We start from the raw sequence: 57,671 nt of genomic DNA, 5'->3' as shown, positions 1-57,671 counted from the left end.
CCAAGTAGCTGGTGTTACTGGAGGAAGACCAGACATGATTGAAACTATTGCGAGAGCCGGAATTGTAAATAACGTAGATGGTTTGTTTATAGAAACTCATTTTGACCCTGCAAACGCAAAGTCTGACGGAGCAAACATGTTACATTTAGATAACTTAGAAGGTTTGTTAACAAATTTAGTTGCTATTAGAAAAACGATAAATAATTTATAAAAGAGTAATTTTTTAGGCGTATTAACAGGCTTTCACTACTTGTTTTTTTCTAAAAAAAAAGAGCTCAAACATAGAGCCTCTCTTGAGCGTAGTTGAAAGGTTCAATCCTTAACGCAATTACTAAATTTCAATAAAAAACAATTACACAATTCCTGCAAGGTCTCTTTTTGGACCTTGTAGGTATTTATTACTTGCTTATACCAAAAGAATTTAATCGATAGTTTTAATGTTTATTTGGTACTTTCTATTTAAACCTACAAGGTTTTGGAAACCTTGCAGGAAAAATTATTTTCTTTTATAAAACCCTTTTTCTTTCAGTTGATGCGCTTCTTGTAAAACGGATAATAAAATTTCTTCATTAATAGCATCAATAGAACAATAACGCAAGGATTTTATAACCTTTCTATTTTCTGAAATTAAATGTTCATTGTATTTTGTTAAATGTGCAGAAACCCAAAAACCAACATCTACATATCCTTTTTTCTTAGAAGGATTTAAGTAACAAAATGGCTTTTCATCTAAATAATAAAAAGGCATTTTCCATTTAAATTGTAAATCTACTTCCGGAAAACTAGTTTCAATTAAAATCTGCAAATGCATTAAAATAGATTTGAAAGGTTCTGGTTGCTTTAAAATATAATCTTCTACAGGTTTCATTGTTGTATATTCGCAAAGGTTAAAAAATAACAGTTACATGAACGATAATATACAAATAAACTTTTCTTTAAAAGGATTTACAAGTATTTTAATTGGTGCTTACTTTTTTATTGCAGGCTTTTTAATAGAAACCCTATTAAAAGGTTTTTTAGTTAAAGAAACTCCTTTTAATCTGTCTTCTCAAACTACAGAAATATTAATTATCACTATTATCTTGCTCGTTTTTATTTTTTCTTCTTTGGCACTATTTTTTAATGGAAAAAGAAATGCTAAAAACCATCAACTCCTACTTTGGAATGATAAAAGCAAAGTAGCTTTAAAAAAATATATGATTGCATTGGTCATAATTTTCGCCTCGTTACTAATTTTAATGAATCTTGGTTATATAGCCTACCTTACTCCTACTTTCCTTATTTTATACGGACTTTTACTCTTTTCAGTTAACAATAAAAATCGAAAAAATCTGTTAATTTTAGCAGGCTTAAGTGTTCTTTTAGCAGTTATCTGTTTTTTAATACCTACCTACTGGTCTGCATCTCTTTCTATTTTAGGAATAGCACATGTAGCGTATGGTGTTTCTGTAAAAGAATAAGTTTTATTAGCTATCTCACAGAAATTTATCAATAAAAACTAAAAACAACATAGCTTCCATTAAGCTATAATTATTTTCTTACCAGAAAGGAAACCTCAACTCTTCTTGCTTGTGAGTCGCTTTGTGCGCTATAATCGATTCCGTGGTATTGTGTTAATATTCTTGTTGGATGTACACCTTTTAACATTAGCGCTTTTTTAACTGCTTCTGTACGTTGCATAGATAAGTTTTCGTTATAAATTGCATTTCCTTTATTACTTGCAAACCCATTTATTATTATATCTAGATTTACATTTGCTTCTAAAATAGCATGCAAGTCTTTCACAACAAGTAATGAGTTCTCATTTAAAACTTTAGAATTCGTTGCAAAATAAAGCTCTTTTTTAAAATTTTTATAGGCTTCAACTAATTTTTCATAAGTACTAGGTAGTGCCTTATTTAGAGAAATCTCTTTTTTAAGCGCTTGTATTTCTAATTCTAATGCTTCTAAATTATTGATAGAATCGGTTTTAACCTGTTCATTTAAAACAGTTACGCCTTCGTAAAGTGAATCTTGTTGTTGTTGCACAACCAAAGAATTAATAGAATCTTTCTCTTCTTCTACTTTATTAGCTTCTTCTTTATTTCTATTAACAGGAGCAATAACAGGTAGGTAAACAACATTAGATTTACCATTATTAGATTGTCGCTGCAACAACGATTGTCTAAGTTGATTAACTTCTAATTTTAGGTTTTTTAACCCACTAGATTCAGAACTAGAAGTATTATTTCTTTCTGTACTATTATTTTGATTATTTAAACGATTTTCTAACGCTGCTACCCTACTTTTTAAATAATCAAATTCAAAATTAGATTCTGTTTGTTGGGTAAAAATAGTATCTGTTCCTTTAATTAATTGTTCTTTAGAGTTCTTTTGTAGCGTTTTTGCTTTTTTATACAACCTAAGAGTTTTAGTTAAAGATAGAATGTCATCTTCACTCATTATTACCATACTCTTATTAGAATTATCAGCATCGTTTTGTTGCGCATAACTCATGGTTAGAGAACCTAATAGAAGAAAAGAAATACTAATATATTTTATTGAATTCATTTTTGTATTTTTTTAAAAAATTAAATAGTAAGTACACCACTTATTTATAAAACACAATAAAGATACTATAAGTCACATTATGAACACAGTATTTTAAAAAATTGTGACTTATCAATAAATAGTGTGTTTATAATATTGACAGCAATAACTAATTAATGTTAATAATTAAATAAAATGAAAAAAATACAATTATCAACAATGCTTCTTATACTATGTGCCTACATAGGTAAAGCTCAAGTAAAAGATATCAGTTTTACAATTTCACCAGCAGCAGAATACACTTGGTGGGATGATAAAGCAGGTCTAGAAAACAATGTACTAGTTGGTGGAAAACTAGGTTTTGGTTTTGGAGAATATATTGAGCTTAGAGGTATTTATTTACAATCTTTAGATCAAAAAACAGATTTTAGTAACTTTGGTATTACTAATTATAATTCTTCTCTTTTTAATGCACAAGATGTAACCGTTTCTCGTTATGGAGGTGAGTTTAAAGCAAATTTTGGTACTAAAGGAGTTAAGCCTTACTTTACATTGGGTGCTGGTGTACAGAATATAAATTCAGAAGACAATGAAGATTATGAACAAGTATATGCTTCTTTAGGTTTAGGTGTTAAATTTAATATTACAAGACGTATTGTTTTTGCGTTAGAAGCAAAAAACACAAGCTATAAATTTAATTCTGGTGCTGCTTTATTATCTAACGAAGATAAAGTAAGTTTTGGTGTAACAGATGCCGATTTTAATAGTGAACGTTTATCTAACTGGTCTGCTCAGGGTTCTTTACAGTTTTATTTAGGAGGAAGAAAACCTGGAACTTTATCTGATTTAGATAAGGCATATCTTCAAAACTTTAAAGGAGGGTTTAAAGGTATACAATGGGTAATAGAGCCAAGTCTTGCTTATGTAGATTTTGCAGACGAATCTTTATACAAAGATACGTACATGTTAGGTGGTTTTGTTGGTTTAGATTTAAATGAATACATTGGTATTAGAGCATTCTATTTTCAAGCAACTGAAAATGAAAAAATCTCTACAAACTTTGATAAAATGGCCATGTATGGTGGTGAGTTTAGAGCAAGATTAAATGATGGAAATGGTGTAGTACCTTTTTTAACTTTAGGAGGTGGTTATATAAGTACAAGCGATAGTTATGTTTCTGCTCCTAATGCAAATGGACTTTTTTCTAATGTAGAAGGTGGCGAGTTTGCTACTGGTGGTTTAGGATTAAATATTCCTTTAGGGAAGCATATATTAATTACAGGTGCTGCTAGAGCAATGATTACTTCTGGTGAAGATGCTAAAGATATTACTACTACAGATGATATTCAAACACATATTTTTTACAACGCTGGAATAAAATTTACATTAGGTAAAAAATCAAAAGCTCCTAGTAGCGTTTATAAAGAAAATTTAGACAGAGAATTAACGGCTCAAGATGATGTAAATAATAAAAAGATTGAAAACCTTAAAAAAGAGTATCAATCTGATATTAATACTTTAAATAATGACCTTAAAGTAGCTTACGAAACTAAAGATGTTGAAAAAGCAGTAGAAATTCTTGAAGAGAAAAAAGAAGCTGAAGAGTCTTTAAAGAAAGTAAAAGAGGTAGAAAAAGTACAGGTAAAAAAAGTTGAACAGCCAGTTATTACTGCTGTTGTCCCTGAGGTAGTTGCTAATATAGTTGCTGAAAAAGAAGTAAGTACTGTTAAAACAGAAACTGCTCCTAATCAATTAGAAGAAACTTCTAGATTAATTAAAATGACACCTTTAGAATTTGAATCTCTAATAGAAAAAATTCTTCAAAATATAGATAACGAAAATCCAGTACCTGCTAAAACGGAAGAAAATAAATTGATACAGACAAAAAGCAGTACTACAGAACAAGGTCAAAAAATTGAACAGTTAGATAGTAGAGTTAATTTATTAGAAAAGTTATTACTAGAACTGAATAACAACAAACAAACAGAAAAGGAAAAAAATAGTAAACTTCTTCAGAAAATAGAGGCTTTAAATAAAGAAATTGAATCTAACTCTAAAAATAGTGAAGAAGTTAATAAGAAACAATAACTTACTTTACTAAAAAAAGTTACTCAGATTATTTAATTACATAGTGCTGCTAAAGCACTAATTAACAAAGTTATTGCAATATTATATTAAAAGCTGTTCTAGATAAGAGCAGCTTTTTTTTGTTTTAATAAATTTAAAAGAAGGTACGTAAAGAACTGTCTAAATAGATTTTTATTGATGCTTAAATCTAGTACAAAAGCAAAATAATTAGATTCATATTAACTTAAACAAATACGCAAACTTACTTTTAAACCATTTATATGCATTAAAAAAAGTTTCACCTTTTAGGTTTCTTGATAAAAGTATAAGTTAAGCCTAAACAGTAATAAAACGATAACTTAAAGTGACGTTTAGTAATTGTAGAGAATCTACTGGGAATAATAAAAATAGGGTGATAAATAGTTAGTTGTATAGAGTTTAGTTTAAAAAATAAACAACATGTCTGGTTGAGCGCAGTCGAAACCTATTTTAGAGATCTAATAGTTCTATACTCTACTGACAGTAGCAAATTTAATAACTAAGAGATAAACAAAAAGCAGGTATTTAAATCTACATAATAACAACAAAAAAATGACTTAAATCCCCTTTAAACGAAAAAAGAGAGCATTTTAGAATGCTCTCTTTTTAGTATATACTATAAAGAAATTCGTTAATCTATAACTTCAATATCATTAGTAACAATTTCTGAAATAGGAAAAACAATCTTATTTGGTTCCGTGTTTAACGTAAGAGAAATACCATCAATAGACGCTATATAACCAGTATGATTCTTCACTTTTATCTTTTGACCAATATTATATTTCTTTCTTACATAAAAGGCTTTCATTAATTGGCTAATTACTTCCTTAGATCCCAAAGCAAGAGACAACCCAATAGAAGTTAATACTATAAAAAGAATAACTGTTAAGTTGTTAGATATAATACTTGTATTTACACCTGCTTGATTAATTGCAGCAACAGTAACAATAGTAACTATTATATAAAACACAAAATTACAAATAATATTACCTCCCATAATATCAAAAGATTCAAAGACTTTATTTAAAGAACTTTTAATAAAATTAGCAATATATAAACCTAAAATAAACAATACAATTGCACCGAATAATTTTGGTAGGTATAACAGTAAATTACCAATAACAGAAGAGATTGCTTGTAATTCTAAAATTTCAAAAGCTAAAGTTATTGTAATTAAGAAAAGTGTACACTTAATAAAAAGTAGTATTATTTTTGAAATGTCTAAATTTCTAATTTCCCTACCAAGAACTCCTTTTTGATTAAGTCTATCAGATAAATCATCAATTTTAATCAATTTTAAAACTTTCTTTAAAAAGAACGCGATTACTTTATTTGCTAACCACCCTATAAAAAGGATAAAAATTGCACCAATAATATTTGGCAATAATTCGGTGATTACCTCAAATAAATTATTAAAAGAATTTATTGATATTTCTTTCCAAGCATTAAACTTCTCCATTCGTTTTTGTTTTAATTGTTGATTTATTTTCTATAATACTTTTAGCTGCTTCTCCGTAATTAACTGTAAATAAATTAGCTAAATCACTAACTAACAAACGAAAAGCTATTTCATTTTTTACCTCTTTTTTAATTTCTTGAGGTACTTCATGGTGGGGTTTCCATAATTCTTTAAAAGGATTTTCCATTGTATCTTACTCGTTTAGATTCTTTAATTTTACTAACTTTTCTTTTGCTCTCTTAATTCTCATTTTAATAGCACTTTCTCCAACACCATATAACTTAGAGAGTTCGTTAATGCTAAGTTCATCTTGATACTTTAACAATAATATCGTTTTATCTTCCGGACTTATTTGCATTAGCAACTTATCTAGCGCTTCTACTTTTAACTCAAAAACACTGGAATCACTAACTTCTTCCTCCTGAAAATTTTCTAATTCATAAATTGGTGCTTTAGACTTTAACTGATTGTGATGTTTATCTCTATTCACATAGTTAATACATGTATTATATACAAATACATACAACCACGCCTTAAACTTAGATTGTGATTGATACTCTTTTAGTTTAAAAAATAGTTTGATAAAAATTTCTTGTGTTAAATCTTTGGCATCATCCTTCTCTTTTGTAAACCCTAAACATTTATTGTAAATGATTTGCGAATACCGATCATAAAGAACACCAAAAACTAAAGAATTATTAGATTCGCATATAATCTTAATAATTTCATCATCGGATAGTTTTTTATACGACGTTAGATTCATTTAATATTGTGTTTAAACATATAACACGTCTAATTTTAAAAAGTCACGTTCTTATTATAACAAATAACTTTTTTATTGATAATAGTTTTTATCAAAAGATTAAGATACATTTTAATTTCTCATTTACGAAGCTAAATAACCATAACAAAAAAAACTAAAAGTGACTTTTTAATTTTGTTAGTGTTATTTATATGAGTCTAAAACTCTAATCTTATGAACTACAAAAATATTTTATCTTTAATTTTTATAGCCTTAATTGTAATTTTTTCTATACAAAATGCAGAAGCAACAGATGTCAATTTTTTATTCTGGAATCTATCTATTTCTAGAGTATTAGTTATTTTAGGTAGCTTTTCTATAGGTATTCTAGTTGGTGTTTTAATGTCTATTAAATTTAAAAAAAATAGAACAAATTCTTTCTAAGTATTAAAATCGTATAACTTTTTACTTACTATAAATAACTAAATAAAAATATAATGGCAAAGATTTTATCTGTAAAATTTGTTTCTATTCCAGAGGTTATCGTTGTTAATGACAACGATAACGATTTTACTATTTTAGTAGACATTGAATTCCATGATATTGACTTACATTTAAAAATGGAATACTGTTTGCATTTATTTGTTTATGAAATTCCTGGAGAATTAGATGCTCCTCTTATGGTTTCTAATTGGGATGAAAGCAAAGTTATCCCCATCTCTAAAGATAGAAAAGATGAGTATTTAGGTAAAAAAACAAAACTGATAACTGTTACATCTAAAAATGAAGTTTTTGAAGTTCCTATGACTTTAAAACTAGGTAAATTAACCAATAGAAGTTCTCATTTCTTAAAGAAAACAGCAATATTTGCAACACTAGCTCCTGCGATTGGCAGAGCTTCTAAATGGTCACTTCCGTTTGAATCTAGAATTGAGTTTTAAAATTGTATTAAACAGTAAAATGCAATTCATTTTCCATAAGAAAACTAAGAAACACATTAAATTTATTAATTATTTTTGTGGAAAAGCAGTAATTTCAAATCCTGCAGAAGCCACTTCTATTTTTCCTTCGGATGCATTTATTGCTGTTAAAATCTTATCAAATAAAATAGATTTAATACCTCTTCTAGATTTATAATCTACTACATATCTTAAGGTAAAAGTAATCCAATTTTCATCAAAAGTCATAGAAACCATAGGTGTTACTCTAGCATTTTCTATACTATAAGTTCCAATCATTTTATCCCACGCAACCTGAGAAGTTTTTGCAAAATCACCAACCTCGTCTTCTAAAATTCAGGTAAAAGTATCATTGGCAAACTTATAATCGCCATTCGTTTTTATAGGAATTGTAATTTCATCCCACAGAAAAAGAAAATCACCAGAATAATTATAAACAGGTTCTTAAAAAATAAAACTATTGGCAACTCTTACCATTTTTCCGTTATATAAATCGCCATTTACCCAGTCTCCTATTTCCATTAAAGTAGTTCTTAGCAAACCAATATCTATAACATCTCCTTTTGTACACCTAACTTAATACGATCTCCAACTTTATAAAAATTGCTAGAAAAAACGGTTACATAACCAGCTATACTTACAATTACTTCTTGCAAAGCAAATGCAATACCAGCTCCAGCAACACCTAAAGCCGTACCAATACCCGATAATTTTGTATTAAAAATGTATAAAATTCAGAAAACAAAGAAAAGGTAGCCTATAAAATTTATTAGCTTTTTAAACTTGTATTTATAGCTATTATCTTTCACTATTTTAAAAGTTGCTTTTTGTAATATTATTACTATTGCATAAATAAGTCTGAAAAGAAAAAATATAGAAGCAGTTTTTATAAAAATTTCGTTATTTAATAATTGATTAAGATCCAATTATTTGTTAAGAAAACGGTAGAAGTGAGACTGTTTCCTTAACAAATATATTTTTTTTTAAGTAAAATCTTGTTGAATTTTTCTAATAATATCTTCTAATCCGTTTAGTTGAAGTTCATATACCAACTCCATTTGCTTCCCTAATTTACCTGCAGGAAGCCCTTTGTTTTTATACCAAACAATATAATGTTCTGGTAAATTAATTAAATACCGGCCTTGGTATTTTCCAAAAGGCATTTTCATTTTTGCTAAATCGATAAGAAATTGTCTGTCTTGTAACATTATTTTGTAATAGAATTAAACTACTAAACCGCGCTCTAGGATACACTTCAAATCTGCAATTTGAAGACTTAAAATATTAAATTTTAAACCTATTCAACACCATCCACATAATCTTGTAAATAAGAAAAACGTTCTGTAAGCTTGCCGTTTTCTGTCATTTTTGCACGTTGTAAAATACCATCCTTATCATTATTGAAAAAAGCAGGAATTACATTTTCTAAAAACATTTCTCCAAACCCTTCACTTGCATCTTTTGGCAACTCACAAGGTAAATTATCTACAGCCATTACAACAATGGCATCTTTTTCTTTATAATCTACTTCTGTTTCTGTCTGTGCATTATATCCATAAATAGGATCTGCTATCGTTGATGATTTTAAGGTTGATGCCACTGGTCCATCTACATCGCAAGAAATATCTGCCACAAATTTTATATTAAACTCTTTTGCTTTTGCATCTTCTCGTGTAAATAAATATGGTGCTCCGTTTCCGTAAAAATGACCGGCAATAAAGAAATCGGACACTTTTGCAAAACGCATAAAATCAGATTCATACTTTTCTGGGTAATCGTAAAAATCGAAATTATCTAGTGTTTGTCCGTCTTTCCGTTTGTTATAATCTAACACATCTGCCAAACAATACACAGGTTCATCAAACGAGTTACTTACATATTCATCTACAGAAACCTCTTTAATGCTCATAGCATCTAACATTTCTTTTGCTCCGTAAGCAACTTTTCCGTTTCCTGTTAAAAGAATTTTTATGTTTGGTAACTTTATTTTTTTTAGTTCGTCAATTAATTCTTTTTGGCTATCTAAAGTTGCTGCTTTTGGTAAGTTAAACGTTTCGTTTGTTAAACCAATGGCTCTAAAACCATTGTAAGCACCTACAATACCCGCATAACGACCGAAACCAATTAAACGCAGTCCGTTTTCTTTTACGATGGTTTCATGATCGTATAATTCTATATTTTTTTCTAAAATAGCCAATAACAACTCTCTATTATAAGGCTGTTTCTTAATGGTATGACTAAAGAAAAAGTATTTTTTATTATTGATTAATGCATTAATTGGCACTTCTTTTACGCCAAACAAAACATCGCAATCTGACACATTTTCAGTAACTTCTAATCCTGCTGCTTTATAAGCTGCATCCGAGAATACTCTTATATCTGAAGACTCCACCTTAATCGAGGCTTCTGGATACTTTTCTTTAAACTCTTGTAGCTTTTCTGGTGAAAAAACAACTCTTCTATCTGGTGGATTTTTACGTTCTTTGATAATGCCAAACTTCATAATATTAAGGTTTTTAGGCCTACTAAAACTAGTTTAGTAGAATTGGTATAATATTTGCTCGAAGATATTAGAATTTATGGTGATAAGCAACAGTATTTTTTATACTTTTGCAAACCGCGTTAAGGATTGAAGTGACATCCTTTTTTAATTTTTTCAATTAAAAAAGATATAACGGAAAGCCTGACCACACTTTTTTGTGTGGTAACGCCCAAACTATTAAAACGGGGACGACTGGTTTTGACAGCGAGGACAGTGGATTTGTAAGCATACCGAGTTATGAAATAACACTCGTTAAACCTAATTTCAACTTTTTAAACGGCGAGAATAACTACGCTTTAGCTGCTTAATCCGAATCACAGTAGGATTGGCCTCGGCACACTAGGTGTGCAAGCTTTATGTCCACGGAAAGCCCTGATTTACGGCGTTTCACTTTTGGATATCGTAAAAGTAAATATAGAAAACCTGGTACTTTGACGGGTTTTTGAAACTAAAGAAGATAAGTTAAAAGCAGATTGTTCTTAATCAGCTTTTAGTCGAAAACCAAGAAAGAACTAAGTATGTAGAAAGCTTTTTAGCTGCTCGTTTGGACCCGAGTTCGATTCTCGGCGTCTCCACAAAAAATAAAAACCTCCAAATTTGGAGGTTTTTATTTTATATTTATATTTTGAACATTTTATTGAACTACCTTTTTTGTTCTAAATTACATTTAAATTAACACATTGAAAAAAATAATCGTTTCTGTAACTAATGATTTATCTACAGACCAACGTGTAGATAAAGTTTGTTGTACGTTGCAAAAAAATGGATTCGAAATTATTTTAATCGGTAGAAAATTAAAAAACAGTATTCCTTTAAACAGATCTTACACAACCAAAAGAATTCGTTTAATATGTAATAAAGGTTTTTTGTTTTATGCGGAATATAATTTGCGCTTATTTTTTGTATTACTTTTTTCTAAGAAAGACATTCTACTGTCTAACGATTTAGATACATTACTACCAAACTATTTGGTTAGTGTGTTACAAAGAAAAAAGATAGTGTATGATAGCCACGAGTTGTTTCCTGAAATCCCAGAATTGGTGCATAAACCTTTTGTTAAAAAATGTTGGTCTCATTTAGAAGCTTGGATACTTCCAAAACTAAAAAACACATACACGGTTTGTAGAAGTATTGCTAATTTTTATAATAAAAAATACAATACTCACTTTAAAACAATCATAAATTTACCTACTGCAAAAAAGATACCATTTGGTAAATTTCCGTTTAATTATAAAGGCGAAAAAATTATACTATACCAAGGTGCGGTTAATATAGGTAGAGGTTTAGAACTGATGATTGATACCATTCCGTTTTTAGACCATACTATTTTAGTTATTATTGGTGATGGTGATATTTCTGATGAACTAAAACAGAAAGTAAATGAAAATAATTTAACTGATAAAATTCATTTTTTAGGTAAAATTTCTCCGGAAAAACTACATACATTAACTCCTTTAGCTAATTTAGGTATTAGTGTAGAAGAAGATTTAGGCCTTAATTATAGGTTTGCTTTACCCAATAAAATATTTGATTATATACAAGCCGAAGTCCCTATTTTAGTTTCGGATTTACCAGAAATGAAGCAAATTGCAATAGATTATAAAGTAGGTGAAGTTGTTAAAAGTAGAAACCCAGAAGAACTTGCTGCACAAATTAAAAAGTTACTAGAAAAAGATTTCTCTACAGAATTAAAGAAAACTAAAGAAGAATTGGTTTGGGAAAAGCAAGAAGAAAAACTATTATCAATCTTTAATAATTTAAAATAGTTATTTTTTGTATTGATGCGGGTTTTCTCTAATGCCTTTTTTAAAGAACTTACGTACACTAGCGCGTAAATTATTGTCTATTATTAAGAAAACATCTTTTATTTTTTCTGAAGATCTTCCTCTAAATGTTGTTACATGAAAAGTATCTGAAACTAAAATAGGTTTGTTAGAAAAATAATAATTAGAAACACCGCATCTAACAGCGTCCTTTTCTACTTTACTTACAGAGTGCCAAGAATTTTGATGCGTTGTCATAACAACCAATCTATTAAATTTACTTTCTATAGTAGTTGCTGCTTTTTGTAATCCTTGTGGCCAAATCTCTAAATTACCTCCGTTGTCTGCCATCCAATTAGGTGTAACATAATACAAAAGGTTTAAAACGCGCCATCTATTTCTATCTTTATCATGAGAATTATCTAAGTGCGGATTTAAAAAATTGTCTTTTTCCATTAAAGAAAGTCCGCCAGCATATAAGTTTTTATCACTATAGACTTCTTCTAATTGACAAATTTCGGCAACTAAATCTACCACACTTTTGTCTTGAAATGCATAAATAACTTCCTCTAAAAGAGTATTGTAATTATCCATTTGGTAGGCTGTAAATTTAAACTCTCTTAAATTCTTTTTTCTAACAGCTTCCTTGGTTGTAGGAAATTTATTGTAAATTTCTGTCGCTAGCTCTTTAGGCAACAAATCATCTATAAAAAAATAACCAATAGTATTTTTAGATTTTAAAAACTGAATTTTTAAAACTTCTTTATTTGTAATTAATTTAATGCAAATTAAACGGGCTATTTCAGTTCTATTCATGTTTCAATTTTAAATGACACAGGTAGCTTACTTTCATACAATTTAAGAAAAAAACGGAAGATTTTTTAATGGCTAATTTTTCAAACAAAAGATAAAATACACCAACTACTCTCGTCATTCTTAGGATTGCTATTTTTCTTACCAGCTCTAATAAAGGCATTTCTTTTGTATCAATTAAAGTTTGTTTATCAATAAAGACAAGGTTTTCCATCGCTTTTTTTGTTTTAGAAACAAACAAATCATTTTTATCTAAACCCAAATGATACACCTCATTACTTATATGTTCAATTTTATATCCTTTTTTTATCAACGCTAAAGAAAACAACAAATCTTCTCTACCGTACTCTGTTAATTTTTCTTCGAAAGTTACAGAATCAAAAACTGATTTTTGAATTAAAAAATTTGAGGTAAAAAAAAACTTTTCTGGGTTTTCTAACCGTTTTTCTAAAGAAATTTCTTCATGTTTTTTCCCATATTTATAACGTAATAATCTAAAATTTTCTTTTTTATCTTCATATAACAAGCCTCCACAAAAAACAGTTCTATCTTTTTTGAAACAATTTAAATATTTTTTTATAAAGTTAGATTTTGCAGGAACAACATCGGCATCTAAAAACAATAGCCAATTATACATTGCTTTTTTTGCTAATAAATTTCTAATGGCACTTCTACCTATATTCTTTTCTAGGCTTTTAAAACTAGAGAAAGAAAGTTTATTTATGTCGTTATTTTGTATATTTAAAGGTGACTTAGATCCATCATCTAAACAAATAATTTCAAACGGTATGTCTTCTAAAATTAATTGTTGATGCATTTCTTTCACCAAAAAAAAAGTATTGTAATTATATGTCGGTATAAGAACAGATAGCATTAGATTGTGGCTTTCTGAGCTACTTCAAACAACTCTCCTCCTTCACATTTTAAGGTTTTTTGCTTAAATTTTACAATTAACTGATAATCATGAGTTGCCATTAATATGGTTTTTCCACTTTTATGAATTTCATTTAAAAGTTCCATCACTTCTAAAGAAGTTTTTGGATCTAAATTACCTGTTGGCTCATCTGCTAAAATTAATTCTGGATCATTTAATAACGCTCTTGCAATAGCAACTCTTTGTTGTTCTCCTCCAGAAAGCTCGTAGGTTTTCTTATAAGCTTGAGATTTCATCCCTACTTTATCTAAAACCTCGTTAATTTTTTCTTCAATCTTAACTTTATCTTTCCAACCTGTAGCTTTTAAAACAAACTCTAGGTTACCAAAAATAGTTCTATCACTTAACAATTTAAAATCTTGAAAAACAATTCCTATTTTTCGTCTTAAAAAAGGAATTTCTTTTTCTTTTATTTCTTTTAAATCGAAGTCTACAATACTACCGGCGCCTTTTTGTAGTTTTAAATCGCCATATAGGGTTTTCATTAAACTACTTTTCCCGCTTCCTGTTTTACCAATTAAATAATAAAACTCTCCTTTTTGTATTGATAAATTCACGTTAGAAAGTACCAAATTTTCTCTTTGATAAATATCTGCGTTCTCTAAAAATAAGACTGGTTTTTCCATAAAAAACTTGTTTTTACAAACTTAAAAGTTTTGAACGATTTTATACTATGAATTATAAACAATTCTTATTTTTGAATTAAAATATTTTTGAAATATTTTCTTCTAACATCAAACAAAATTAAAATAAGTTCGTTATTCATTCTAGGTATCAAAAATAATTATATGAAGTTTGTTTTTATAAAAAAACGTTTTATTACATGTTTCTTTTTTCTTATTGTTTTTGTTGGTTTTAGTCAGCAAACAATTGTAGAAACGAATCCTTTAACAGATTACAATAATGCTATAAAATTATTTAACGATAAAGCTTATGCTGCTGCACAAATAAGTTTTATAGCGATAAACAAAACGGCAACTACAGCCTCTAACTTAAAAGCAGATGCTGCTTATTATGATGCCATGTGTGCTGTTCGATTAAAGCAGCCAGATGCAGATAAAAAAGTACTAACTTTTATTGAAGAAAACCCTAATAGTAGTAAAAAAAATACAGCAATATTTGCAGTTGCAAATTATTACTTTGCCAATAAAAAAGCAGCTTACGCACTTAAGTGGTACAATAAAGTAGACGTTAGTTATCTATCTAAAGAAGATAAAAAAGAACTCAATTTTAAAATGGGATACTCTTATGTAGTGAGCAACAATTTACCTTTGGCAAAAGATAAATTTCTACCTTTAATTAATGACGCCAAATACGGAAATGATTCTAGATATTATTATGGCTACATTGCTTATAAATTAGAAGATTATGGTGTTGCAGAATCTACATTTAAAGAAATTGCAGACAACGAAACCTATCGTGTAGAAATTTCTTACTATTTATTAGACATTAGTTTTCAAGCAGGTAAATTTGAACGTTGTATTACCGTTGGTAAACAACTAATTAATACTTTTAAGAAAAAAGATAGATCGGAGATTTCTAAAATAATTGGTGAGAGTTATTTTAATTTAGAAAAATACAGCGAAGCAATTCCGTATTTAAAAGCATATACTGGTAAAAAAGGAAAATGGAATAACACCGATTTTTATCAATTAGGATATGCCTATTACAAACAAAACGATTTTGAAAATGCGATTAGTAATTTTAATAAAATTATTGATGAAAAAAACTTTGTTTCTCAAAATGCCTATTATCATTTAGGTGAATGTTATCTTAATTTAGAAAAAAAGACAGAGGCTTTAAATGCGTTTAAAACGGCTTCTGAAATGGATTTTGACAGAAAAATTAAAGAAGATGCTGCTTTAAATTATGCTAAATTAAGTTACGAAGCAGGTAACCCTTTTAAAAGTGTTGCAGAAGTTTTACAAGAGTATTTAAAAGAATACCCAAAATCTGTAGCTTATGAAGAAATTAACGACTTAGTAGTTTCTTCTTTTTTACATCAACAAGACTTTAAAGGAGCTTTAGAGTTTTTAAATAAAAAGAAAACTGAGAAAAATAATTCATTAATTTCTGAAGTTTCTCTGTATAGAGGTATTCAATTATTTAATGATCAAAAATTACAAGAAGCATTGCCTTTATTTGTAGCAGGTAAAAAAGCAACAGACGTATCTATTAGAGAAAAATCTAAATATTGGGAAGCAGAAACCTTATATCAATTAGAAAGCCCAGAAGAAGCTCTTGCTAAATTTACCGCTTTAAAAAATGAGTTAAAATCAACAGGAGAAGATTTTAAACTAATTGACTACAATATAGGGTACAGTAATTTTACATTAAAACAATATGCTAGTGCTGCCATTTCTTTCGAAAATTTCTTAAAAAAAGGTTCTATAGAAAAAGATATTAAAGACGATGCCTACATTCGTTTGGGAGATAGTTACTTTGCACTAAGAAAATATAGAAATGCCATTAATGCTTATACTACCGTTGTTAATACCTATGGTGCAGAAGCAGATTATGCGCAGTATCAAATTGGTATGAGTTATGGTTTTATAGAAGACAACCAAGCAAAAATTACAGCGCTTACCAATGTGGTAAATAAATACCAAGTTTCAAATTTAAAAGACGATGCCTTATTTCAACTAGCAAATACATACACCATCATAAAAGAGAATAACAATGCACATAATGCCTACAATAGGTTAATAGAAAAACACCCAAATAGTATTTTTCTACCAAAGGCATTAGTCCGTCAGGGATTGTTGTATTATAGTGAAAATGAGAGTAAAAAAGCATTGGAAAAATTTAAACAAACAACCAGTCAGTTCCCAAATTCTCCAGATGCTTTTGAAGCAGTTGCAAATGCTAGAAATATTTATATTGATAATGGCAATTTAAACGATTATGTAAATTGGATATCTGGCTTAAAATTTATCAATGTTACAGATTCAGATTTAGATAATACCACCTTTGCTGTGGCTGAAAAGAAATATTTTGAAGCTAAAGAAGGAAATGAAATTATTGCCGCACTTTCTAAATATACGCTTTCTTTTCCTGAAGGAATTCATAAGCTAAAGGCTAATTATTACTTGGCAGATATCTTATTTAAAGAAAAAGCATTTAACAAGGCCATTGCCTATTATCAAAATGTTTTAGAAGAAGGACAAAATGAATATAGTGAAGATTCTCTTGCTAAATTAGCACAAATATTTCTTGAAAGAGATGAGTTTGAAAATGCCATACAAATTTTAGACAGATTAGAGTTAGAGGCCTATACTGCAGAAAATGTTTTATTTGCCCAAAGTAATCTAATGAAAGGCTATTATGAAACAGCAGCTTACGGGCAGGCTATAGAATATGCGAAAAAAGTTCTTGCAAAAGAGAAGTTAAATAGCCAACTAGAAAACGATGCTAAAATAATAATTGCACGCGCTTCTTTTAAAAACGAAGATTTCTACACTGCAGAAGAATATTATACAGAAGTAGAAACTAAAGCTTCTGGAGAATTAAAAGCAGAAGCATTATTTTATAATGCTTTCTTTAAAAATCAGCAAGAAGAATACCTAGACTCTAATAAAACGGTTCAGAATTTAATTGCCAATTACTCTTCTTATAAATATTGGGCTGTAAAAAGTTATATTATAATGGGTAAAAATTATTATGGTTTAAAAGATGTATATCAAGCTACTTTTGTTTTAGAAAACATTATTAAAAACTTTACTCAATTTGAAGATATTGTTGAAGAGGCTAAAAAAGAGCTCAGAAAAATAAAAGAAAACGAAGCCAAAACTAATAACTCTGTAACTCCTATTAAAGAGGATAATACTATTAAAAATAATAAAAAATAATGAAAAAAGGTTTCACATTATTTCTCGTTTGTTTCTCATTTTTAAGTTTAAACGCTCAAAAAAAGGATCAGGCTATAGACACCGTAAAAACAGAAGTTGTAAATATTGTTACAAAATACAATCCTAAAATTTCTGATGCCAAAAAAATTAATAAAAACCCAAAAATAGAATTGCTTAAAAAAAGTGAGAAGAAAAAACTAGAATACACTATTTTTTCTGCTCCAGTTGCCTCTACTTTTATCCCTAAAAGTGGTGTTGTAAAAGGCATTGATGTGGGCGTTAAAGAAAGAATTTACAACAACTATTTAGCTGCTGGTTTTGGTAATTATACAACTCCATATTTAGAAGCGTATCTAAAATATAGTACCAGTTTTAAAAACGAGTTTGGTTTTAATGCCAAGTATTTAGCATCTCTAGACAATGTAAGTAATACCGTACTTAACAGTAATTTTTCTAACTTTAATATTGGGGCATTTTACAAACAAGAAGAGCGCTATTTCGATTGGAAAGTAACTTTAAATTCTGAAAGAAATCTTTATAATTGGTATGGCTTACCCGACCTTAATTATACTGATCCAACAATTTCTGCTATTAACGAAGAGCAAGTATATAATTATTTCGACTTAATTGGTGAGTTTACTTTTGAGGATTCCTATATTGATTCCGGAAAAATAAACATTGCCAATTTTACAGATAGTTATAAAAGCAAGGAAACCTTAGTTAAATTTGATGCAAAATTGAATCTGCCTTTAGATTTTATAGGATCAAATTTAAATGACCTTTCTCTAGCAACAAGTATTGAGTTTTTACAAGGAGAATTTAAAAACGATTATAGCAACTCTAATTCTTTAAAATACGGAACATCTACCATCAACATAAATCCTCAATATAAAATAGAATATGAAGGTTTTTCTATAAAAACGGGCTTAAAACTAATTGCTTCTTTTGATTCAGAAAACAGCGCTAATAACTTTTTTATATTACCAGATATTTTTGTAGAAGGACCAATAATGGACAATTATTTAAACATTTATGGTGGTTTTACTGGTGATTTACATACCAATAGCTACAAAAATTTTACAGAGGAAAATCCTTACGTTTCACCAACACTTTTTATAACCCAAACGTTAGAAAAATCGAATCTCTTTTTTGGTCTTAAAGGTTTAATTATAGACGATTTAAGTTTTAACGTAAAGGCCAGTTTTAAATCAGAAGAAGACAAACCTTTGTTTATAAGAAACAATTCTAAATCTGATGGAACTAATACTGCTTTCAATAGCATGGATTTAAACGGTTATGAATACGGAAATTCTTTTAACGTGTCTTATGATGATGTAAAAACCAATTCTTTATTTACAGAACTAGAATATGAGTATTCTAAAAATTTATCCTTCGGATTACAGGGAATATACAACAACTACAAGTTAAAAAATGCAGAAGAGGCTTGGAACTTACCTTCTGTAGAAGGAAGTATTTCTGCCAAATACAAAGCAACAAAATGGTTTGCAGGTGCTAATATTTTCTTTGTAAGCGAGAGAAAAGATGCATTATATAGTAACCAATATCCAGCTAGTTTAAGCGGTACAGAATCTATAAATTCTTTTGCGGATGTAAACCTAAACGGAGGGTATCATTTTAACGATAAGTTTTCTGCTTTTCTAAAGTTAAATAATGTATTAAATACAAAATACCAACGTTTTGCAAACTTTAATACACAAGGAGCTCAAATACTTGGAGGGTTAACCTATAAGTTCGATTTTTAAAAAACGGGTATAAAAACAACCTTTTTACTAAACTTATTTTATGTTATATTACTTAATTATTGGACTTCAAATTTATTGTGCATACCACGCCTATAAGAATAGAAACAATATGTATTGGTATTTTATAATATTTTTTGTTCCAGTAATTGGTTGTATTATTTATCTTTTAACACAAGTAATAAATAAAACAGACGTTACACAAATTACAGAAGAAATTACCACTATAATTAACCCTACTAAAAAAATTAAAGAGCTAGAAACAGCATTAAAATTTTCTAACACATTTCAAAACAAGATTAATTTAGCAGATGCGTATGCACAAAACAAAGAGTACCTAAAAGCAATTGATCACTACGAAAATGCGCTAGCAAGTAACTTTAAAGACGACCCACATACCATAAATAAACTCATTATTTGTTATTATAACGTTCAAAATTACGACAAGGTTATTGCTTACGCTCCGAAAATAAACATTGAAAAAAACTTTAAAGAAACCATCTTTTTTTATGGTTTAGCGCTAGAGCAAAAAGGTGAATTAGAATTAGCAGAAATTCAATTAAGAAAAATTGACATTAGATATTCTCATTACCCTGAAAGACTTGAACTGTCAAAATTCTTAATTAGAAATGATAAAAAAGAAGCTGCTAAAGAAATTTTAACGGAAGTTACTACAGAAATAAATGCAATGACAAACGTAAATGCCAGAAAACATAGAAGCATACTTTCTGAGGCTCGTAAAATTCTAAATGAAAATTAAATATTTATTTAAAGGAGTATTACATCTATTAATTTTTATATTTTTAACTGCAACAACTCAAATTGGTGGCATAGTATATGTAATTACATTTTTACTAGTTTCTTATAAAGTATCAAAATATAAATTGAAAAGAACATTTGTTTTCATCACCTTATATTTCATAACATCCTTTTTAATAGTTCCTAAAGTTGCACCATTATTTGGACGTGTTAAAATTGAAAACAATAAAAACTTAGAGGCACATAACTTTATTACCAAACTCTTTAATAGAAATTACGTTACACCTAAACTACAAGAAGTGTTAACTGCTGTTTCTTTAAAAATGAAGATTGAATCGCCTACTCCAAAAGTGGTGTATTTAGATGCAAATTTCCCTTTTTTTGATGGCTTTCCGCTACTTCCCCATTTAAGTCATAATGATGGTAAAAAGATTGATATTTCTTTTATATATCAAACTAAAAAAGGAATCATATCTAATTTAAAACCATCAAATAGTGGTTACGGAATCTTTGTAAAATCTTTAAAGAATGAGATTAATCAAACCAATATTTGTAAGAAAAGAGGTTATTGGCAATATGATTTCACCAAATACGCTACTCTTGGAAGCTTCAATTCAACTTTAAAAATCTCAGAAAAAGCAACCAAAAATCTTATGATACACATCTTAAAAGAAGATGCTATTAGCAAAATTTTTATAGAACCTCATCTTAAAAACAGGTTTAACATCCGTAATTCTAAAATTAGATTTCATGGTTGTGGTGCTGTTAGACATGATGATCATATTCATTTTCAGGTTAAATAAAGAGTCATTTCATTTTTGTAGCTTTATAAAATTAAATGATTTTACAAATATGAAAAATGACTACTCTAATTTTTATCATCAATCTTACTAATATTTTGTAATAGATAATTAAAAAAACAGTGGATAATGTTCAATTTTCATCCGAATAAAAATAGATAGGATAAAAAAGGGTGTTAGAAATTAATGTAGGTTTCATTTATTTAACAACAAACTCTTAAAATCAGAATTGAATGGCAATTTTTATACTAATTCTTAAAATATTTTTCGGTGTTTTATTCTGCTTCGCAGGAATTATGCACGTTATAAAACCTAATATTTTTAAACATTTTATTCCCAATTTTTTACCGAAACGATTGGTCAATTATATTGCAGGAGTTATTGAGTTTGCAGTAGGCTTAGGACTGTTTTTTCCATCTACTGTAAAAAATGCTGCTATAGGAATTTTTATTTTGCTGATCCTCTTCTTGCCCATTCATATTTGGGATGTTACCAAAGAAAGACCTGCTATTGGTTCTAAAAAAATAGCTATTGTTAGAATTCCGTTACAATTTTTATTAATATATTTATCCTACCTCATTTACCTAAACTCATAACCTTAGAATCAACCAAAATGAAAAAACTTCTTTTCTTCTTCACCATATCAATTGCTTTTATTTCTTGCAATAACAAACAGAAAACAGATTTAATTATTATCAATTCGAATGCTTATACCGTTAATAATAATTTTGATAAAACGGAAGCTTTTGCTATAAAAGACGGAAAATTTATAGCCATAGGAACATCCGAAGAAATTCAAGAAAAATATCAATCAGAAAATATAGTTGATGCAAAAAACCAAACAATTGTACCTGGTTTAATAGATGCACATTGTCATTTTTATGGAATGGGTATGCAACAACAAAAAGTATCTCTAGAAGGCACTAAAAGTTACGACGAAGTTTTAGAAAAGATTGTTGCTTTTCAAAAAGAAAAAAACGTCACTTTTATTACGGGTCGTGGATGGGATCAGAATGATTGGGAAGTAAAAGAATTTCCTACTAAAGAAAAATTAGATCAATTATTTCCAACAACTCCTGTTGCTGTTGGTAGAGTTGATGGACATGCTTTATTGGTAAATCAAGCAGCAATTGATTTATCTGAAATAACAAAAGATACCAAAGTTTCTGGGGGAGAAATTATTTTGAAAGATGGTGAATTAACTGGAGTCTTAATTGATGCTGCCATGGATTTTATCAAGTTTCCAGAAACTACAAAAGAAGAAGCAATTGAAGGTTTATTAGATGCTCAAAAAATATCTTTTTCTTACGGGTTAACTACGGTAGATGATGCTGGTATCAACAAAAAAACAATTGAGTTAATTGATAGTTTACAACAAACCGGAAGTTTAAAAATGCGTATTTATGCAATGGTTTCTGGCGATAATCAAAAAGAAATAGATTATTACATTAACAATGGAATTGTAAAAACAGACAGACTAAATGTACGTTCTTTTAAGGTATATGGAGATGGTGCTTTGGGTTCTAGAGGCGCTGCAATGCGCAAACCATATTCTGATAGGGAAAACCATTTTGGTGCCTTAATTTATGCGCCAGAGAGATACGAAGAAATTGCAACACAAATTGCAGCCTCTGATTTTCAAATGAATACACACGCTATTGGCGATTCTGCAAATACTTGGCTTTTAAAAACCTATAAAAAAGTTTTAAAAAATGAAAAAGACAGACGTTGGCGAATAGAACATGCACAAATTATTGCTCCTGAAGATTTTAAAAACTTTGATAATATATTACCTTCTGTGCAACCAACCCATGCAACTTCAGACATGTATTGGGCAGAAGATAGAATTGGAAAAGAGCGAATGAAAGGTGCGTATGCTTTTAAAGACTTACTAAATATATATGGAAAAATTGCATTGGGTACCGATTTTCCTGTTGAGCAAGTAAATCCGTTTTTAACATTTTACGCTGCTACTATTAGAAAAGACCTTAACAATTATCCAGAAAATGGTTTTTATATGGAAAATGCATTAACTAGAGAAGAAACTTTAAAAGGAATGACTATTTGGGCTGCATATTCTAACTTCGAAGAAGAAGAAAAAGGTTCTATTGAAGTTGGCAAGTTTGCCGATTTTGTAATTCTTAACCAAGATATAATGAAGGTTGATGGCCATAAAATACCGAATACAAAAGCAATTGCTACTTATGTAAATGGCGAAAAAGTGTATTAATATAAACACTTTATTTGCTATTTTAAGTTTGATAAAAAACTAAATTTTTTTAATGTTTTTTATCAAACTTTCAGACAAACTTAATAGCCATCTTACTTGCTCGGAAACCAATTGTGTTTCGTGCAATTGAGATCTCATTTCTTTTGTAATTGGCAATCCTTTTTCTATTTCTTTATCTCTCTCATTTGATAAACTTTGAAAATAATCATCATAGTTTTTTGTAGCAATAGCTAACTCTTCAGTCTCTAAACCAATAGTAGATTCCGTATTATTTAGAAGTTCTTTCGCTTTTTCTAAATTAGATAAAATGTGCTTTACATACACTTCAAATTGTAGTGGCACTTTACCCGTTTTATTAGTTCTTATATACATCCCTAAAGATGAAAGTGAAGACAAATAGGTATTAAAAATAGTCATTAACTCATAAAATATCGCAATATTTTCTTGCCTAGATTTTGGTTCCTGAGCCAATCTTTGATATGCTGCATTTAGATTTCCTACTTGTAAAAAAGCCTCTTTTCTGGCCAAGGCATATACGGTAGGCACTTCTCCTTTTTTGTGATACAACACATCTATTTGTTGTAAAAACGCTAAAAAACCATCAATTGATTTAGATAATACTTCTTTTATATTTTTAGCTTCCCAAGCGGGCCAAAAAAAGTAATTTGCTACGTATGCTAACAAAGAACCAATTAAGGTATCTATAACTCTAAATTGTATAACCTTTAAGATATTTGGATGGATTAAAGCATACATAAAAACGACATAAAGTGTAATAAAAGCTGCCGCATTTCTATAATTCTGCTTCACTAAAGAAAAACCAATTATTAAAGATAATGCAGCTATTATTCCATAAACAACTGGGTTTTGTGTTAAAAAGATGATTCCAACTCCCACTGCAGCACCAATTAATGTACCTACTACTCTATTCTTGGTTCTTTCTTTAGTTAAACCATAACTAGGTCTCATAATAACAACTATGGTTAATAAAATCCAATAAGATTGTTGCATTTCTATAGCAGAACCAATTATAAAACCAATTAACATGGTAAGTGTTAATCTTAAGGAATGCCTAAAAATAGGTGACTTAAAAGTAAAATTTACTTTTAGTTTTTTAAAATCATAATCTTGAGGAGTTAAAAACTGTTCTGCATCTTTAATAGCTCTAATTTTATCATTTTTATAGTAGTTATCTAAGATTCTAATAATATCTAATAAATTGCTGATTTGTTTTTCTTGATACCCCTTATAATTTAATAAAAAGATAACGCCTTCTCTAGATTCTGGTAAACCAACTTTTATTTTATAAATTTCAATATGATTTTCTATTTTTTTAAGTAAAACCTTAAAATTGTTTTGATATGTTAGCTTTTCTTCTTTTAAAATAACTTTAGAAATGTGCTTTAATTTTTCTGAAACTTCAAATATTAAAAGTTTAAATTCATCTAATTTCTCGTGATGATCTTTAAATATAGCATCTAACTTTTCATAGTCAATTGTATTTGAAATTCCGAGTTCATAGATTTCAATAATTTTAGAAAAAATTAATTGTTGCCGTCGAATTCTATGACTAAATCCAGAATTAAACTTTTTTTCTAAAACAACTTCTCTTATATTTTCTTGAAGTTCATTTATCTCTGTTTGAAGTTTAAAATGTTGTTCTAAAAGAGAACTTCTATCATTCGTTTCAACCAATAACGCTCCTCTTATTTTTATAAATTCTGCCGTTTTTTCTAATAATTGAACAAACAAAAAATCTGCCTGAACTGCAGGCAACAATAACTGGGTAGAAATTGCTAAAATTAAATACCAAACACCTCCTAAAAGGATAAATAACGAATGCTCTAAAATAGAAATTTCTGTACTATGGTGCCCAAAAGCCAAAACAATTGCTATTAAGCCAGATAAAGAAATTAAAGAAGCTCTAAAACCAAATACAGAAATGTAAGAAACTAAAAAAACTAAAATAATTAATAAAGGAGCAAGAATAAATGGATAATTATTAAAGGAACCTATTAGTAATGTAATGGAAAAAGCTAAAATTATGGATGCCACCATTCCATAAAATTTATGTTTTACACTACCTGAAACATCTGATGGTGCACATAAAATAGCGCCTAAAGCAATACTAAACCCTACATTATAACTATCGAAAAAATAAACTGAGACAATTACAGCAATTACCATAGCTAAAGCAACTAAAAATGCTTTAATAAAATAAATACTCTTAAAATATCTAATTAAATTTTTAATCATAAATGAAATTAATATTCAAATTTAAGAAGATTTTTATCTAAACCTATTAATTATAAGGTAATTAAATTTTAAAAAATAATGATCAGAATAAAAGAGAGAGTCTCGTATATAAAAGAGAATAATACACCAATAAACTAGTGTTTTTTTTATATTAAATTATAACTAAGTAAAAACACTTGTAAACAAAATTATATGAGAAATAGGTTTGTTTACTATAAAATAAATGAGGTTGTCTAAAAAGTGAATTTTTGTCAATCTGAATTTATTTCAGATTCTTATGAAGATTGAATTTCAGTAAGTTAAGAGACTGAAACAAGTTCAGCATGACAAGGTTTATTGCTTTTTAGACAGCCTTATTATTATTATTATTTATGAGAACCATCACAAAAAGGACCATTGCTCGTTAATTTACAAGTACATAAATTTCTTGTTTCTGTTTTTTCGGCAGTAAATACATTCGGACTCATACCGGTTCCTCTATGTTTCCCATCGCATAAAGGTTGGTTTTCTGACAAACCACAAGTACACCATGCATAGTTTTTTCCTTCTTCTAATTCAACTGCTATAGATTTATCTCCAGCTCTTTTTGGTAATTTCATAATTATTCTAATTTAGAGCCTTAATATAACTAAAATAATGAATAGTTTCCATTGTTAAATTATATAATGATTTGTATTTCTTTTATATTCGCCTAAATAAAAAAACGAACCATGAAATCCTATTTATATTTATTTTTATCAATAGTGCTTTTTACTTCTTGTATAGATTCAGAAAATGAAGTAATTCAACCTGAACCTCAAACAGAAGTTGATATATTAAAATACATTGAAGACAATAATTTAGATGCTACAAAAACTGAGTCTGGTTTATATTATGTTATTAACAGTGAAGGAGAAGGAACTAGGCCTACAAGCTCATCTAATGTAACTGTAGCATATAAAGGATACTACTTAAATGAATCTGTATTTGACCAAAGTGATTCTAACGGAATTTCTTTTGATTTGAACCAAGTAATTAGTGGTTGGACAGAAGGTATACAACTTTTTAAAGAAGGTGGTGAAGGTCTTTTAATAGTTCCATATAATTTAGGTTATGGAATAAATAATTATAGAGGTATTCCTGGAGGTTCTGTTTTAGTATTTGATATTAACCTAATTAGCGTTAATAACTAGACTAAATTTATATCACATAAAAAAAGCGAAACTTAATAAGTTTCGCTTTTTTTTATGCTTATCATTTATTCTTTAATTTAAGTCTTGTAATAAAACCTCTACAGCTTTCTTTAACTGATCATCTTCTCCCCTTGCTTTCCATCCCGGTTTATTTTGTACTAAAATATCTGGCACTGCAGGTCCATTTTCCATATTCATACCAGATTCTTTAACATACCAAGCTCTATAAGGCATTCTAATAGAACCGTCTTGTAATCTTTGAGACCCCGTAGAAATTACAGCTCCAAAAGTTGGTTGTCCTACTACTTTACCTAACTTAAAACTTTTAAATGCGTGTGCAAAAATTTCGGCATTAGAATAACTACTTTCATTTGTTAAAGCTACTAAAGGCTTTGTATTTACAGCCAATAAAGCTCTTTCGTTAAAAGGATAATTACCAGAGAATTTTTTGTTATCTCTTTGTAAATTATCAGTTGCGCCTCTTGGTACAGTGTAAGAATGTTGTTGCACTGTTAAAACAGCCATTAAACGATCTGTAGTCCAACCACCACCATTATTCCTAACATCTATTACAATTCCTTTTTTACCATAACCACTTGCTTTTAACTCTCTTTCAAAACGCTCAAAACTTGGTAAATTCATTCCTTGTATATGAATATAACCTAGTTGTCCGTTAGAATATTCATCAACTAACTTTTTTCTAGAGTTTATCCATTCTTCATAACGTAAATCTCTTATAGTTCCTGTAGATTCTGTTCTTACTACAACTTCTCTTTTATCTGCTAAAGTTAATAAGATTTCGTTTTCAGAAGTGTTTTTTAATAAACTATAAAAGTTGGTGTTTTCTTTAATCTCTTTTCCATTTACACTTGTAATAATATCTCCTTTTTGTAAAGAAACTGCTGTTTTTGTTGCTGCAGAATTTGGTAAAATAAAGTTTATTTTCACTCCACTTTTTACATTAGAAACATCTAAACCTAATAGACCAACATTATCATTAGAAACTTTTTCTAGCGTTTTACCTCTATATCCCATATGACTTGCATTTAATTGCCCTAACATGTTGTTAAACATAAAAGAATAGTCATGTTTACTTTGGGCAGCCAAAACCATTGGTCGGTATCTTTCTACAATTTCATCCCAATTATACCCATGAAACTTAGGATCATAAAAACCTGCAGTAATTGCTCTAACACCTTCTTCAAAAACTTGTTCATTTAGTTTACTAAAGTTCGTTGTATACGTAGCAGAATGAGAAAAAGATAAAACCTTATCAGACTTTAAGTTTAAAGACTTTAATTTTCCTGATGCAGCATAATATAAGTCGTCCTTATGTAAACTATAACCACGTAAACCACCAACACCTTTAACTAATTTTGGTTTGCCTCCTTTTAAGTCTAATTTATACAAACCGTTTTCACCTGTTGTTGCATCTAAAGCTGCAATATAAATACTCTTACTATCTGCACTAAAAAATCTTCCGCTTTCATTACCTGCCCAATTTGTTAACTGTACAAGTCTGTCGTAAATTTTATCTTCATCAATTTTTACAGCAACTACTTTCTTTTCATCCTTACTTTTAACATCTTCTTTAGAACTGTAATAATCTCCTTCTTCAAAATCTGTTTTGGTTTTTTCCCAATCAGATTTTTGTAACCAAATCATCCAAGTATCATAATTAATACCACCTCTATCTCCTGCTCTATTAGAAACAAAAGAAAGTTTTTTTCCGTCTGGACTCCAAGCCGGAGAAGAATCTGACCTAGGGTGCATAGAAACGTTTATCTTTTTAGATGGATTTTCTATAGATTGAATATAAACTTCACTATCAAAATTTAAATCATCTTGCGAATATGCAATGTACTTACTATCCGGACTCCAAGAAACTCCTTCTGCTGCTGCCCATGTATCAGAATAACTTTTAATATTCGTTAATTTACCCTCTTTTAAATCTGCAATTACCAATTGCCCTCTACCAATTCTATAAGAAATTTTCTTTCCGTTTGGCGAAACTAATGGTTCAAAAACATCAATTTTACTTTTTGTTAGTTTTGTAACTTTCGTTTTTAAGCTTCTACTTAAGTTTACTTTATCATCTGTAGAAACAACTTTATACAACTCATTTTGACCGTTTCTGTCTGATAAAAAACCTAATGTATTATCGTCTATCCAAAAAGGATTATCGTCTTTAAAAGGATTATTACTAACATTATTTGTTTTCTTTTTATCCTTATTATTTTCTTTTACAAAAATTTCTCCGTTAATACTTAACGCTATTAATTTTCCGTTTGGCGAAACACTTAGATCTTTAATTCCGTTAGAAACCGTTTCAGTTTCTTCTAACTCAAATCTATTATCTGTTGCTAAGTTTAGGTTTATTTTTGATGTTGATCCGTTTTCTATTTTAAAAACATCTAATCCGCTGTTGTAAATAATAGTACCATTGTTACTTACAGAATAAGATAAAACACCATTAACTTTTAAATCTGTTAACTTATTTTCTGTACTACTTTTAATACCGTTTGTATTTAATAAAGTTTTATAAATATTATATCTACCGCTTTCTGCACCTATATAGTACAAATTACTTTGCGCATCCCAAAAAGGAGAATGATCGTTTTTATTACTTGTAGTAATTTGATGGTATTCTTGGGTCTTTATATTATAAATCCAAATATCCCTTTGTGCAGGACCGTTATAATCTTCTCTAGAAATTCTACAAGTTCCTTTTACAAAAGCAACTAAATTACCGTTAGGCGATATGGAAGCCTGACTCCCTAAAGCAGTCATAAAACGATTAGGAGTTTCTCCGTTTTCGTTAATTTTATAAATTGATGTTTCTCTTTCTGTTCCTTTAAAAATCCTATTACTAGAAAATATAATTTCTCCATCAGCATTCCACTGACTTGGGGTATCTTTTGTAGGATAGAAGGTTAATTGTTTAGGGATTCCGCCGTTTAAACCTGTTTTAAAAATATTTGTATTTCCTCTTCTATTAGAAGTAAAAACTAACTGATTACTTTCTGAATTCCATGTAGGATTCGTTTCATAAGCTTGATGAATTGTTAGCCTTTTAGGCTGATTTGTTTCTAAATCGAGTACCCAAATATCGCCATCAAAACTAAATGCCATCTTAGAAGCGTCTGGGCTTATAGATGGCATTCTTATTAAGGTGCTTTGAGCTATTAAAACAGTTGTACTAAATAAAACTGCGTAAAAAAATAAAGTCTTTTTAATCATTATTACCGAGGTTTTAATGACCAAATTAAACTTTATTAAGTTTCTATCGTTTTTTAAAACACTCTTTAAGATATATTTAAGAGTTTCTTAACTTATGATAGGTTTAATAAAATCATCAATTTTATCAATACCATTTTCTCCTAAATTCTTTATAAAAGCAGAACCGATAATAGTTCCGTTTGCATATTTACAAGCAGTTGTAAATGTTTCTTTATCAGAAATACCAAAACCAACAATTAAATTACTTTGTAAGTTCATATTTTTAATTCTTTCAAAATACGCAATTTGTTGATTAGAAATATCACCTTTTGCACCAGTAATAGACGCAGAAGCAACTACATAAATAAATGCTTTAGAATACGCATCTATCTTTCTAATTCTTTCTTCGGATGTATGCGGAGTAATTAAAAACACATTTGTAATTCCGTATTTTTCAAATAAATCTTTATAATGATTTTCAAACTCTACCATTGGTAAATCTGGAAGAATAACAGTTTCAATTCCACAAGCTACTACTTTCTGACAAAATTTATCTTCTCCGTATTTTAGCATCTGATTTAAATACCCCATTAAAACTAAAGGTGTTTTATTGGTTTCTTTAATGGTCATTAATTGATCAAAGATAATATCTAAGTTTACACCATTTTCTAATGCTTTTTGGCTACTATCTTGTATGGTTGGTCCATCTGCTAAAGGATCTGAATATGGCAAACCAACTTCTATAAAATCGACACCACTTTTTTCTAATTCTTGAATAACTTTAGTGGTATCATCTAACTTTGGATATCCGCAGGTAAAATAAATCGATAATAAATTTTTCTTTTCTTGAAAGATTGTTTCTAATTTTTTCATCCTAAAATTGGTTCTTTTTTACTTTTTAATTCTTCTTCAATAGCACTCCACAAGTTTATTCTTACTTGTAAAGATTCTTTGGCAACCTCTAAAACTTCTTCCCATTTTTTATCATCATCTCCACATAATTCTTCAATCATTTGTAATGATAAAGGTCCGTGTTCATCTCCATCTAACTCAATATGTCTTTCTAAATAATAGATAAAGTTATCAAACTTTATATTACTTTTTAAAGTCGTCTCTCCAACAATTTTTAAAAACATATCTGGTATAATATCTTCTCTACCAAATGTAAAAGAAGCAGCTATTTTATGATCTTCATTTGAATCAATTACCTTAAAAGTATAACCTATAAAGTCTTTTATACTTTTATGGATTGATAATTTTTCAATCGATCTTACAACGTCTTCTCCCTTAGAAACCTCATCAATAAATCCTGCTATTTTAGCGCAATCTGCATTCATTTCTTGCATTGCATCTAAATACATTTCATAATGACTTTTTAAAACACCATCTTTATTAACGTCACTTTCTTCTGCCAACGTAATTTCGTTTATAAAACGGACTAAGTTGGTGTTCTTCTTCGGAATCCAAGGAATTGAAACTGTTGTTAAGTTAATTTGTAACGCTTTTAAAAGCGACATAAAATCCCAAACAGCAAAAACATGTCCTTCCATAAAGGTTTTAATATCCGCTATAGAATTTAGTTTTTTATAAAGTTGATGGTTCTTTAAATCGTTTCTTAAAGACACCAACTCATTTTCTATATGTGCTATTTTAGAGTTCATTAATCTTCTAAATGATTGATATATGTTTCTAAATCTTTATCTCCTCTACCCGATAAATTAACCACTACAACTTGGTCTTTTTTAAATTTTATTTTCGATAAAACAGCCAACGCGTGTGCACTTTCTAACGCAGGAATAATTCCTTCTATTCTAGTTAATTCATACGCAGCAGCTAGCGCTTCCTTATCAGTTGCATCCATAAACTTGGCTCTTTTACTTTCATATAAAAAGGCGTGTAAAGGACCAACTCCAGGATAATCTAAACCTGCAGAAATAGAATATGGTTCTACAATTTGACCGTATTCATCTTGCATTAAAATAGTTTTAGAACCATGTATAATTCCTACTTCTCCTAATTGAGAAGTGGCAGCACTTTCACCAGAATGAACGCCTAAACCAGAAGCTTCTACGGCTATTAATTCGACTTCTTCGTCATCCATATAATGATAAAAAGCACCTGCAGCATTAGAACCTCCACCAACACAAGCTATAATTGTATCCGGGTTTTCTTTACCTGTTTTCTCTTTTAATTGCCATTTAATTTCTTCGGATATTACTGCTTGTAAACGTGCAACCATATCTGGATACGGGTGCGGACCAACTACAGAACCAATTAAATAAAACGTTTCTGGATGCTGAATCCAATATCTTATTGCTTCGTTTGTTGCATCTTTTAACGTTCTACTTCCGCTTAAAGCGGGAATTACTTTTGCCCCCAACATTTTCATACGAGCAACATTTGGTGCCTGACGCTCAATGTCTTTTTCGCCCATAAAAACAGTACATTCTAAGCCCATTAATGCACAAACTGTAGCAGTAGCAACTCCGTGTTGTCCTGCACCTGTTTCTGCTATAATCTTCGTTTTACCTAATTTCTTAGCTACTAAAATCTGACCAATAGTATTGTTTATTTTATGTGCACCTGTATGGTTTAAATCTTCTCGTTTTAAATAAATAAAAGCACCATATTTTTCTGATAAACGGTTTGCCAAATACAACGGACTTGGGCGTCCCACGTAATCTTTTAATAACGATTTGTATTCTTCTTGAAATTCATCAGATTCTAATATTTGAATATAATTATCTTCTAATTCTTTCACATTTGGATACAACAATTCTGGAATGAATGCGCCTCCAAATTGTCCGTAATAACCATTTTTGTCTGGGTGAAATTTTGATTTCATATCTTATATAATTGTGTCATAGCGAGGAACGAAGCAATCTCTTAACAAATAAGCAGATTACTTCACTGCATTCGTAATGACGTTACTTTTAAACTTTTCTAACTCTTCTATAATCTTAACTCCTGGTTTACTTTCAAATTTACTATTTACATCTAAAGCGTAAATTGGTAAATTAGATTTCAATATTTTTTGTACTTCCTCTACATCTTCTAAACCGATTCCTCCACTTAAAAAGAAAGGTATATCAAAAGGATATTTTTCTAAAACAGACCAATCAAACTTGGTTCCGTTTCCGCCTCTTTCTTTTCCTTTGGTATCAAACAAAAAGAAATCTACTACTTCTAAATAGGGTTTTAAAACATCAAAATCGAATTCGTCTTTAATTCCGAATACTTTAATTATTTCAACTTCATTTTTAGAGATGTAGTGCTTGTTTTTTTGCTTTTTTATCGTCTTATTTTCTTCAATCTTTAGTTCTCGACTGCGCTCGAACTGACATTTTAATTCTTTTATATAATCAACAGATTCATCTCCGTGTAACTGAATAGCTTCTAATCTGTATTCTTCCACTAAAGAAATAACAATCTCGATATATTCATTTACAAAAACACCTGTTTTTTTTATCGAATTAGAAAATTCCGGAATAATTCCTTCAAAATTTCTTTTTGACTTTTCATAGAAAATAAAGCCCAAATAATCAGGTTGCAACGCGGCAACTTGTTGGATATTTTCTGTGAATTTCATTCCGCAAACCTTTAATTTCATAATATTATCTTTTTGTCACTTCGAGTGATTTTCGACTTTATGAGAAAATTGTATCGAGAAGTTATTCTGTTCTCGATAAAAATTTTTTGTACCTCAAAATTCACTCGAACTGACATAACGTTATCTAATTTGATTGATAAAATCTAAACAAGCTTCTCCAGGATTCTCCGTTTTCATAAAAGTCTCTCCAATTAAAAACCCATGAAAACCATATTCCTTTAATCCCATAATAATCTTTGGATCAGAGATTCCGCTTTCTGAAACCTTTAAACACGTATCAGGAATCTGACCTGCCAATTTAATAGAATGCTCTAAATCAACTTCAAAAGTATTTAAGTTTCTGTTATTAATTCCGATAATCTTATTATCTAAATCATTAATCTTGTCTAAATCTTCTTGTGTATGAATTTCATACAAAACTTCCAAACCTAAATCTGCTGCTAAATTTCCGTAGTTTTTTAACTCCGCTGCTGTTAAACAAGACGCAATTAATAAAATTACATCAGCTCCAATGGCTTTTGCTTCAACAATTTGAAATCCATCAACAATAAAATCTTTTCTAAGAATAGGTTTTTGTTGATTGATGATTCTCGCTTCCATTAAATCTGCCATCGTTCCGCCAAAGAAAGAAGTATCTGTTAAGATAGATTGTGCAGCTACATTTGCATCTAAATACCCATTAGTAACCTCTGCAATGGTTGCTTGGTCGTTAATGATTCCTTTTGATGGAGATTGACGTTTAAACTCTGCAATAATCCCGGTAGAACCAACTTCTAACAAAGATTTTTTTAATGAAAAAGGTGTTCTTCCAAAACTTGGACTTTTTACTAAATTCTGAACAGGAACTTCTGCTTTTATCTTAGCAATTTCCTTCTTTTTAAATGCGATTATTTTATCTAAAATTGTCATTACTATCTTAATTTTAACTCAATATAAATTTATCATTTGTCTAAACTCACTCAATGTGACAGTTTTGTGATCTTGTTTCTGTCAGTTCGAATGATTTTGATTCAAAATTGTATCGAGAACTTTTTTACTAATTATTTATCTTTTAAGAGACCCTTAAGGTTTTTAAAACCTGAAGGGTCTTACTTTTTTAAATATTCACTAACTTCTCTAATGTTTGTTTCGCTTTCAACCCAAATAAAGAATCTTTTGCTTCACTAAAAGCAGTTTCAAAAGACTTCGTATCATCAACAATAGTTAATGCAAAAGCAGCATTTGTTAACACCACATTGTTTTGCGCTTCTGTTCCGTTTCCTCCTATAATTATTTTAAAAATTTTTGCTGCATCAGCAACTGAATTTCCTCCAAATATTTCTGATTGCTGAATTCTTTTCTGTCCTAAATCTTCTGGATTTATAATTTGTTCTCCGTTTTTAGTGAAGAACTTAAATCCGCTTGTTAACGAAATTTCATCATACCCATCTAAAGCATGAATAATTCCGTAATTGATATCTTCTTCTTGTAAAATGTAATTATACAAACGTGCAACTTCCAAATTAAAAGTCCCTAACATATGGTTTTTAGGCGAACTTGGGTTTACCAAAGGCCCTAACATATTAAAGAACGTTTTTAACGCCAACGCTTTTCTTGTTGCACTTACAGCTTTCATTGCCGGATGAAATTTAGGCGCATGTAAAAAACAAATATTTGCCTTTTCTAAATGTTCTCTTAAAATGGTTTCATCATTGGTAAAGTTGTACCCAAAACTTTCTAACATATCAGAAGAACCTGATTGAGAAGACACCGAATAATTACCATGTTTTGCTACTTTTTGTCCGGTTCCGGCAACTATAAAAGAAGTTAAGGTTGATATGTTAAACGTATCTTTTCCATCGCCACCAGTTCCTACAATATCAATGGTATTATAATCTGATAAATCTACTTTTATAGCCAACTCCATTAATGCATCTCTAAAACCAGCAAGTTCATCTGCCGTAATAGGACGCATCATAAAAACAGTCATAAACGACGCTAAATGGGCATCATTGTAATTCTCTGCGGCAATATCTTTTAAGATTTGTGTTGCTTCAGATTTAGACAATCTCTCGTGACTATATAATTTGTTTAATATCTGTTTCATTTGTTTGTTGTTCCTGCAAGGTTTTTCAGAACCTTGTAGGTGTTTATTACTGTTTGTCAATTATACCTACAAGGTTTTTGAAACCTTGCAGGATATCCTTAGACCTTGCATGAGTTAATAAAGTTGGTAACCAATTGCTCACCAACATCTGTTAAAATAGATTCTGGATGAAACTGTACAGCAGAAATCGGAAATATTTTATGCTCAATTGCTTGTATTAATCCGTCTTCATCTCTTGCGGTTACTTGTATTTCTTCTGGAAAACCTTCATCTGTTGCTGCCCAAGAATGGTAACGTGCTGCTAAAAATGTTTCTGGAACATCTTTAAAAATAGTCGCGTTTTTGTCTGTTACTTTCATCTCTGTTGCAACTCCGTGAAAAACATCTTCTAAATTGATGATTTTCCCTCCAAAAACTTCTGTAATTGCCTGTAAACCCAAACATACTCCGAATATTGGTTTTACACCTGCGTAGGTTTTTATTACGTCTTTTAAGATTCCTGCTTCATCTGGAACACCTGGTCCTGGAGATAACATAATCATGTCGTAGTTTCCTACATCTGCAATACTGATTTCATCGTTTCTAAAAACTGCAGGAAAATTTCCTGTAATTTTTTCTACCATGTGAACCAAATTGTAGGTAAAAGAATCGTAATTATCTAAAATTAATATTTTCATGTTTCTTTATTTCTCCTGCAAGGTTTCAAAAACCTTGTAGGTGTTTTACTATTTTTGATTTATACCTACAAGGTTCTAAAAACCTTTCAGGATATTGGCAAACTTGCAATTTGCGTTAGGGATTGAAACGGCATCCTTTTTATTTTCTTTTTAAAATAAAAAGATATAGTGGAAAGCCCGCTCGAACGCCCTAAATATTCTCTGCTAAAATCAACGCTTTCTTTAACGCTGCTAACTTATTATTTACTTCTTGTAATTCTTTTGCTTCGTCGGAATGAATTACGATTCCGGCACCGGCTTGCGAATACAAAACGTTGTTTTTACTAACAAACGAACGAATGGCAATTGCTAAATTTACGGATCCGTCTAAACCGATAATACCGACTGCACCACCGTAAAAACCACGGGTTTGATTTTCGTATTTATTAATTAACTCCATTGCCTTGTATTTTGGTGCGCCACTTAGCGTTCCGGCAGGGAAAGTGTCTCCAACAATCTCAATCGGATTTCCTTTAATTTTCCCTCTAACGGTAGAAACCAAATGAATTACGTGGCTAAAGTATTGTACTTCTTTAAACACCTCAACGGTAACTTTATCGGCATGTTTGCTTAAATCATTACGTGCTAAATCTACCAACATTACGTGTTCTGCAGTTTCCTTTTTATCTTCGGATAATTTTTTACCCAATTTAATATCTTCTGCCATATCACCGGTGCGTCTAAACGTACCTGCAATTGGATTAATGGTTGCTTTACCTGCGGATATTTTAATTTGTGCTTCTGGTGAAGAGCCCATTAATTTAAAAGATCCGTAATCGAAATAAAACAAATATGGCGATGGATTGATAGAACGCAATGCTCTATACACATTGAATTCGTCTCCTTTAAATTTTTGTTGAAATTGACGTGATAACACCAATTGAAAAACGTCTCCTCTTTTACAATGAGATTTTGCTTTTCTAACATATTCTTTAAATTCCTCACCTGTGATGTTTGAAGTTTCTTCGCCTACAATTTCGAATTTTTGTGTATTAAAAGATTGTGCGTCGATAATAGTTTCTACTTCGTGTATGCGAGATTCGGTTCCTTCTTCTATGTTTTCTATCAGTGTCATTTCATCATTAAAATGATTAATAACAATAACAAAACGATAAAAACTGTATTGCATTTCTGGTATTGCAGAAGGTGCTTTCTTATTTGTGAATTTTATATTCTCGAAATACTGAACTGAATCAAACGTTGTGTACCCGTATAATCCGTTGTAGCCTTTTAACTCGGCAGGACAATCTAATTCTAAAGTATTCTTGAAATTATCATATAATTCATAAAAATTTTTATTGACAGGTTGCTCGTCAATTTGTGTTCCTTTATGAGAAACCGTAAACTGAAAATCATCTACTTTCATTGTTACAATTGGCTCTACAGCAATAAAAGAAAAACTTTCTTCTTTACTGTGATAATCTGAACCTTCTAACAATAATGTATTGGCAAATTTATCTCTAAAACGTAAGTACAGCCCTACTGGAGTAACTGTATCTGCCATTTTTGTTTTATGAATTGTCTTAAATTGTAATTTTTTCATTTTACTTTTTGTCTGGTCGAGCGCAGTCGAGACTTTTTACGAACCTCTCGACTGCGCTCGAGGGGACATTTCTCTTATTTTTTTCTTTGAATGATTAAAAAATCATCATAAAAAAAGGCTTATCGTGAGATAAGCCTTTTTTAATATATTGTATACATATAGGTTTCTTCTCACTTATGATATAAGAGAGTTCCACCAACCTGTATTTATTGTATTATTTTTCATTGTGAAACAAAAGTAAGATAGATTTTTAAAATAGGCAATGTTTAGATTGATTTTTATTTGAAATTTGTTTTAAAAGTAAACCTACAAGGTTATAGAAACTTTGTAGGTTGAATATTCTTTTATTTAGATTTACTTTCTTAATTCAATCGGATTTCTATAAGAATCAAATACTTCTAATATAATTATAGATGATTTATCCTTAACAAAATATACCAATTTAAAATGTCTAACAATTATACGTCTAAATGGTTTTCCTAAAAATTCATCTACTTGATATTGTTCAACGAATTCGATATTTTTACTTGAATTTATGATATCGTTTTTAACATTTTTAGAATTGATTCTTGATTTGGTTTTCCTAAGAATTCTGTCATGAATATATTTTAAATCTGCTTTTGCTTCGTCTGACCAAATAACATTTATTGAAGTAGACATTTACCAGTTTTCTGATTCCATTTCTAAATCTTCTACAGTAGTAAAATTTCCTTTTTCTACAGATTTTAAAGTATTTTGCACCTTATCTACATACATTTCTTTGGTTAAAGGTTCTCCTTGAACTGTATAAGCAACAATCTTTTTATTAGATAATTGCAACTCTAAAAATTCTTCAAAACGGGTAACCAAATCGATGTCTTTTATTTGATCGAAACGCTCTTTAAATATGTTTTTTCTAGCTGCTAAATCCATAGTATTAAGGTTTAAGTATACAAATATATGGAATTTAAAAATAAATATGGAATTCAGTTCCTTGTAGCTGTGTTATCTAGTGTTTTAAATAATGGTTATTGTACTCGTTAAAAACGATTACTAATGGGGAAAATTTTACAAAAAAGCTGTTTTTGGTCACCAATCATTATACATCAATCATCTCCTCCAACAATAAATTCCGATTTATTTTCTTTTCGAGTGATTCAGACTGATAACCAAAAGCATCAATTATTTTTTCTCCTTCATAAATTTTTAAACCTGTTTTTGTGATATATGGTTTTACATTTATCGAGCAAAAAGAAAGTGTAATTAGCTTATCAATGTCATTATCAAAAACTACGTTGGGTAATCTAGGGTGTTGCTCTTTTTTATTCGAGTTATAAAAACATTTTAAATCTCTTTCTGCTTGTTCTTCATTTTGATATTTAAGTCCAATACTTTCTAGTAAAACCTCTAAAAGACTGTTATAATAAGCAAATGCTTTTTCTCTTGATTTTCTATTACAATCTTCTCTAAACTCTTTATGAATTGTTATTAAATCTTCTTCTTTAAATTTTAAGTTTCGGTATAAGAAACCATCAACTTTGTAAAATATTTTAGTTTGAGGATTCATCTTATAAATATTTTTCGATTAAACTCCTCATACTTTCTCTTGGTTCTTTATTGATTTCAGTATTAAGCTTCTTCATTTCTTCATAAATACAAATCTGTCCTTTAGTAAAAAAAGGTTTTAGATTTTGTATCCTTAAATTTCTTTGAACATATCGAGTATCAGAAAGTGTAAACTTAATTTCTGAACCATGTAGAACTTTATAAAAGTGAGTGATATTTTCTAACTCTTTTTGATAAATACTTATTTGTTTTGCTAATTTTTGATTACAACTCAGAGAATACCATTCTAAAAAAGTTTTAGCTTCTATTTCAATAGAATTTTCTAGAATATTAAAACTATAAAATTGGGAAGTAGAGAAAATTTCGAAAACCTCATTTTTCAATACTTTTTTAAGCATATTTAATTTCTGAAGTTCTTTTGATGTATTTCCCATACAATTAGAAATAATATAATCTTTCAAGAAATCAATAGCGATAAAATCTTTGATGTTATCAACTTGAGGTAATTCTTCATTAAAAGTTTCATAAAATTGTTTTTCTAAAATTAAATTTACTTTTAAACTATCTTCTACTTGATGTAATGAATCACCAATTGCAGAAATTGCATACAGATTTTTATTATAAGGATATTTATCTGAATCTATTAAATTATAATTGCGAGAATCTCCTTTGATTCCATAAGATAAAGTAAGCGCTAAGTTTAACTTATGCTGTTTTGTAAAAAACGGAACATTTTCAATAGCATCTACACAGGTAAGTTTACCTATGTTATTTACAACATGATATGTTGGTGCAGCAGCGTTGTTTTTAACTAAAAAGTTGTCTCTGATTTCGGTAAACTTTTTTAAAGCACTATCTCTTATTGTTTTGGAGTTGTTATTCTCAAAAATAAGTGTAACTTTTTTAAGTTTTCGAGAGTTTGAATCAGAATTTTCATAAAACTGACCATTGATGATGTAAAAAATTGGATACTTGTTCATAATATTATTTATAAGTTAATATTATATACATCCAATTTAAAAGTTTAAATAAGCCATTTTTTGAAATTTTAACATATTTAGCATAAAATTTCACACTTTTAAGGCGAAGATGACGCACCTGTGTAAAAACGGAGAATCGCGTATTTGTAAATTATTATTTATAATTTACAAATACGCGATTTAATAGAATTTGAATTAAAAATCTAATCTAAGTAGGTTAATTCCCATTGTTCAAAATTATCTCTAATTCCCTCTATCCATTCACAACAAATAACATATTTTTTATCATATGACTTTACTGATTTTTTCCAATAATGGTCTTTTCTTTTTTTGCTTTCTCGTTTAATTTGATGCAAGACAGGGTAATTTATATCAAAAACATTTTTTGAATATTCTTTTTCAGTTAATCTATTTATTTCTTCTTCTGGTAAAATTTTTTCTATTAAAAACTTCTCTAATGTTGCACGAACATACTTACCAACTGTCTCCCTTTCAATTGAATCAATAACATTTTTCGTGTTATTTTTTTCAGTTTCAGATAAGTCCTCATTATTTAACCTAGCCTCTAGAGCTAATCTAATTAGTTCTTGATTTTTATTCCAAAACGTTTCTAATAATTTTTTATCCTCGCGACTTAATGCCATAATATTTTTATTAACAATTCCTAAATTAGTTATATATTCTCCTAAATAAAATTTAACTTTATCATTCTCTGTTCTTTTTAAAGAAGGCTGTATTACCTTATCTAAAAATTCTTGGTAAGAAATATGAATAAACTTATCAGATTTAGGCTTATATTGTACTTCCTTTGATGGAGATAAATAGGTAAATAAAATAATCCCTTTTTTATTCTTTAAAAATTCTTCATACTTTAATGTTTGTGAATCATTTTCTTTACTATCCACTTTATTTTCTATAAGAATATTTAAAGAATTTATCACTTTCTTTCTTTTTAAATCTAAATATTCAATTTTTAACTTTAAAATTATATCTACCCTACCTTTAACTACTTTTTCTTCGGTATTAAAATAAGAAAATTTATTTTTTATTTTTAAGTTACCTGATTGCAAATTATTTAATAAACAATTCCTTAATTCCCATTCAACAGTAGCTTCTTTACTATTATCATTCTCTAATAATAATTTTAGAAAAATTTTTAACGGATTTTTTTTTAAGTCATAATTATTATTGAAATCTAAAATCCAATGAATAAATGAACTATGTGAAGTTTCTCTTCTTGAAATAGACATAATATCCATAAAATTTTTACTCCTTAAATTACTTTTCAACTTCCTTTTTAATTTTTTAGTAAATTTATCTGACTTAAATTCATCTACTAAAGTTTTTACCTTATCCATTTTACTTATTATTTTAAATATTATATATCTAAGATTAATCCTAACATTAATCTTTCAATTATAATTAAATCTAAATTTAATATTTTCAAAGTAAAAATTACTTTAAATCCATAAAAAAAATCTCGCTTTCGCGAGATTTTTATATTTATAAGAATTCTTAAAAAAACTTACTTCCTCATAATTTTAACATTCATCTCCTCCACTTTTTTATCACTCAAAATAGAAGGCGCATTAAATAATAAATCTTCAGAAGAACCTGTTTTAGGGAAAGCCATTACTTCTCTAATAGAAGCTTTTTTCTCTAAAATCATCATTAAACGATCTACTCCCCAAGCAATTCCTCCGTGAGGTGGCGCTCCGTATTGGAAAGCTTTATACATCGTTCCAACACTTTTTAGCATTCCTTCTTTATCGTAACCCATATTTTTATAGGTAGCTTCTAAAATTTCAGCTTTGTGAGCACGAACAGAACCTCCACCAATTTCATAACCGTTTAAGATTAAATCGTATTGCTGCGCGATGATTGTACCTATCTCCTCACCTTCTCCAGTCATGTGCTTTTCTAAATCGTAGATTGCTGGCATAGAAAAAGGATTGTGTGTAAACGTCCAACGTCCTTCGTCTGTTTTTTCAAACATTGGAAAATCTACTACCCAAGCTGGTCTTAATTCTTTCGGATTAATTAACTTTAATAAACGTCCCATTTCTTGACGAACAGCATCTAATGCTTTGTTAGCGGTTGAATAATCTGCTGCTGAGAAAAAGACAACATCACCAACTTGTGCGTCAGTTGCTTTTATAATATTAGCCGCAATTTCTTCACCTAAAAACTTAATAATTGGAGATTGTAAATCGTTTTCATTTACAAAAATATATGCCAAACCTCCTAAACCATTTTGCTGTGCAATGGCAGTTAAGTTTTCAATTTGTCCTTTAGACATACGTTTGTTTCCTTGCTCTGCTGCAGAAACTTTAATACATTTTACAATTCCGCCGTCTTCAATTGGTTTGCTAAAAACCTGGAAAGTGGTATCTTTTACAATGTCTGTAATATCTTGCATTTGTAAACCATATCTTAAATCTGGTCTATCACAACCATATTTATCCATCGCATCTTTATACGTAATTACTTCAAACGGACGTAAAGTCCATTTTTTACCGTATATTTTTTGCACAATTTCATTAAACATTTTAGTGTTTAAATCGATAATTTGCTGCATACTTGCGTACGCCATTTCAATATCTAATTGTGTAAATTCTGGCTGTCTGTCTCCACGAGAATCTTCATCTCTAAAACAACGTGCAATTTGGAAATATTTTTCAAAACCACCAACCATCAACATTTGTTTAAACTGCTGTGGCGCTTGTGGTAATGTATAAAAAGAACCTGCTTGTTTTCTAGTAGGGACAATAAATTCTCTTGCTCCTTCGTCTGTTCCGGCAGTTAAAATTGGAGTTTCAATTTCTAAAAACTCTTCTTCGTCTAAAATATCTCGCATTAGCTTGATTACTCTATGACGGTTTACAATTGCCTTACGAACTTCATCATTTCTATGATCTAAAAACTTGTATTGAAAACGAGTCGTTTCGTTCGTTTTCATGGCTCTTTTTATTTCAAAAGGAAGCGTTTTAGATAAATTTAAAATTTCTAACGCAGCTGTTTCTAATTCTAATTTTCCAGTTCTTAAACCTGCATTGTAATCACTTTCATTACGTTGTACAACTTTACCGGTAACTGAAATAACCGATTCTGATTTTAATTTTACAAGCTCATCTAAATTAGGAAATGTTTCTTTACTTAAACGTACTTGAAAAACTTGGTTGCTTGAATCGCGTAAATCAATAAAAATTAATTCTCCATGATCTCTAACACTTGCAACCCAACCAGACAACGTAACTTCTTCATTTATTGAATCTTCTGATAGTTCAGAGATTTTATGAGTCCTGTAGTTTTCCTTTATAATAATAGGAACTTTTGGTAATTCTTCTTCCGTTTTTAGCTTTTCGCTATTGGCTACTTGTTTTTCTTCGCTATTAGCTTTTGATTCTTCACTAACCGCTAATGACTCATTACTTATAGCATTTAGAATTCCAGTACGAATTACTTTTCCTGAAGCTCCTTTACCTATAATTGCAATTACTTTACCAACCAGAATACCAGCTTTACCTTGGTTTCCTGCTTTAATATCGTTTGCAATTGCTTCGTTGTCAGAAACTACTTTTAAAATAGCTTCTTCAATTTGCGCTTCTGAAATAGTATTCGCTTTAAAATACCCTGTATAATCGAATTTAGCATCTTCTAACAACGATTTTATCGCGTTTTGTACTAAAACAATCGTTACTTTATCTTCTTTTAATAAAGAAAAAATAGTGCTTAAATCACCAATATGTCCAATACTTGTATATTCTTCTGGCTTAATATTATTTGTTAACGTTTTTGCTACAAAAGATGGATCTTTAACAACATTATTAATGGTAACAAATGTTTCTGAACGTAAAGAATCTGCTGTAAAAAACTTTGCATCTTGTGGTAAAACACCTCCATTTATCAAAATAGATTCTACTGCAAAAGGCAATGAACTAACATCAACCTCAATACTATCTACTACTTTTTTAATGTTGACAAAAGGTAAATCTGGCTCAGAAATAAAACGATAATCTGCTTCAAATTCCTTTTTACGCATGGTTTTGGTTTGCTTTAAATCTGCATCCCATAAAACCGTAGTTTGGTCTGGTCTAAACGCTTTATTTTCTACGTAATAGTTTAATTGTTTTTCAATTTCTTCCTTTAAAGCATCTACCATAAACTTAAAAGAATTTAAGTTTTTGATTTCTGTTCTTGGGTTTAAATCTGCACTGTTTGTTTTTCTAAGTGATACAGAAACATCAGACTTAAACTCCCCTTTTTCAAGGTTTGCTTCAGATATTTTTAAATTCTGAACAATTCTTTGAATGTATTGTGCATACGTAGAAGCGTCTTCTATATGACGAATACAAGGATCTGTTACAATCTCGATTAACGGAACACCTGCTTTGTTAAAATCGACTAAAGAAACTTTCTTTTCGTGCATCAATTTTGCAGCATCTTCCTCAATATGAGTTTGTGTTAAACTTACTGTAAACTGAGTTCCATCATTTCTATAACAAGAAACTTCTCCGTCTGGAATTACAGGATTATGAAACTGCGTAATTTGAATGTTCTTTGGGTTATCTGGATACTCGTAATGTTTACGATCCCAAGAAATAACTTCATTAGAAAAAGTAGATTTCACCGCTTTTCCAAAATAAACAGCTTTGGTAATTGCTTCTTTATTTATAGATGGTAAAACCCCCATTTGTCCGGTACAAACCGAACATATATTCTGATTTGGTTGCTCTATTTCTTGATTTGCACAAGAACAGAATAACTTTGATTTTGTATTTAATCGAACGTGTGTTTCAATACCGATTACTAACTCTAAGTCGTGCTTTTTAATAAGCTCATTTAATTGTTCCAGTTCCATTATATCGTATCTTTTAAGAAGTTAGCAAACTTCAAAACAAGTTCGTCATTATTTTTTGCTGCCGTAATTTGTAATCCTGTTTCCGTTCCTTGCGGCACTGTTAATGTTGGTAATTGACCTAAACTAAAACCAACCGTATATGCATCTGACAAATACATTGCCAACGGATCTTTTAAACTATCACCTATTTTTGGTGGCGAATTTGGAGTTACAGGTGATAAAATAATATCAACTACTTTAAAATCTTTTTCAAAATTAGCTACAATCTGATCTCTAACATTTAATCCTTTTAAATAGATTTCATCAGAAAAACCTTGCGATAACACTTGATTTCCACCAACAATTCTACGTTTAGATTCTTCAGAAAAGTTTTCCGATCGTGTTATAGAATACGTATCTTTTAAAGTATCACCTTCTATTCTGTTTCCGTAATTGGTACCATCTAATCTAGAAAGGTTCGATGCTGTTTCTGCCATTGCCAATGTATAATACGTAGAAACTAAGGTATCAGATTCAAAGAAATCTAATTCTTTAACTTCAATTCCTTTGGCTTTTATTTTTTCTATCGATGCTAAGAAATCTGCTTTTACTTTTGCGTCAATAGCATCATTTTCAATGAAGTTTTTAAAATAACCAACAGTTTTAATTCTATCAGCATTTAAAATAGTTTCTTCGGATATTGCTTCTGATGGATACGTAGTTTGATCTTTAATATCTTGACCACTCATCACATTTAAAACAATTCTAATATCTTCGATTGATTTTGCAATTGGCCCAACACAATCTGTAGAAGATGCGTATGCCATTAATCCGAATCTAGAAATTCTTCCGTAGGTTGGTTTTAATCCGTATATTTTATTGTAACCTGCCGGTTGACGCACAGAACCTCCTGTATCTCCACCAATTGAAAATACAGTAAAGTCTTTGGCTACATTTACAGCAGAACCTCCACTAGATCCTCCAGAAACCAACTCTGTATTTATTGCATTTTTAACAGCTCCGAAAATGGTGTTTTCAGAAGAAGAACCATGTCCAAAACTATCACAATTTTCTTTTACTAACGGAATGGCACCTGCATCAAATAATTTCTGAATGGCAGTTGCTGTATATGGCGATTTGTATTTTTTCAATAAATCTGAACTTGCCGTTGTTAAAGTTCCTTGTACCATGTACACATCTTTAATTCCGAATGGAATTCCCTCTAACAAACCAATTTCTTGTCCGTCTGCTATTTTAGCATCTACTTTTGTAGCTAATTCTAACGCTAACGTATCTAAAAGTGAATTGACAGTATTGTGGGTGTTCAATTTTAATAAATCTAATCTTTCTTGTACTAATTTTGTACACGAAATTTCTTTGTTCACCAATTGCTGATGAATTTTATGTATTTGCGATTCCATATTATTCTTCTATCACTTTAGAAACTACTAAATAGCCGTTTTTTTCTTTTGGGAAGTTTTCGATAATGATTTGCTTTTCCGCTTGCGGACTATCAATAACCACATCTTCTCTTAAATCATCTAAAGACACCGCATTATTATGATTGGTATTAGAAGTAGTATTTGATGTATTTGCTTTTTTAATTACCTCAAATAACTGATTCACCGATTCCGATGGTTTTGCTCCTTTAATACTAGACAAAATGTCTACCGTCATTATTTTACTCATGTCTTTATTTTTAGATTCAAAAAAAAGCCTTCCGATTAGGAAGGCTTTATTTATATATTTCTAAACAACAACCTTCCGTCCTAACAATTAGGATTATTGAAATTACGATTGTTATTATTGTTTGTCATTTTTGTTATACTGATGACAAATATATACAGAAAAAATGGTACAAAAACCTCTTTTTTACGTTTTTATATAGCTGTTGAAGTATTTGTAAAATATTGATTGTTAATTACAGATACAATAAATTAAACTCTAAAAGCTCTCTTTAAATTAAAAAATTAGCGATACCTTAAATTTCTGCAGCTCTATTTTATATTGGCTTTAGTAAAATTTTAATGCTAATTATAAAATTAATTTAAAAAGTAATCCTTTTTAAAAGACCTGTCTAGCTTTTAAAATAGAAGTTCAGAATACTTTTTTTAAATTATATTTAACCACAGATTAATAAGGTTTTAGATAATATCGACTTTAGCCAAAAAATAATTTCTCCCTACAGGAGTTTTGATGCCTTATTCTTATTTTAGAATTTACCTTTAAAATTTAGTCTATTAGTTATATTATTCTCAAAAATATCTTGCTGAAATTAGCGTTTTTTAAACAATGAATAGCGAATCAAAAAAATCAAAACAAAAGCTTTAAGCTATTTTAAATAATTCTAATTTCAAGAACAAAACAAAAAACATCAAAATTAAATATAAAACCTATTTTAAGCGATTTAAAGCACTTTTTTAAAATTAACAAATATTCATATTTTTAAACGATAGTTACTAAAAAGCTTTTAAAACAACTTTATTAATTGTAAATTTGAGATTGTGAATTTCGCTTTTCAAAGCTGAATTTCATCAATCTAAAAAACATTAATTTACTTTATATAATGAGCGAAGAAATTAAAAAAGAATATGATGCGTCCAGTATTCAGGCACTGGAAGGGATGGAACATGTAAGAATGCGTCCTTCCATGTATATTGGAGACGTTGGCGTACGTGGTTTACACCATTTAGTATACGAGGTTGTAGATAACTCTATTGATGAAGCAATGGGAGGTTATTGTGACACTATTGACGTTACTATAAACGAAGATAATTCTGTTACAACTAAAGATAACGGACGTGGAATTCCTGTTGGAATGCACGAAAAAGAAGGCGTTTCTGCTTTACAAGTAGTAATGACAAAGATTGGTGCTGGTGGTAAATTCGACAAAGATTCTTATAAAGTTTCTGGTGGTTTACACGGTGTTGGTGTTTCTTGTGTAAACGCACTTTCTGATCTTTTAGTAGCTACAGTGCATAAAGATGGTAAGGTTTGGAGACAAGAATACTCTCAAGGTAAGGCATTATACCCTGTTAAAACTATTGGAGAAACAGACTTTAACGGTACAATTGTTACTTTCTTACCAGATAAAACAATTTTTAAACAAACTACCGAATTTAGTTACGATACGTTAGCAACTCGTATGCGTGAATTATCTTTCTTGAATAAAGGAATTACAATTACTTTAACAGATAGACGTGAAACGGATGATGAAGGAAACTTTATTTCTGAAATTTTTCATTCTGATGAAGGTTTACCAGAATTTATAAAATATTTAGATTCTACGCGCGAGCAATTAACATCGCAAGTAATTTCTATGGAAGGTGAGAAAAACGGTATTCCTGTTGAAGTTGCCATGGTTTATAATACTTCTTATGCAGAAAATTTACATTCTTATGTAAACAACATTAACACGCATGAAGGAGGAACGCATTTATCTGGTTTTAGACGTGGTTTAACAGGTACCTTAAAAAAGTATGCTGACGAATCTGGTTTATTAAAAAATGTAAAATTTGATATTGCTGGAGATGATTTCCGTGAGGGATTAACAGCAATTGTTTCTGTAAAAGTTGCAGAACCACAGTTTGAAGGGCAAACAAAAACAAAATTAGGAAACAGAGAAGTAACTTCGGCTGTATCTCAAGCAGTTTCAGAAATGTTAACTGACTATTTAGAAGAAAATCCTAATGACGCAAAAACAATTGTTCAGAAAGTAATTTTAGCAGCAACCGCAAGACACGCAGCACGTAAAGCCAGAGAAATGGTACAACGTAAAACGGTAATGTCTATTGGTGGTTTACCTGGTAAATTATCTGACTGTTCTGAAACAGACCCAGCACAATGTGAAATTTTCTTAGTTGAGGGAGATTCGGCAGGTGGAACGGCAAAACAAGGTAGAGATAGAAATTTTCAAGCAATTTTACCACTACGTGGAAAGATTTTGAACGTGGAAAAAGCAATGCAACATAAAGTTTTTGAAAACGAAGAGATCAAAAATATGTTTACAGCTTTAGGTGTTTCTATTGGTACAGAAGAAGATCCAAGAGCTTTAAATTTATCTAAAGTGCGTTACCATAAAGTAGTTATTATGTGTGATGCCGATGTAGATGGTTCGCATATTGCTACCTTAATATTAACGTTCTTTTTTAGATACATGAAAGAAATGGTAGAGCAAGGTTATATTTACATTGCTACTCCTCCTTTATATCTAGTTAAAAAAGGTCAGAAAAGAGAATATGCTTGGGATGACAATCAGCGTGATATTATTGCACAAAACATGGGTGGTTCTGTAAGTATACAGCGTTACAAAGGTCTTGGGGAAATGAACGCAGACCAACTTTGGGACACCACAATGAATCCTGAATTTAGAACGCTACGTAAAGTGGTAATTGATAGTCCTGCAGAAGCAGACAGAGTTTTCTCTATGTTAATGGGAGACGAGGTTCCGCCACGTAGAGACTTTATAGAAAGAAATGCTAAATACGCAAACATAGACGTATAAGATTTCAATCTAGATAATTTTATATCATACACATTCCTAGCAATAGAAATGTGTATTTTTTTTACTTTAAATTACATATACTTCTATACATTTTTCACATACTTATATATAGTGATTTTCCCCTTTTTAGTACTTAAAAGTTTGTTTATTGATAAAATTATTTATTTTAGCAATCACTTTAACATAACTTTAACCAATAATAATACCCAAACAGACCAATGAAAAAAAGCATTTTAATTTTTATCGGCGTATTCGCCTTTACACTTAACACAAAAGCACAAGATGGTTTTGAATCTATCTTACTAGCAGAAAAAGCCGATTCACAAAAATTAATGCAAGCCTATTTTGCACCTGCAATGGAAGGTTTTATCAACGCCATGAATAACGGATGGTACCACACTGCCGAAGTACATAAGACTTTTGGTTTTGATATTGCAGTAGGAGCAAGTTCTGCAATGATTCCTTCGGAAAAAGAACTTTTTAACATTTCTGCTTTAGGATTAACCTCTGTAACCTCTAGCTCACCAACAGCATCTACTTTTGCTGGACCAAACCAAACAACATCTATGACAGTTAACACAACTGTTAATGGTAAAAATGTTACGGCAAACTTCGATTCACCAGGAGGAGCATTAGAAGACCTACCTGCTAAAGGCGTACCTGCACCTATAGCACAAGTAACCATAGGTTTACCTTGGAAACTAGAAGCAATGGTTAGAGTGTTACCTAAAATCAATATCGGAGAAGACGATGGTTCTGTAAACATGTTAGGTTTAGGTCTTAAAAAAGAAATTACAAGTTGGTTTGGACCAATAGACAAATTACCACTACACGTATCGTTATTAGCAGCTTACACAACCATGGACGTAGACTATGGAATTGGAGATTATGACTCAGATAACCTTGAAATTAGAAATGGGTTAACTCAGTTTAAATTAAAAGCATTTACAGCACAAGCAATTGCCTCTTTAAACTTTCCTATTATAAACATTTACGGAGGTATTGGATATAATAGCGGTAGCTCTACTTATAAAATGAATGGTACATTTACAGGTATCTATGAAACAGGACAACCAGCACCAAACGACACCGTTAAAGAATCTTTAAATGTTCCTACGAACTTAGATTTTGAGTCAAGAGGTTTTACATCTACAATAGGCGCTAGATTAAGCTTAGGATTCTTCAAAATATTTGGTAGTTATTCAATTCAAGAATACAACACAGCTAGTTTAGGTATTGCAATTAGTATCAGATAAAAAACGCACTAAAATTAACTTACAAAGCTACCGCATTAGATGGTCTAAAAATGAAATAAAATGTAAAATTTACACTATAAAAATACCATCTATTTTTTTAGGTATCTCATTTATTTTCAGATAAAAAAAATCGAAATCCTTTTCGTAAAAAGACACTTTTTTAGAGTGTCTTTTTACTTTTTTAGAACCAAAATCTTAAGTAATTTTCGTACTTTTGTTAGAGAACAAAATGATTATAAATCTTAAAAATAATATATATGAAAGTTTCAGTAGTAGGAGCTGGTGCAGTAGGCGCAAGTTGTGCAGAATACATCGCTATTAAGGATTTTGCATCCGAAGTTGTTATATTAGACATTAAAGAAGGTTTTGCAGAAGGTAAAGCAATGGATTTAATGCAAACTGCTTCTTTAAATAGTTTTGACACAAAAATTACAGGAAGTACAAATGACTATTCTAAAACAGCTAATTCTGATGTTTGTGTAATTACCTCTGGTATTCCACGTAAACCAGGAATGACTCGTGAAGAATTAATTGGTATAAACGCAGGAATTGTAAAAACAGTTTCAGCAAACTTAATAGAACACTCTCCAAACACAATTATCATTGTGGTTTCTAACCCAATGGATACAATGACTTATTTAGTTCATAAAACTACTGGGTTACCAAAAAATAAAATTATTGGAATGGGTGGTGCTTTAGATTCTGCTCGTTTTAAATACAGATTAGCAGAAGCTTTAGGTGCGCCTATTTCTGATGTTGACGGTATGGTAATTGGTGGTCACTCAGACACTGGTATGGTTCCTTTAACTCGTTTAGCAACTCGTAACTCTGTTCCTGTTTCAGAATTTATTTCTGAAGAAAGATTAGAACAAGTTTTACAAGACACTAAAGTTGGTGGTGCAACCTTAACTGGTTTATTAGGTACTTCTGCTTGGTACGCTCCAGGTGCAGCAGTTTCTGCAATGGTACAAGCAATTGCTTGTGATACTAAAAAAATATTCCCTTGTTCTTCTTTATTAGAAGGTGAATTCGGTTTAAATGATTTATGTATTGGAGTTCCTGTTGTTTTAGGTAAAAACGGAATTGAAAGCATTGTAGAAATTAAATTATCTGATGCTGAAAAAACTCAAATTCAAGCTTCTGCAAAAGGAGTAAAAGCTACTAACGCTTTGTTAGAATTGTAATAAATAGTCTTATAGACTTTTACAACAAACTATAGTCATTAAAGCCTCAAAGAATATCTTTGAGGCTTTTTTTTACAGCTATACTTCTACCCCATCTTTTCTAGGAAACCAAATAGATATAACTTTACAAATATCTAAACCCGTATATTTGATCTCTAATTGTTGAAAAAGTGAAAAATCAAACTCATACCCTTTTAAAAAACGTTTACGGTTACGACAACTTTCGTCCTTTACAGGAAGAAATAATTAATAGAACCATAGACGGTAAAGACAGTTTTGTATTAATGCCCACTGGAGGAGGAAAATCAATTTGTTTCCAAATTCCTGCATTGGTTTTTGATGGAATTACCATTGTAGTTTCTCCATTGATTTCATTAATGAAAGACCAAGTACAAGCATTAAAATCTAACGGAATAAAAGCTGATTTCTTTAACAGCTCCATTTCTCCGCAAGAAGAAAACGATGTAATTGGTAGAGCAATGAATGGAGAATTACAGCTTTTGTATTTATCCCCAGAAAAATTAATATCCGTAAGCAATACTTGGCTAAAAGAATTAAACATAAAATTAGTCGCTATTGATGAAGCACACTGTGTTAGTATGTGGGGACACGATTTTAGACCCGAGTACACACAACTAAAAGTCTTTAGAAACTCTTTACCGAAAGTACCTTTTATGGCTTTAACCGCTACTGCGGATAAATCTGCTAGAAAAGATATTGAAGAACAATTGGGCTTAACAAACTCTAAATTATTTATTTCTTCTTTTGACAGAAAAAACTTAAGCATAGAAGTTAAAGGTCAAGTTCCAAAACAAAAAAAGCTACAAGAAATTGGTAATTTTATAGAGCGAAGAAAAGAACAGAGTGGTATTATTTACTGTTTGAGTAGAAAAAACACCGAAGAAGTAGCCGGTTACCTGAAGCAAAGAGGTCATTCTGTAGCATTTTATCACGCCGGAATGAATAATGAAGAAAGAGAAAAAACACAAACGGATTTTATAAATGACGACACCAAAATAATTGTAGCTACGATTGCCTTTGGAATGGGTATTGACAAATCGAATGTTCGATTTGTAATTCATTATAATTTACCTAAAAACTTAGAAGGCTATTATCAAGAAATAGGAAGAGCAGGAAGGGACGGTTTGCCATCAGAAACTATCCTCTACTACAACATGAGAGATTTTGTACTATACAGCCAATTTGCAGATGGTGGTGCAAATAGCGATATGCAAAAAGAAAAACTAAACAGAATGCTTCAATTTGCAGAAGCTAAATCATGTAGAAGAAAAATATTATTATCTTATTTTGGAGAGCATCTCACAGAAAATTGTGGAAATTGTGATGTTTGCGAAAATCCTCCTAAAGATTTTGAAGGTACTGTTATAACTCAAAAAGCACTTTCTGGAATTGCAAGAATGAAAGAAAAAGACGGAATTACTATGTTAATTAATGTCTTAAGAGGAAGTAACAATGCAGATATCCATTCCAAACAATATTTTAATCTAAAAACGTACGGAATAGGAAAAGATGTTAGTTTTTTTGATTGGCGGGATTATGTAATTCAAATGGCAAATCAAGGTTTGATAGAAATTATGTATAGCGAAAATTCTGCCTTAAAAATATCACCCATCGGGTGGGAAGTTTTAAAAGGAGAAAAAACCATACGACTAACAACACCTCTAACTTCTGATGATAAAAAGAAGAAAGCAAAAACCGTAAAAACAACTATTGAAGGTGAAGCAAATAAAGACTTATTCACAGAACTCAAAAAAATAAGATATTCCATCGCTAAAGAAGAAAACATGCCAGCGTACATCATTTTTAATGACAAAACATTAAAATTAATGGCAAGTGAACTTCCAACAACCGAAAATGAATTTTTAGCTATTTCTGGTGTTGGAATGAACAAAATGGAAAAGTATGGTGACGAATTTATGAACGTAATTCGTAAATTTAAAAGCGTGGCAAAACCTAGAAAAGTCAGCACCATTCAAAAAACTTTTGATTTATTTAAAGAAGGTTTAAAACCGGCAGAAATTGCAGAAAAAAGAAATTTATCTATCACAACTATTTTTTCACACCTTTCTCAATTGTATATGGAAGGAAAAGAGGTGGAATTAGAAAAACTTGTGGACGCAAAAGTTGTAGATAAAGTACGAATTGCTTTTGACGAGTTAGAAAGAAAAATAGAATTGAAACCCATTTTCGAAAAACTAAATGAGCAAGTTTCTTATGGAGAAATAAGGTTAAGTATTACTCTCATTTTAAAAAATGAATAACAATCAGCAATAAAAACTCAGTTTTACTATTCAATCAAAAAGAATAGCATTAAAGTCTTTTCATAATTTCTGCCTTCCAATTTAATTTTTCAGCAAGAATTTTTTCTTCATTTATTTTTTTAAGATTAATAACATAATCATGAAATTCAAAATTGAAAGAAAAGTATAATACAGAAAAATTAACCTTATCATCTACAAAGATAGAATTACCATGAGAATCATTAATAGCACACTCTGAAAAACAAACCTTAGAGTCAATATTTAAATATTTTTCCCTTAAGATATTTTCAATTTTACTTCTATTATTCATATTAGAAAAAGTATACCTAAAAAGAACTAACTTTTTTTTATAAAAATGAAGTTCCAAGATAACTTTGTCACTTCCAATTATAGTTTTAGAATATAAAATAACCGTACCACAAAGCGTTTTAACAGTATGAAAATCATCTTTAAGACCACTTTTAACACTTCTAATTGTACTACCGAATTTAAACTTAGAAGTAAAAAAAATTTCATTCTCGGTAGTAACTACCTTCCTTAGCTTAAGTTCTTCAAACAACAATAAATAGTAATTAATATTTTTAATACTAAAAAAAGACCTATAAGAATAACTTGCGTCTTTATAATTATTCTTTTTTAGAAAACGAAAAAACAAGCAAGGCTTTAAAAGGGAAAGAGTACTCAATTGGTATAATATTTTTTTTTGGGGGGGGTATTGTATAATAACAAATATACTTAAATTATACAACAATCAAATCATTAAATAAAACCTTTTAATTTATTAATATAATCAAATAACTATAATTATGTTAAAATTTTTAACAAATTCACAAATAAAACTCGATTACCACACATAAAACGCAATTAAAAAACTCAAAATTTTATAAAAAAAGCACAATATAATGATGCTATTCTAAGTAATAAAACAAACGCACAATACCTAGTCTAATAGATTTTAAAAAACTAGAACACAAAGTAATAAACAACTAAACAAAACATGTAAAAAGATAGAATTATAACATAAGAAGAGCGTAAATATAACGAGTTTTAAGAAGCCAGAATATGACAATTATCTTGTATTTAAAATTACATTATAATCAGTTAAAGTTCCTATCAATAAAATTAAATTAGATTCTTTATTACAGAACGATAAAGCAAACTTTTTTTATATATTTGACACATGAGAACAAAATGGTACATTGGTACTTTATTCTTACTATTTATATGTTTTGGAGCATTTCATGAAGAGGTAACCATACCTAATCAAGAAATAGTGCTAAAATTTGTTGATGTTAAAATCGATAAAAAAGATATTCAAAACACCATTGCTGATGTAAAAGAAAAATTACTAAAAATTGGTGTTTCAAATATTAAAATAGATGAAACAGACAGCGGAACCTTAAAAATTTCTTACTATAGTACTATACATATTGATAATATTAAGAAAAAACTGGCTAAAGAACATGCATTAGTTTTAAATCAAAATTCTAATCATAAAGAAAAAAACAGAACTTCTTCTAAGTACCATATTGATATTCATGAAATAACAAACAAAACTGATATTTCTAATTCTGACTTCCATTTTGTAATTGAAATTAAATATAATTTAGACAAAATTACAAATTACAACTCTTTTGCTTTTCTTAAAAAAATAGACCAAAACAAAGAAAATCAACTATTTAAAACTACTTACAGTGTTTACAAAAACTATCCTTTTATTAAGGATAGATCCTCTTACAACGAACCCGAAGTTAGAGCAGGCCCCAAAAGCTTTCATGTATAACAAATGTAATCATTTACATTTTTGTATATCTTCTTTAAAATCATGAGTACCAAACTCATAATTACAAAAAACAATCAACAAAAATAATTGTCAGATTTTGCGAGAAACTATATATTTGCTCGTTTTTAAAAATTTGATAATAAAATACATATAAAATGCAGAATAAAGGACTTATAAAGTTATTTGCTATCCTTTTTGGGTTAGTAAGTTTATACCAATTATCATTTACATTTTTAGCCACTAAGGTTGAAGATGACGCTGTAGCTTACGCAGAGAGCAAAGGTGATAATATTAATGCAAGACAAAAAGCTACTTTTGAGAGAAAGTACTTAGACAGTGTTGCAAACCAAGAGATTATTAATTTAGGTGTTGCCTCTTACAGCTACAATGATGTAAAAGACAAAGAAATGAATCTTGGTCTAGATTTAAAAGGTGGTATTAACGCTATTTTACAAGTATCTGTAAAAGAAGTTTTAAGAAGCTTAGCTAACGATTCTAAAAACGTTGCTTTTAACCAAGCATTAGACGCTGCAGATGAAGCTCAAAAAAGTAGTAATGCTACTTATTTAGACTTATTTTTTGAAGAGTTTGAAAAAGTTGCTGGAGACACTAAATTAAGTGACCCTTCTATTTTTGGAACAAAAGCTTTAAGCGATAAAATTACTTTTAACGAAGCAAATGCTACAGTAAAAGAAACTTTACAAAAAGAAATTAACAGTTCTATTGGTACTGCGTTTGAAGTATTAAGAAGTAGAATTGATAAATTTGGTGTTACACAACCTAACATTCAAAGAATTGGAAATTCTGGTAGAATTCAAATTGAATTACCAGGAGCTAAAGATATTGAGCGTGTTACTCGTTTAATTACTAGTAAAGCAGAATTACAGTTTTGGGAAGTATACACCAATGCAGAAGTTCAAAACTTCTTTTTCTCTGCAAATGCTAAAGTTGCAGAACTTTTAAAAGACAACACAGTTATAGAGAAAGTTATAGACTCTACAAAAACAGATGATATTGATGATTTATTAGGGGAAACAGTAGATTCTACAGCTGTTAATCAAAAAAATCTTTTCACTTATTTATTTCCTAACGTAGCACAATCTCAACAACAAGTTAGTTCTTTAGTAGGACAAGCTAGAGTGTTAGATACTGCAATGGTAAATGATTTATTAAGTAGAAAAGACGTAAAAGCTTTATTGCCTAACGAATTAAAGTATGTTAAATTCTTATGGGATTATAAATCTAACAAAGGTACAGATGGAAGTGATCTAATTGGATTATATGCCATTAAAGGAAGTCGTAATGGTAATGCAAATATTGAGGGTGATGTTATTTTAGATGCTTCTCAAGTATTTGACCAATTAAATAAGCCAGAAGTTAGTATGACGATGAATAGTTCTGGTACTAAACAATGGGCTAAAATGACTACCGAAAACCAAGGTAAATTTGTT

Annotated in this window: 50 protein-coding genes and 1 other RNA gene (2 of these 51 running past the window's edge); 20 read left to right on the top strand and 31 right to left on the bottom strand. The window is 29.6% G+C overall.

All coding sequences use genetic code 11. The features are described 5' to 3' along the window. Positions 1 to 211, top strand: the 3' end of a protein-coding gene (kdsA, locus tag KV700_RS15360; RefSeq protein ID WP_166382590.1) for a 3-deoxy-8-phosphooctulonate synthase. 608 nt of this gene lie to the left of the window's left edge; the window shows 211 of its 819 coding nt (coding positions 609-819); its start codon lies beyond the left edge, outside the window; it ends in the stop codon at positions 209 to 211. Between the two features lie 285 nt (positions 212 to 496). Here kdsA and KV700_RS15355 read toward each other — a convergent pair whose 3' ends face one another. Further along, positions 497 to 868, bottom strand: coding sequence for a DUF1801 domain-containing protein (locus KV700_RS15355; RefSeq protein WP_166382588.1), 372 nt, complete (start codon positions 866 to 868; stop codon positions 497 to 499). Between the two features lie 37 nt (positions 869 to 905). On the opposite strand from KV700_RS15355, the gene KV700_RS15350 reads away from it, so the two are divergent. Continuing rightward, positions 906 to 1,460 carry a hypothetical protein gene (locus KV700_RS15350; RefSeq protein ID WP_166382586.1) on the top strand — a complete coding sequence of 185 codons (555 nt, stop codon included), beginning with the start codon at positions 906 to 908 and terminating at the stop codon, positions 1,458 to 1,460. Positions 1,461 to 1,530: 70 nt separating this feature from the next. Here the strand turns inward: KV700_RS15350 and KV700_RS15345 are convergent, their stop codons facing one another. Further along, positions 1,531 to 2,550, bottom strand: a complete 1,020-nt coding sequence (locus tag KV700_RS15345; protein WP_218598422.1) for an OmpA family protein — start codon at positions 2,548 to 2,550, stop codon at positions 1,531 to 1,533. A gap of 174 nt (positions 2,551 to 2,724) precedes the next feature. On the opposite strand from KV700_RS15345, the gene KV700_RS15340 reads away from it, so the two are divergent. After that, positions 2,725 to 4,617, top strand: a complete 1,893-nt coding sequence (locus KV700_RS15340) for a hypothetical protein (RefSeq protein WP_218598421.1) — start codon at positions 2,725 to 2,727, stop codon at positions 4,615 to 4,617. 649 nt (positions 4,618 to 5,266) lie between these two features. Here KV700_RS15340 and KV700_RS15335 read toward each other — a convergent pair. From KV700_RS15335 to KV700_RS15325, 3 genes are read right to left on the bottom strand one after another with little or no spacing between them, the layout of a single operon-like run. Further along, positions 5,267 to 6,094 carry a mechanosensitive ion channel domain-containing protein gene (locus KV700_RS15335; protein WP_218598420.1) on the bottom strand — a complete coding sequence of 276 codons (828 nt, stop codon included), beginning with the start codon at positions 6,092 to 6,094 and terminating at the stop codon, positions 5,267 to 5,269. Next, the gene (locus KV700_RS15330) at positions 6,081 to 6,281 is read right to left on the bottom strand and encodes a hypothetical protein (RefSeq protein ID WP_166382578.1); all 201 of its coding nucleotides are present in this window, start codon (positions 6,279 to 6,281) and stop codon (positions 6,081 to 6,083) included. Before KV700_RS15330 ends, KV700_RS15335 begins: the two co-directional genes overlap by 14 nt. A 6-nt stretch (positions 6,282 to 6,287) precedes the next feature. After that, positions 6,288 to 6,857, bottom strand: coding sequence for an RNA polymerase sigma factor (locus tag KV700_RS15325; protein WP_218598419.1), 570 nt, complete (start codon positions 6,855 to 6,857; stop codon positions 6,288 to 6,290). 213 nt (positions 6,858 to 7,070) lie between these two features. Here KV700_RS15325 and KV700_RS15320 point away from each other — a divergent pair, with 213 nt between their 5' ends. Continuing rightward, positions 7,071 to 7,280 carry a lipopolysaccharide assembly protein LapA domain-containing protein gene (locus tag KV700_RS15320; RefSeq protein ID WP_166382574.1) on the top strand — a complete coding sequence of 70 codons (210 nt, stop codon included), beginning with the start codon at positions 7,071 to 7,073 and terminating at the stop codon, positions 7,278 to 7,280. Between the two features lie 53 nt (positions 7,281 to 7,333). Beyond that, positions 7,334 to 7,777 carry a hypothetical protein gene (locus tag KV700_RS15315; RefSeq protein ID WP_218598418.1) on the top strand — a complete coding sequence of 148 codons (444 nt, stop codon included), beginning with the start codon at positions 7,334 to 7,336 and terminating at the stop codon, positions 7,775 to 7,777. Between the two features lie 69 nt (positions 7,778 to 7,846). Here KV700_RS15315 and KV700_RS15310 read toward each other — a convergent pair whose 3' ends face one another. The 3 genes from KV700_RS15310 to KV700_RS15295 all read right to left on the bottom strand — a co-directional run bounded on the left by KV700_RS15310 (position 7,847) and on the right by KV700_RS15295 (position 10,298). Next, the gene (locus KV700_RS15310) at positions 7,847 to 8,074 is read right to left on the bottom strand and encodes a hypothetical protein (RefSeq protein WP_218598417.1); all 228 of its coding nucleotides are present in this window, start codon (positions 8,072 to 8,074) and stop codon (positions 7,847 to 7,849) included. A gap of 704 nt (positions 8,075 to 8,778) precedes the next feature. Beyond that, the gene (locus tag KV700_RS15300) at positions 8,779 to 9,003 is read right to left on the bottom strand and encodes a DUF3820 family protein (RefSeq protein ID WP_218598416.1); all 225 of its coding nucleotides are present in this window, start codon (positions 9,001 to 9,003) and stop codon (positions 8,779 to 8,781) included. Positions 9,004 to 9,092: 89 nt separating this feature from the next. Then, complete coding sequence (locus KV700_RS15295) at positions 9,093 to 10,298, bottom strand: NAD(P)-dependent oxidoreductase (RefSeq protein WP_218598415.1); 1,206 nt, start codon at positions 10,296 to 10,298, stop codon at positions 9,093 to 9,095. 223 nt (positions 10,299 to 10,521) lie between these two features. Here KV700_RS15295 and ssrA point away from each other — a divergent pair. Together ssrA and KV700_RS15285 are read left to right on the top strand one after the other, a co-directional pair. Further along, positions 10,522 to 10,915: a transfer-messenger RNA gene (ssrA, locus tag KV700_RS15290) on the top strand. Positions 10,916 to 11,017: 102 nt separating this feature from the next. Beyond that, complete coding sequence (locus tag KV700_RS15285) at positions 11,018 to 12,103, top strand: glycosyltransferase (RefSeq protein WP_218598414.1); 1,086 nt, start codon at positions 11,018 to 11,020, stop codon at positions 12,101 to 12,103. Here KV700_RS15285 and KV700_RS15280 read toward each other — a convergent pair whose 3' ends face one another. The 3 genes from KV700_RS15280 to KV700_RS15270 are packed head-to-tail and all read right to left on the bottom strand — an operon-like array spanning position 12,104 to position 14,473. Beyond that, the gene (locus tag KV700_RS15280) at positions 12,104 to 12,916 is read right to left on the bottom strand and encodes a 2OG-Fe(II) oxygenase (RefSeq protein WP_218598413.1); all 813 of its coding nucleotides are present in this window, start codon (positions 12,914 to 12,916) and stop codon (positions 12,104 to 12,106) included. After that, positions 12,909 to 13,787 (bottom strand): glycosyltransferase, encoded by an 879-nt coding sequence (locus tag KV700_RS15275; protein WP_302849982.1) that lies wholly within the window; start codon positions 13,785 to 13,787, stop codon positions 12,909 to 12,911. The genes KV700_RS15280 and KV700_RS15275 overlap by 8 nt, the downstream gene beginning before the upstream one ends. After that, on the bottom strand, positions 13,787 to 14,473 hold the full coding sequence (locus tag KV700_RS15270; protein ID WP_166382556.1) for a cell division ATP-binding protein FtsE: 687 nt from the start codon (positions 14,471 to 14,473) through the stop codon (positions 13,787 to 13,789). The genes KV700_RS15275 and KV700_RS15270 overlap by 1 nt, the downstream gene beginning before the upstream one ends. Positions 14,474 to 14,635: 162 nt before the next feature. Between KV700_RS15270 and KV700_RS15265 the strand changes: the two genes are divergently transcribed. The 6 genes from KV700_RS15265 to KV700_RS15240 all read left to right on the top strand — a co-directional run bounded on the left by KV700_RS15265 (position 14,636) and on the right by KV700_RS15240 (position 23,244). After that, positions 14,636 to 17,695: a tetratricopeptide repeat protein gene (locus tag KV700_RS15265; RefSeq protein ID WP_218598411.1), complete on the top strand. Its 3,060-nt coding sequence runs from the start codon at positions 14,636 to 14,638 to the stop codon at positions 17,693 to 17,695. Then, a complete protein-coding gene (locus tag KV700_RS15260) occupies positions 17,695 to 19,458 on the top strand; it encodes a hypothetical protein (protein WP_218598410.1) in 1,764 nt (587 codons plus the stop codon). Before KV700_RS15265 ends, KV700_RS15260 begins: the two co-directional genes overlap by 1 nt. A gap of 40 nt (positions 19,459 to 19,498) precedes the next feature. After that, positions 19,499 to 20,215 carry a hypothetical protein gene (locus KV700_RS15255; RefSeq protein ID WP_166382550.1) on the top strand — a complete coding sequence of 239 codons (717 nt, stop codon included), beginning with the start codon at positions 19,499 to 19,501 and terminating at the stop codon, positions 20,213 to 20,215. Then, positions 20,205 to 21,017 (top strand): hypothetical protein, encoded by an 813-nt coding sequence (locus tag KV700_RS15250; RefSeq protein ID WP_218598409.1) that lies wholly within the window; start codon positions 20,205 to 20,207, stop codon positions 21,015 to 21,017. Before KV700_RS15255 ends, KV700_RS15250 begins: the two co-directional genes overlap by 11 nt. 230 nt (positions 21,018 to 21,247) lie before the next feature. Then, positions 21,248 to 21,610 carry a MauE/DoxX family redox-associated membrane protein gene (locus KV700_RS15245; protein WP_166382546.1) on the top strand — a complete coding sequence of 121 codons (363 nt, stop codon included), beginning with the start codon at positions 21,248 to 21,250 and terminating at the stop codon, positions 21,608 to 21,610. A gap of 17 nt (positions 21,611 to 21,627) precedes the next feature. Further along, entirely contained in the window at positions 21,628 to 23,244 is a 1,617-nt protein-coding gene (locus KV700_RS15240) for an amidohydrolase (RefSeq protein ID WP_218598408.1), read from the top strand. Positions 23,245 to 23,283: 39 nt separating this feature from the next. On the opposite strand, the gene KV700_RS15235 is transcribed toward KV700_RS15240, so the two are convergent. After that, positions 23,284 to 25,500 (bottom strand): FUSC family membrane protein, encoded by a 2,217-nt coding sequence (locus tag KV700_RS15235; protein ID WP_218598407.1) that lies wholly within the window; start codon positions 25,498 to 25,500, stop codon positions 23,284 to 23,286. Between the two features lie 365 nt (positions 25,501 to 25,865). Further along, positions 25,866 to 26,099, bottom strand: coding sequence for a CDGSH iron-sulfur domain-containing protein (locus KV700_RS15230; protein WP_218598406.1), 234 nt, complete (start codon positions 26,097 to 26,099; stop codon positions 25,866 to 25,868). 111 nt (positions 26,100 to 26,210) lie between these two features. Here KV700_RS15230 and KV700_RS15225 point away from each other — a divergent pair, with 111 nt between their 5' ends. Next, positions 26,211 to 26,672, top strand: a complete 462-nt coding sequence (locus tag KV700_RS15225) for an FKBP-type peptidyl-prolyl cis-trans isomerase (protein WP_218598405.1) — start codon at positions 26,211 to 26,213, stop codon at positions 26,670 to 26,672. A gap of 72 nt (positions 26,673 to 26,744) precedes the next feature. Here KV700_RS15225 and KV700_RS15220 read toward each other — a convergent pair whose 3' ends face one another. The 17 genes from KV700_RS15220 to KV700_RS15140 form a co-directional block, all read right to left on the bottom strand. Beyond that, a complete protein-coding gene (locus KV700_RS15220; RefSeq protein ID WP_218598404.1) occupies positions 26,745 to 29,912 on the bottom strand; it encodes a S41 family peptidase in 3,168 nt (1,055 codons plus the stop codon). 87 nt (positions 29,913 to 29,999) lie between these two features. Next, positions 30,000 to 30,764 (bottom strand): tryptophan synthase subunit alpha, encoded by a 765-nt coding sequence (gene trpA / locus KV700_RS15215; RefSeq protein ID WP_166386690.1) that lies wholly within the window; start codon positions 30,762 to 30,764, stop codon positions 30,000 to 30,002. Further along, a complete protein-coding gene (locus KV700_RS15210; RefSeq protein WP_218598403.1) occupies positions 30,761 to 31,552 on the bottom strand; it encodes a DUF3050 domain-containing protein in 792 nt (263 codons plus the stop codon). The genes trpA and KV700_RS15210 overlap by 4 nt, the downstream gene beginning before the upstream one ends. Beyond that, the gene (gene trpB / locus KV700_RS15205) at positions 31,552 to 32,736 is read right to left on the bottom strand and encodes a tryptophan synthase subunit beta (protein WP_166386686.1); all 1,185 of its coding nucleotides are present in this window, start codon (positions 32,734 to 32,736) and stop codon (positions 31,552 to 31,554) included. Before trpB ends, KV700_RS15210 begins: the two co-directional genes overlap by 1 nt. A gap of 57 nt (positions 32,737 to 32,793) precedes the next feature. After that, positions 32,794 to 33,501: a phosphoribosylanthranilate isomerase gene (locus KV700_RS15200; protein ID WP_218598402.1), complete on the bottom strand. Its 708-nt coding sequence runs from the start codon at positions 33,499 to 33,501 to the stop codon at positions 32,794 to 32,796. Between the two features lie 120 nt (positions 33,502 to 33,621). Beyond that, the gene (gene trpC, locus KV700_RS15195; protein ID WP_218598401.1) at positions 33,622 to 34,410 is read right to left on the bottom strand and encodes an indole-3-glycerol phosphate synthase TrpC; all 789 of its coding nucleotides are present in this window, start codon (positions 34,408 to 34,410) and stop codon (positions 33,622 to 33,624) included. 187 nt (positions 34,411 to 34,597) lie between these two features. Continuing rightward, positions 34,598 to 35,587, bottom strand: a complete 990-nt coding sequence (gene trpD, locus KV700_RS15190; RefSeq protein WP_218598400.1) for an anthranilate phosphoribosyltransferase — start codon at positions 35,585 to 35,587, stop codon at positions 34,598 to 34,600. A gap of 98 nt (positions 35,588 to 35,685) precedes the next feature. Next, positions 35,686 to 36,264, bottom strand: coding sequence for an aminodeoxychorismate/anthranilate synthase component II (locus KV700_RS15185; RefSeq protein ID WP_218598399.1), 579 nt, complete (start codon positions 36,262 to 36,264; stop codon positions 35,686 to 35,688). 190 nt (positions 36,265 to 36,454) lie between these two features. Further along, positions 36,455 to 37,846 (bottom strand): anthranilate synthase component I family protein, encoded by a 1,392-nt coding sequence (locus KV700_RS15180; protein ID WP_218598398.1) that lies wholly within the window; start codon positions 37,844 to 37,846, stop codon positions 36,455 to 36,457. A 354-nt stretch (positions 37,847 to 38,200) separates the two neighbouring features. Further along, positions 38,201 to 38,506, bottom strand: coding sequence for a type II toxin-antitoxin system RelE/ParE family toxin (locus KV700_RS15175; protein ID WP_218598397.1), 306 nt, complete (start codon positions 38,504 to 38,506; stop codon positions 38,201 to 38,203). Then, positions 38,507 to 38,758, bottom strand: a complete 252-nt coding sequence (locus tag KV700_RS15170) for a hypothetical protein (RefSeq protein ID WP_218598396.1) — start codon at positions 38,756 to 38,758, stop codon at positions 38,507 to 38,509. A gap of 166 nt (positions 38,759 to 38,924) precedes the next feature. Then, positions 38,925 to 39,392, bottom strand: a complete 468-nt coding sequence (locus KV700_RS15165; RefSeq protein WP_218598395.1) for a hypothetical protein — start codon at positions 39,390 to 39,392, stop codon at positions 38,925 to 38,927. Between the two features lies 1 nt (position 39,393). After that, entirely contained in the window at positions 39,394 to 40,371 is a 978-nt protein-coding gene (locus tag KV700_RS15160) for a hypothetical protein (protein WP_218598394.1), read from the bottom strand. Between the two features lie 203 nt (positions 40,372 to 40,574). Further along, entirely contained in the window at positions 40,575 to 41,729 is a 1,155-nt protein-coding gene (locus KV700_RS15155; RefSeq protein ID WP_218598393.1) for a PD-(D/E)XK nuclease family protein, read from the bottom strand. A gap of 167 nt (positions 41,730 to 41,896) precedes the next feature. Continuing rightward, positions 41,897 to 45,232: a bifunctional amidotransferase subunit GatB/aspartate--tRNA ligase AspS gene (gatB/aspS, locus tag KV700_RS15150; RefSeq protein WP_218598392.1), complete on the bottom strand. Its 3,336-nt coding sequence runs from the start codon at positions 45,230 to 45,232 to the stop codon at positions 41,897 to 41,899. Then, on the bottom strand, positions 45,232 to 46,632 hold the full coding sequence (locus tag KV700_RS15145) for an amidase family protein (protein WP_218598391.1): 1,401 nt from the start codon (positions 46,630 to 46,632) through the stop codon (positions 45,232 to 45,234). The genes gatB/aspS and KV700_RS15145 overlap by 1 nt, the downstream gene beginning before the upstream one ends. A gap of 1 nt (position 46,633) precedes the next feature. After that, on the bottom strand, positions 46,634 to 46,900 hold the full coding sequence (locus tag KV700_RS15140) for a hypothetical protein (RefSeq protein ID WP_218598390.1): 267 nt from the start codon (positions 46,898 to 46,900) through the stop codon (positions 46,634 to 46,636). An 877-nt stretch (positions 46,901 to 47,777) separates the two neighbouring features. Here KV700_RS15140 and gyrB point away from each other — a divergent pair. From gyrB to recQ, 4 genes are all read left to right on the top strand, one after another. Beyond that, complete coding sequence (gene gyrB, locus KV700_RS15135; RefSeq protein ID WP_166386649.1) at positions 47,778 to 49,715, top strand: DNA topoisomerase (ATP-hydrolyzing) subunit B; 1,938 nt, start codon at positions 47,778 to 47,780, stop codon at positions 49,713 to 49,715. A gap of 218 nt (positions 49,716 to 49,933) precedes the next feature. Beyond that, positions 49,934 to 50,971 carry a DUF6588 family protein gene (locus KV700_RS15130; protein ID WP_166386647.1) on the top strand — a complete coding sequence of 346 codons (1,038 nt, stop codon included), beginning with the start codon at positions 49,934 to 49,936 and terminating at the stop codon, positions 50,969 to 50,971. A 257-nt stretch (positions 50,972 to 51,228) separates the two neighbouring features. Then, positions 51,229 to 52,155, top strand: coding sequence for a malate dehydrogenase (gene mdh, locus KV700_RS15125; protein WP_218598389.1), 927 nt, complete (start codon positions 51,229 to 51,231; stop codon positions 52,153 to 52,155). A 170-nt stretch (positions 52,156 to 52,325) separates the two neighbouring features. Further along, positions 52,326 to 54,437 carry a DNA helicase RecQ gene (gene recQ / locus KV700_RS15120; protein ID WP_218598388.1) on the top strand — a complete coding sequence of 704 codons (2,112 nt, stop codon included), beginning with the start codon at positions 52,326 to 52,328 and terminating at the stop codon, positions 54,435 to 54,437. Positions 54,438 to 54,486: 49 nt separating this feature from the next. Here recQ and KV700_RS15115 read toward each other — a convergent pair whose 3' ends face one another. Beyond that, entirely contained in the window at positions 54,487 to 54,996 is a 510-nt protein-coding gene (locus tag KV700_RS15115) for a hypothetical protein (protein WP_218598387.1), read from the bottom strand. Between the two features lie 621 nt (positions 54,997 to 55,617). On the opposite strand from KV700_RS15115, the gene KV700_RS15110 reads away from it, so the two are divergent. Next, a complete protein-coding gene (locus KV700_RS15110; RefSeq protein ID WP_218598386.1) occupies positions 55,618 to 56,220 on the top strand; it encodes a hypothetical protein in 603 nt (200 codons plus the stop codon). A 155-nt stretch (positions 56,221 to 56,375) separates the two neighbouring features. Next, positions 56,376 to 57,671: the start of a protein translocase subunit SecDF gene (gene secDF / locus KV700_RS15105; protein ID WP_218598385.1), read on the top strand. The gene runs 1,680 nt beyond the window's last position; 1,296 of the gene's 2,976 nt are visible here — the first part of the coding sequence; it begins with the start codon at positions 56,376 to 56,378; its stop codon lies beyond the right edge, outside the window.

Origin of the sequence: Polaribacter sp. NJDZ03, from assembly GCF_019263805.1 — a bacterium.
Taxonomy (GTDB): domain Bacteria; phylum Bacteroidota; class Bacteroidia; order Flavobacteriales; family Flavobacteriaceae; genus Polaribacter.
The sequence above is the reverse complement of the archived record's forward strand: the minus strand, read 5'-3'. Positions and strand labels throughout refer to the sequence as shown.

Bases quoted from the DNA above. Each gene is read 5' to 3' on its own strand.
- trpD (WP_218598400.1), bottom strand. From the start codon at position 35,587: ATGAAACAGATATTAAACAAATTATATAGTCACGAGAGATTGTCTAAA.
- KV700_RS15240 (WP_218598408.1), top strand. From the start codon at position 21,628: ATGAAAAAACTTCTTTTCTTCTTCACCATATCAATTGCTTTTATTTCT.
- KV700_RS15270 (WP_166382556.1), bottom strand. From the start codon at position 14,473: ATGGAAAAACCAGTCTTATTTTTAGAGAACGCAGATATTTATCAAAGA.
- KV700_RS15160 (WP_218598394.1), bottom strand. From the start codon at position 40,371: ATGAACAAGTATCCAATTTTTTACATCATCAATGGTCAGTTTTATGAA.
- KV700_RS15340 (WP_218598421.1), top strand. From the start codon at position 2,725: ATGAAAAAAATACAATTATCAACAATGCTTCTTATACTATGTGCCTAC.
- KV700_RS15335 (WP_218598420.1), bottom strand. From the start codon at position 6,094: ATGGAGAAGTTTAATGCTTGGAAAGAAATATCAATAAATTCTTTTAAT.
- KV700_RS15235 (WP_218598407.1), bottom strand. From the start codon at position 25,500: ATGATTAAAAATTTAATTAGATATTTTAAGAGTATTTATTTTATTAAA.
- KV700_RS15220 (WP_218598404.1), bottom strand. From the start codon at position 29,912: ATGATTAAAAAGACTTTATTTTTTTACGCAGTTTTATTTAGTACAACT.
- KV700_RS15300 (WP_218598416.1), bottom strand. From the start codon at position 9,003: ATGTTACAAGACAGACAATTTCTTATCGATTTAGCAAAAATGAAAATG.
- KV700_RS15315 (WP_218598418.1), top strand. From the start codon at position 7,334: ATGGCAAAGATTTTATCTGTAAAATTTGTTTCTATTCCAGAGGTTATC.
- KV700_RS15155 (WP_218598393.1), bottom strand. From the start codon at position 41,729: ATGGATAAGGTAAAAACTTTAGTAGATGAATTTAAGTCAGATAAATTT.
- KV700_RS15245 (WP_166382546.1), top strand. From the start codon at position 21,248: ATGGCAATTTTTATACTAATTCTTAAAATATTTTTCGGTGTTTTATTC.
- KV700_RS15145 (WP_218598391.1), bottom strand. From the start codon at position 46,632: ATGGAATCGCAAATACATAAAATTCATCAGCAATTGGTGAACAAAGAA.
- KV700_RS15230 (WP_218598406.1), bottom strand. From the start codon at position 26,099: ATGAAATTACCAAAAAGAGCTGGAGATAAATCTATAGCAGTTGAATTA.
- KV700_RS15345 (WP_218598422.1), bottom strand. From the start codon at position 2,550: ATGAATTCAATAAAATATATTAGTATTTCTTTTCTTCTATTAGGTTCT.
- KV700_RS15110 (WP_218598386.1), top strand. From the start codon at position 55,618: ATGAGAACAAAATGGTACATTGGTACTTTATTCTTACTATTTATATGT.
- KV700_RS15175 (WP_218598397.1), bottom strand. From the start codon at position 38,506: ATGTCTACTTCAATAAATGTTATTTGGTCAGACGAAGCAAAAGCAGAT.
- KV700_RS15275 (WP_302849982.1), bottom strand. From the start codon at position 13,787: ATGCTATCTGTTCTTATACCGACATATAATTACAATACTTTTTTTTTG.
- gyrB (WP_166386649.1), top strand. From the start codon at position 47,778: ATGAGCGAAGAAATTAAAAAAGAATATGATGCGTCCAGTATTCAGGCA.
- KV700_RS15180 (WP_218598398.1), bottom strand. From the start codon at position 37,846: ATGAAAAAATTACAATTTAAGACAATTCATAAAACAAAAATGGCAGAT.
- KV700_RS15185 (WP_218598399.1), bottom strand. From the start codon at position 36,264: ATGAAAATATTAATTTTAGATAATTACGATTCTTTTACCTACAATTTG.
- trpC (WP_218598401.1), bottom strand. From the start codon at position 34,410: ATGACAATTTTAGATAAAATAATCGCATTTAAAAAGAAGGAAATTGCT.
- KV700_RS15225 (WP_218598405.1), top strand. From the start codon at position 26,211: ATGAAATCCTATTTATATTTATTTTTATCAATAGTGCTTTTTACTTCT.
- KV700_RS15130 (WP_166386647.1), top strand. From the start codon at position 49,934: ATGAAAAAAAGCATTTTAATTTTTATCGGCGTATTCGCCTTTACACTT.
- KV700_RS15255 (WP_166382550.1), top strand. From the start codon at position 19,499: ATGTTATATTACTTAATTATTGGACTTCAAATTTATTGTGCATACCAC.
- KV700_RS15260 (WP_218598410.1), top strand. From the start codon at position 17,695: ATGAAAAAAGGTTTCACATTATTTCTCGTTTGTTTCTCATTTTTAAGT.
- KV700_RS15295 (WP_218598415.1), bottom strand. From the start codon at position 10,298: ATGAAGTTTGGCATTATCAAAGAACGTAAAAATCCACCAGATAGAAGA.
- KV700_RS15355 (WP_166382588.1), bottom strand. From the start codon at position 868: ATGAAACCTGTAGAAGATTATATTTTAAAGCAACCAGAACCTTTCAAA.
- mdh (WP_218598389.1), top strand. From the start codon at position 51,229: ATGAAAGTTTCAGTAGTAGGAGCTGGTGCAGTAGGCGCAAGTTGTGCA.
- KV700_RS15140 (WP_218598390.1), bottom strand. From the start codon at position 46,900: ATGAGTAAAATAATGACGGTAGACATTTTGTCTAGTATTAAAGGAGCA.
- KV700_RS15320 (WP_166382574.1), top strand. From the start codon at position 7,071: ATGAACTACAAAAATATTTTATCTTTAATTTTTATAGCCTTAATTGTA.
- KV700_RS15330 (WP_166382578.1), bottom strand. From the start codon at position 6,281: ATGGAAAATCCTTTTAAAGAATTATGGAAACCCCACCATGAAGTACCT.
- KV700_RS15310 (WP_218598417.1), bottom strand. From the start codon at position 8,074: ATGATTGGAACTTATAGTATAGAAAATGCTAGAGTAACACCTATGGTT.
- KV700_RS15265 (WP_218598411.1), top strand. From the start codon at position 14,636: ATGAAGTTTGTTTTTATAAAAAAACGTTTTATTACATGTTTCTTTTTT.
- gatB/aspS (WP_218598392.1), bottom strand. From the start codon at position 45,232: ATGGAACTGGAACAATTAAATGAGCTTATTAAAAAGCACGACTTAGAG.
- KV700_RS15280 (WP_218598413.1), bottom strand. From the start codon at position 12,916: ATGAATAGAACTGAAATAGCCCGTTTAATTTGCATTAAATTAATTACA.
- KV700_RS15165 (WP_218598395.1), bottom strand. From the start codon at position 39,392: ATGAATCCTCAAACTAAAATATTTTACAAAGTTGATGGTTTCTTATAC.
- KV700_RS15325 (WP_218598419.1), bottom strand. From the start codon at position 6,857: ATGAATCTAACGTCGTATAAAAAACTATCCGATGATGAAATTATTAAG.
- KV700_RS15350 (WP_166382586.1), top strand. From the start codon at position 906: ATGAACGATAATATACAAATAAACTTTTCTTTAAAAGGATTTACAAGT.
- KV700_RS15210 (WP_218598403.1), bottom strand. From the start codon at position 31,552: ATGAACTCTAAAATAGCACATATAGAAAATGAGTTGGTGTCTTTAAGA.
- KV700_RS15200 (WP_218598402.1), bottom strand. From the start codon at position 33,501: ATGAAATTAAAGGTTTGCGGAATGAAATTCACAGAAAATATCCAACAA.
- KV700_RS15170 (WP_218598396.1), bottom strand. From the start codon at position 38,758: ATGGATTTAGCAGCTAGAAAAAACATATTTAAAGAGCGTTTCGATCAA.
- KV700_RS15250 (WP_218598409.1), top strand. From the start codon at position 20,205: ATGAAAATTAAATATTTATTTAAAGGAGTATTACATCTATTAATTTTT.
- trpB (WP_166386686.1), bottom strand. From the start codon at position 32,736: ATGAAATCAAAATTTCACCCAGACAAAAATGGTTATTACGGACAATTT.
- trpA (WP_166386690.1), bottom strand. From the start codon at position 30,764: ATGAAAAAATTAGAAACAATCTTTCAAGAAAAGAAAAATTTATTATCG.